This window comes from Sphingomonas caseinilytica, assembly GCF_023516455.1.
Taxonomy (GTDB): Bacteria; Pseudomonadota; Alphaproteobacteria; order Sphingomonadales; family Sphingomonadaceae; genus Sphingomicrobium; species Sphingomicrobium caseinilyticum.
On record NZ_JAMGBA010000001.1, the window covers coordinates 1,294,693 to 1,335,928 of the forward strand.

The 41,236-nt window shown below is 62.9% G+C and carries 47 protein-coding genes and 1 tRNA gene (1 of these 48 cut by a window edge); 21 read left to right on the top strand and 27 right to left on the bottom strand.

The annotated features are described in order from the left end of the window. The 3 genes from murA to LZ496_RS14050 form a co-directional block, all read right to left on the bottom strand. A protein-coding gene (gene murA, locus LZ496_RS06485; protein ID WP_249903770.1) for a UDP-N-acetylglucosamine 1-carboxyvinyltransferase crosses the window boundary here: on the bottom strand, positions 1 to 67 show its 5' end (the start). 1,217 nt of this gene lie to the left of the window's left edge; the window shows 67 of its 1,284 coding nt (coding positions 1-67); it begins with the start codon at positions 65 to 67; its stop codon lies off the left edge, out of view. A 38-nt stretch (positions 68 to 105) separates the two neighbouring features. After that, entirely contained in the window at positions 106 to 441 is a 336-nt protein-coding gene (gene clpS / locus LZ496_RS06490; protein WP_249903880.1) for an ATP-dependent Clp protease adapter ClpS, read from the bottom strand. Positions 442 to 592: 151 nt separating this feature from the next. Beyond that, positions 593 to 1,369 (bottom strand): phasin family protein, encoded by a 777-nt coding sequence (locus LZ496_RS14050; protein WP_249903771.1) that lies wholly within the window; start codon positions 1,367 to 1,369, stop codon positions 593 to 595. Positions 1,370 to 1,502: 133 nt separating this feature from the next. Between LZ496_RS14050 and gmk the strand changes: the two genes are divergently transcribed. Then, on the top strand, positions 1,503 to 2,162 hold the full coding sequence (gmk, locus tag LZ496_RS06500; protein WP_249903772.1) for a guanylate kinase: 660 nt from the start codon (positions 1,503 to 1,505) through the stop codon (positions 2,160 to 2,162). On the opposite strand, the gene LZ496_RS06505 is transcribed toward gmk, so the two are convergent. The 6 genes from LZ496_RS06505 to LZ496_RS06530 are packed head-to-tail and all read right to left on the bottom strand — an operon-like array spanning position 2,148 to position 5,884. Then, positions 2,148 to 2,843 (bottom strand): ATP12 family chaperone protein, encoded by a 696-nt coding sequence (locus tag LZ496_RS06505; protein ID WP_249903773.1) that lies wholly within the window; start codon positions 2,841 to 2,843, stop codon positions 2,148 to 2,150. The two genes, gmk and LZ496_RS06505, sit on opposite strands and share 15 nt — an antisense overlap. Further along, positions 2,840 to 3,061 (bottom strand): hypothetical protein, encoded by a 222-nt coding sequence (locus tag LZ496_RS06510; protein WP_249903774.1) that lies wholly within the window; start codon positions 3,059 to 3,061, stop codon positions 2,840 to 2,842. The genes LZ496_RS06505 and LZ496_RS06510 overlap by 4 nt, the downstream gene beginning before the upstream one ends. After that, positions 3,058 to 3,720 carry an HAD-IA family hydrolase gene (locus LZ496_RS06515; RefSeq protein ID WP_249903775.1) on the bottom strand — a complete coding sequence of 221 codons (663 nt, stop codon included), beginning with the start codon at positions 3,718 to 3,720 and terminating at the stop codon, positions 3,058 to 3,060. The genes LZ496_RS06510 and LZ496_RS06515 overlap by 4 nt, the downstream gene beginning before the upstream one ends. After that, on the bottom strand, positions 3,717 to 4,865 hold the full coding sequence (locus LZ496_RS06520; RefSeq protein WP_249903776.1) for an RluA family pseudouridine synthase: 1,149 nt from the start codon (positions 4,863 to 4,865) through the stop codon (positions 3,717 to 3,719). The genes LZ496_RS06515 and LZ496_RS06520 overlap by 4 nt, the downstream gene beginning before the upstream one ends. A 9-nt stretch (positions 4,866 to 4,874) precedes the next feature. Continuing rightward, positions 4,875 to 5,243 (bottom strand): ribose-phosphate pyrophosphokinase, encoded by a 369-nt coding sequence (locus LZ496_RS06525; RefSeq protein WP_249903777.1) that lies wholly within the window; start codon positions 5,241 to 5,243, stop codon positions 4,875 to 4,877. Then, positions 5,240 to 5,884 carry a DUF4893 domain-containing protein gene (locus tag LZ496_RS06530; RefSeq protein WP_249903778.1) on the bottom strand — a complete coding sequence of 215 codons (645 nt, stop codon included), beginning with the start codon at positions 5,882 to 5,884 and terminating at the stop codon, positions 5,240 to 5,242. Before LZ496_RS06530 ends, LZ496_RS06525 begins: the two co-directional genes overlap by 4 nt. A 147-nt stretch (positions 5,885 to 6,031) precedes the next feature. Between LZ496_RS06530 and rarD the strand changes: the two genes are divergently transcribed. From rarD to LZ496_RS14055, 3 genes are read left to right on the top strand one after another with little or no spacing between them, the layout of a single operon-like run. Further along, positions 6,032 to 6,970, top strand: a complete 939-nt coding sequence (rarD, locus tag LZ496_RS06535; protein ID WP_249903779.1) for an EamA family transporter RarD — start codon at positions 6,032 to 6,034, stop codon at positions 6,968 to 6,970. Positions 6,971 to 7,030: 60 nt separating this feature from the next. Beyond that, positions 7,031 to 7,252 (top strand): hypothetical protein, encoded by a 222-nt coding sequence (locus LZ496_RS06540; RefSeq protein ID WP_249903780.1) that lies wholly within the window; start codon positions 7,031 to 7,033, stop codon positions 7,250 to 7,252. Further along, the gene (locus tag LZ496_RS14055) at positions 7,249 to 7,845 is read left to right on the top strand and encodes a YdeI/OmpD-associated family protein (RefSeq protein ID WP_249903781.1); all 597 of its coding nucleotides are present in this window, start codon (positions 7,249 to 7,251) and stop codon (positions 7,843 to 7,845) included. Before LZ496_RS06540 ends, LZ496_RS14055 begins: the two co-directional genes overlap by 4 nt. Positions 7,846 to 7,921: 76 nt before the next feature. Here the strand turns inward: LZ496_RS14055 and LZ496_RS06550 are convergent, their stop codons facing one another. Together LZ496_RS06550 and LZ496_RS06555 are read right to left on the bottom strand one after the other, a co-directional pair. After that, positions 7,922 to 8,371: a GNAT family N-acetyltransferase gene (locus LZ496_RS06550; RefSeq protein ID WP_249903782.1), complete on the bottom strand. Its 450-nt coding sequence runs from the start codon at positions 8,369 to 8,371 to the stop codon at positions 7,922 to 7,924. After that, positions 8,355 to 10,088: a PHA/PHB synthase family protein gene (locus LZ496_RS06555; RefSeq protein ID WP_249903783.1), complete on the bottom strand. Its 1,734-nt coding sequence runs from the start codon at positions 10,086 to 10,088 to the stop codon at positions 8,355 to 8,357. Before LZ496_RS06555 ends, LZ496_RS06550 begins: the two co-directional genes overlap by 17 nt. Before the next feature lie 116 nt (positions 10,089 to 10,204). Between LZ496_RS06555 and LZ496_RS06560 the strand changes: the two genes are divergently transcribed. Continuing rightward, the gene (locus LZ496_RS06560; RefSeq protein WP_249903784.1) at positions 10,205 to 10,825 is read left to right on the top strand and encodes a trimeric intracellular cation channel family protein; all 621 of its coding nucleotides are present in this window, start codon (positions 10,205 to 10,207) and stop codon (positions 10,823 to 10,825) included. A gap of 39 nt (positions 10,826 to 10,864) precedes the next feature. Then, entirely contained in the window at positions 10,865 to 12,043 is a 1,179-nt protein-coding gene (locus LZ496_RS06565) for an LL-diaminopimelate aminotransferase (RefSeq protein ID WP_249903785.1), read from the top strand. Here the strand turns inward: LZ496_RS06565 and LZ496_RS06570 are convergent. Beyond that, positions 12,040 to 12,393: a hypothetical protein gene (locus tag LZ496_RS06570; protein ID WP_249903786.1), complete on the bottom strand. Its 354-nt coding sequence runs from the start codon at positions 12,391 to 12,393 to the stop codon at positions 12,040 to 12,042. The genes LZ496_RS06565 and LZ496_RS06570 overlap by 4 nt on opposite strands. Positions 12,394 to 12,613: 220 nt before the next feature. On the opposite strand from LZ496_RS06570, the gene LZ496_RS06575 reads away from it, so the two are divergent. From LZ496_RS06575 to LZ496_RS06610, 8 genes are all read left to right on the top strand, one after another. Then, positions 12,614 to 13,204, top strand: a complete 591-nt coding sequence (locus tag LZ496_RS06575; protein WP_249903787.1) for a L,D-transpeptidase family protein — start codon at positions 12,614 to 12,616, stop codon at positions 13,202 to 13,204. Between the two features lie 49 nt (positions 13,205 to 13,253). After that, positions 13,254 to 13,739, top strand: coding sequence for a DUF2721 domain-containing protein (locus tag LZ496_RS06580; protein ID WP_249903788.1), 486 nt, complete (start codon positions 13,254 to 13,256; stop codon positions 13,737 to 13,739). Between the two features lie 77 nt (positions 13,740 to 13,816). Further along, entirely contained in the window at positions 13,817 to 14,791 is a 975-nt protein-coding gene (glpX, locus tag LZ496_RS06585; RefSeq protein ID WP_249903789.1) for a class II fructose-bisphosphatase, read from the top strand. 39 nt (positions 14,792 to 14,830) lie between these two features. Continuing rightward, positions 14,831 to 15,316, top strand: coding sequence for a PH domain-containing protein (locus LZ496_RS06590; RefSeq protein ID WP_249903790.1), 486 nt, complete (start codon positions 14,831 to 14,833; stop codon positions 15,314 to 15,316). 9 nt (positions 15,317 to 15,325) lie between these two features. After that, positions 15,326 to 16,849 (top strand): PH domain-containing protein, encoded by a 1,524-nt coding sequence (locus tag LZ496_RS06595; protein WP_249903791.1) that lies wholly within the window; start codon positions 15,326 to 15,328, stop codon positions 16,847 to 16,849. Beyond that, complete coding sequence (gene recJ, locus LZ496_RS06600; RefSeq protein ID WP_249903792.1) at positions 16,846 to 18,597, top strand: single-stranded-DNA-specific exonuclease RecJ; 1,752 nt, start codon at positions 16,846 to 16,848, stop codon at positions 18,595 to 18,597. The genes LZ496_RS06595 and recJ overlap by 4 nt, the downstream gene beginning before the upstream one ends. Positions 18,598 to 18,641: 44 nt before the next feature. Beyond that, positions 18,642 to 18,716 (top strand) — tRNA-Glu (locus tag LZ496_RS06605). 183 nt (positions 18,717 to 18,899) lie between these two features. Further along, complete coding sequence (locus LZ496_RS06610; protein WP_249903793.1) at positions 18,900 to 19,166, top strand: hypothetical protein; 267 nt, start codon at positions 18,900 to 18,902, stop codon at positions 19,164 to 19,166. Positions 19,167 to 19,268: 102 nt separating this feature from the next. On the opposite strand, the gene LZ496_RS06615 is transcribed toward LZ496_RS06610, so the two are convergent. Further along, positions 19,269 to 20,489: an alginate export family protein gene (locus LZ496_RS06615; protein WP_249903794.1), complete on the bottom strand. Its 1,221-nt coding sequence runs from the start codon at positions 20,487 to 20,489 to the stop codon at positions 19,269 to 19,271. Then, positions 20,465 to 22,678, bottom strand: coding sequence for an adenosylcobalamin-dependent ribonucleoside-diphosphate reductase (locus LZ496_RS06620; protein WP_249903795.1), 2,214 nt, complete (start codon positions 22,676 to 22,678; stop codon positions 20,465 to 20,467). Before LZ496_RS06620 ends, LZ496_RS06615 begins: the two co-directional genes overlap by 25 nt. A gap of 186 nt (positions 22,679 to 22,864) precedes the next feature. On the opposite strand from LZ496_RS06620, the gene LZ496_RS06625 reads away from it, so the two are divergent. Further along, the gene (locus LZ496_RS06625) at positions 22,865 to 23,293 is read left to right on the top strand and encodes a pseudoazurin (protein WP_249903796.1); all 429 of its coding nucleotides are present in this window, start codon (positions 22,865 to 22,867) and stop codon (positions 23,291 to 23,293) included. A 121-nt stretch (positions 23,294 to 23,414) separates the two neighbouring features. Here the strand turns inward: LZ496_RS06625 and LZ496_RS06630 are convergent, their stop codons facing one another. The 3 genes from LZ496_RS06630 to LZ496_RS06640 form a co-directional block, all read right to left on the bottom strand. Next, positions 23,415 to 23,924, bottom strand: coding sequence for a YybH family protein (locus LZ496_RS06630; RefSeq protein WP_249903797.1), 510 nt, complete (start codon positions 23,922 to 23,924; stop codon positions 23,415 to 23,417). A 476-nt stretch (positions 23,925 to 24,400) separates the two neighbouring features. Next, the gene (gene nirK / locus LZ496_RS06635; protein ID WP_249903798.1) at positions 24,401 to 25,462 is read right to left on the bottom strand and encodes a copper-containing nitrite reductase; all 1,062 of its coding nucleotides are present in this window, start codon (positions 25,460 to 25,462) and stop codon (positions 24,401 to 24,403) included. 122 nt (positions 25,463 to 25,584) lie between these two features. After that, positions 25,585 to 26,241: a Crp/Fnr family transcriptional regulator gene (locus LZ496_RS06640; protein ID WP_249903799.1), complete on the bottom strand. Its 657-nt coding sequence runs from the start codon at positions 26,239 to 26,241 to the stop codon at positions 25,585 to 25,587. 98 nt (positions 26,242 to 26,339) lie between these two features. Here LZ496_RS06640 and LZ496_RS06645 point away from each other — a divergent pair, with 98 nt between their 5' ends. Next, positions 26,340 to 26,849, top strand: coding sequence for a hypothetical protein (locus LZ496_RS06645; RefSeq protein WP_249903800.1), 510 nt, complete (start codon positions 26,340 to 26,342; stop codon positions 26,847 to 26,849). Between the two features lie 56 nt (positions 26,850 to 26,905). On the opposite strand, the gene LZ496_RS06650 is transcribed toward LZ496_RS06645, so the two are convergent. The 3 genes from LZ496_RS06650 to LZ496_RS06660 all read right to left on the bottom strand — a co-directional run bounded on the left by LZ496_RS06650 (position 26,906) and on the right by LZ496_RS06660 (position 31,204). After that, on the bottom strand, positions 26,906 to 27,559 hold the full coding sequence (locus LZ496_RS06650) for an OmpW/AlkL family protein (protein WP_249903801.1): 654 nt from the start codon (positions 27,557 to 27,559) through the stop codon (positions 26,906 to 26,908). Between the two features lie 92 nt (positions 27,560 to 27,651). Further along, complete coding sequence (locus tag LZ496_RS06655) at positions 27,652 to 28,854, bottom strand: NnrS family protein (RefSeq protein ID WP_249903802.1); 1,203 nt, start codon at positions 28,852 to 28,854, stop codon at positions 27,652 to 27,654. A gap of 64 nt (positions 28,855 to 28,918) precedes the next feature. Further along, the gene (locus tag LZ496_RS06660) at positions 28,919 to 31,204 is read right to left on the bottom strand and encodes a nitric-oxide reductase large subunit (protein WP_249903803.1); all 2,286 of its coding nucleotides are present in this window, start codon (positions 31,202 to 31,204) and stop codon (positions 28,919 to 28,921) included. Between the two features lie 218 nt (positions 31,205 to 31,422). On the opposite strand from LZ496_RS06660, the gene LZ496_RS06665 reads away from it, so the two are divergent. Next, positions 31,423 to 31,812, top strand: coding sequence for a hypothetical protein (locus LZ496_RS06665; RefSeq protein WP_249903804.1), 390 nt, complete (start codon positions 31,423 to 31,425; stop codon positions 31,810 to 31,812). Here LZ496_RS06665 and fixJ read toward each other — a convergent pair. Together fixJ and LZ496_RS06675 are read right to left on the bottom strand one after the other, a co-directional pair. Continuing rightward, positions 31,809 to 32,438 (bottom strand): response regulator FixJ, encoded by a 630-nt coding sequence (fixJ, locus tag LZ496_RS06670; RefSeq protein ID WP_366516696.1) that lies wholly within the window; start codon positions 32,436 to 32,438, stop codon positions 31,809 to 31,811. The genes LZ496_RS06665 and fixJ overlap by 4 nt on opposite strands. Continuing rightward, positions 32,435 to 33,586: a PAS domain-containing sensor histidine kinase gene (locus LZ496_RS06675; RefSeq protein WP_249903805.1), complete on the bottom strand. Its 1,152-nt coding sequence runs from the start codon at positions 33,584 to 33,586 to the stop codon at positions 32,435 to 32,437. Before LZ496_RS06675 ends, fixJ begins: the two co-directional genes overlap by 4 nt. A 153-nt stretch (positions 33,587 to 33,739) precedes the next feature. On the opposite strand from LZ496_RS06675, the gene hemN reads away from it, so the two are divergent. Then, entirely contained in the window at positions 33,740 to 35,059 is a 1,320-nt protein-coding gene (gene hemN / locus LZ496_RS06680) for an oxygen-independent coproporphyrinogen III oxidase (RefSeq protein ID WP_249903806.1), read from the top strand. 18 nt (positions 35,060 to 35,077) lie between these two features. Then, positions 35,078 to 35,467 (top strand): SirB2 family protein, encoded by a 390-nt coding sequence (locus LZ496_RS06685; protein ID WP_249903807.1) that lies wholly within the window; start codon positions 35,078 to 35,080, stop codon positions 35,465 to 35,467. A gap of 41 nt (positions 35,468 to 35,508) precedes the next feature. On the opposite strand, the gene LZ496_RS06690 is transcribed toward LZ496_RS06685, so the two are convergent. Genes LZ496_RS06690 through LZ496_RS06710 form a run of 5 tightly spaced genes read right to left on the bottom strand, consistent with a single transcriptional unit; the run spans position 35,509 to position 39,474 of the window. After that, a complete protein-coding gene (locus LZ496_RS06690; protein WP_249903808.1) occupies positions 35,509 to 36,771 on the bottom strand; it encodes an MgtC/SapB family protein in 1,263 nt (420 codons plus the stop codon). Beyond that, the gene (fghA, locus tag LZ496_RS06695; protein ID WP_249903809.1) at positions 36,768 to 37,607 is read right to left on the bottom strand and encodes an S-formylglutathione hydrolase; all 840 of its coding nucleotides are present in this window, start codon (positions 37,605 to 37,607) and stop codon (positions 36,768 to 36,770) included. Before fghA ends, LZ496_RS06690 begins: the two co-directional genes overlap by 4 nt. A gap of 2 nt (positions 37,608 to 37,609) precedes the next feature. Then, positions 37,610 to 37,993, bottom strand: coding sequence for a VOC family protein (locus LZ496_RS06700; RefSeq protein WP_249903810.1), 384 nt, complete (start codon positions 37,991 to 37,993; stop codon positions 37,610 to 37,612). 12 nt (positions 37,994 to 38,005) lie between these two features. Beyond that, a complete protein-coding gene (locus LZ496_RS06705) occupies positions 38,006 to 38,362 on the bottom strand; it encodes a cupin domain-containing protein (protein WP_249903811.1) in 357 nt (118 codons plus the stop codon). Then, on the bottom strand, positions 38,362 to 39,474 hold the full coding sequence (locus LZ496_RS06710) for an S-(hydroxymethyl)glutathione dehydrogenase/class III alcohol dehydrogenase (RefSeq protein ID WP_249903812.1): 1,113 nt from the start codon (positions 39,472 to 39,474) through the stop codon (positions 38,362 to 38,364). The genes LZ496_RS06705 and LZ496_RS06710 overlap by 1 nt, the downstream gene beginning before the upstream one ends. Before the next feature lie 76 nt (positions 39,475 to 39,550). On the opposite strand from LZ496_RS06710, the gene LZ496_RS06715 reads away from it, so the two are divergent. Together LZ496_RS06715 and LZ496_RS06720 are read left to right on the top strand one after the other, a co-directional pair. Then, entirely contained in the window at positions 39,551 to 40,315 is a 765-nt protein-coding gene (locus LZ496_RS06715; RefSeq protein ID WP_249903813.1) for an SDR family NAD(P)-dependent oxidoreductase, read from the top strand. Then, positions 40,312 to 41,121, top strand: coding sequence for an enoyl-CoA hydratase family protein (locus LZ496_RS06720; protein ID WP_249903814.1), 810 nt, complete (start codon positions 40,312 to 40,314; stop codon positions 41,119 to 41,121). The genes LZ496_RS06715 and LZ496_RS06720 overlap by 4 nt, the downstream gene beginning before the upstream one ends. The last annotated feature ends 115 nt before the right edge of the window (positions 41,122 to 41,236 follow it).

Sequence of the window (41,236 nt, forward strand, 5' to 3'; positions counted from 1 at the left end):
TCTTTGCGCCCGAAATCGGGATCTTGCCTTCGAGGCGCTTGCCGCCGGTGATGCGAATGGAGTCCATTGCCGCGCTTTAGCGCGCCGGATGAGACTCACAAGATGTCAGGCTTTTTCCAAGGTGCACTGAAGCGGGTGCTGATTCTCCCGCGCGAAGTCGATGACCTGAGAAACTTTCGTTTCCGCGACTTCGTAGGTGAAGACCCCGCACACGGCCACGCCCTGCTGGTGGACCTGAAGCATGACGCGGGTCGCATCTTCTAAGTCCATGGTGAAATAGCGCTGCAGAACCAGGACGACGAACTCCATCGGAGTATAGTCGTCGTTCAGCATCAGCACCTTGTAGTTGCTGGGCTTCTTCGTCCGCGGACGCGTGCGCGTTACGACTCCGGTCTCGATCTCGTCGAGGCCGTCGCCTTGTCCCGGCTCGTCGCCGGCCATCAGAATCACTCGGTCAATCATGTCGGCCTAAAATATGGCATCCCCGCAACGAGCCGCAAGGCGGCAGGCTCCACATGTCCCGAAAAGAAAAGCGGCCGCCCCCGGGAGGGGACGGCCGCGAACAGGGTTGCCTCACACAAGAGGGGAGAGGTTAGGCAACCAAAGTGTTGATGCGCTCGGCATTGAGGCTGGCGCGGGTCTGGAGCGGTTCGACCGCTTCACCAGCCAGCTTCACGACGCGCTCGGTCAGCTTCGACGTCTCGGCGACCATGCGGTCGAACGAAGCGCGAGCCAGTTCCGACTGGATCTGGAAGAATTCGGCCGGCGACTTGGCTTCAGCCAGGGTCTTCACGGCGTCGGAAGCCTGCTCGATGCCTTCACGGCCCGAAGCAATGACGTCCTGGCCGAGGGCCTTGGCGCCGCCAACGGCGATGCGGCCGGCTTCGACGAACGCTTCGACATTGGCCTTGGTCAGCTCGCTCAGCTCTTCAGCGGCCTTCTGCGACTTGGCAGCGATCTGCTGCGAACGCTCACCGGCTTCGGAAACGAACTGCTGGTACTTGTCGGCGCCCGGAAGCTGGAAGCCGGCGAACAGCTGGTTGAAATCATAAGTCATGGTCTTGGTCCCTTCGATTTGCTTGACGCTGGCTGCGGCCTTCTTGGCCACGGTCGCCTTACGGGCGCGCTTGACGGTCTTCGCTGCGCGCTTGTTGACCTTCTTCACCGCTTCGACGACCGGAGCGGCCGGCTTGCGGGTGCGGCGAGCCTTCGGCTTTGCCTTGGCGACCGGCTTGGTTTCGATCACTGGGGTGTTCACAACCGCCGGGGCAGCAACTACTTCAGTTGTCTCGGCAACGGCCTTCACCGGTGCTTCGGCAGCCTTGGCAACCGCTTCGATCTTTCCCTCAACCTTGGTCTCTTCAGCCACGTCAAAAACTCCTTTGCTGCGGTGCAACATAGTGCACTGCGGTATGGGTTTCAAGCATTTTTTGTGCATTGCACAATAAAACGGATTTGCGGTGCCGCTTGACGTAGCGGCGGGTGCCAAGGCAACAGCGCACATGGCCGACCCGACCAACTCCCAGCTCCGCCGCCGCCGCGGCCTTCTGATCGTCCTGTCGTCACCTTCGGGCGCAGGAAAATCGACCATCAGCCGAATGCTGCTGGAATCCGACCCGCACATCACCCTGTCGATCAGCGCAACGACGCGGCCGATGCGGCCCGGCGAGGTCGAGGGCGTCGACTATCACTTCGTCGATGAGGCGGAGTTCCAGCGGATGGTTCGCGAAGGCGAATTCGCGGAGTGGGCGCCGGTATTCGATCACCACTATGGCTCGCCGCAAGCGCCGATCAAGGCAGCCCTCCGGGAAGGTCGCGACGTCATTTTCGACATCGACTGGCAGGGCACGCAGCAGCTGCACGCCGCCATGGGCGAGGATTTGGTTCGAGTCTTCATCCTGCCGCCTTCGATGAAGGAGCTGGATCGCCGCCTTCATGAGCGCGGTACGGATAGCGACGAAGTCATTGCCGGCCGGATGCAGCGTGCCGCGGCCGAAATCAGCCACTGGGCCGAATATGATTATGTCCTGATCAACGAGGACATGGACGAATGCTTGCGCGAGGTCCGCTCGATCCTGGATGCGGAGCGGCTGAAACGCTGGCGTCAGGCGGGGCTGGTCAGCTTCGTCCGTGACCTGGTTGCAAGCTCACCGGCGCAATAGCTCCAGAAAACGGGCTGCTGCGAGGAAGTCCCGCCGCCGCGCATCAAGCGCCGCACGAGCTTCGGCATCGTCGCCCCATTGTTCCAGCTGCCATCGGTCGTCGAGGCTGACCGCCTCCCAGACCGCTTCGGCAGGCATCATTTCCTCGTGAACAGCAAGCGCCGCAACCAGCGATCCGCCGATCGTGACCATTTGCGAGAAGCCAGCGAGGTAGAAGGCGTCGAGAGCCATCACCTCATGGGATAGCTTGCGCACCGTGTCGGCAGGCTGCTCGACATGCATAACGCCGGTGCAGATCGCGAAATCGACGTCGTAACGGCGTCGAGCCCATTCGAGTAGTACATCCCACGACTCTTGCTGCCATTGCACCAGCGCGTCCGGTCCCTCCGCGCGGTAACATGTGAGGTCGCCTTCGCCGTAGCGCGCGATTCCCGAGGCAAATTGCTCCTTGTCCGGCGCAATACGATCTATCGCCGCATTGGCGAGACCGGTGAGCGGCATTTTCCGCGGATCGATTTTGTCGCCGACGCCGTTCCATTCCTCCGCAACGGCTTGCGCCAGTTGCTCAGTTGGCAAGATCAAATCCACCTTTGCGGGGGTCTTTACCCGCCGGCCGTCGAGCGCGATCGCGAAGCCACCATCGATCGCGATTGCTTCCGCCAATTCCCAGAAGCGCTTCACTGGTCAAGCCGCTCCCAACCGCGCTTCAGGATTCGAGGGGCGACCAGCGCGTCAACGACGCCGATGATCGCGAGGATTCCGCCGAGGAGCGGCCATCCGCCAAGGCGAACAAGGTCGGAGAAGGCGATGGCGAGGCCCAGCAGGAAGGTCGCAACTCCGACGAGCCGGATCGCCGCGAATATCTGAAAGCGTTTCCTCCAGAGTTCCTCGTCTCTCATGACTTTTTTCCGATCCAATCATTGGCCAGCGCGATCACTTGGCTCGGCTCCATTGCGACAGTGTGAGCACCATATGCCGTCAATTCTTCGACCTCGTGATAGCCCCACCCTGCGCCGATCGCGCCGGCGCCGGCACTCCTGGCGCATCCCATGTCCCAGCCGGTATCGCCGACGAAGATGGTCTGGCCGGGCTCCGCCCCTGCCTCTGCCATGGCCGCCAGCGCCATGCCGGGATGCGGCTTGGATGGATTTCGGTCGGCCGTCTGCAAGGTTACGAATCTGTCGCCAAGTCCATGAGCTTCAAGGCAAAATTTAAGACCGCGATCGCTTTTGCCGGTCGCCACGCCGAGCAGCCAGCCGTCCGACTCCAGCTGGTTGAGCAGCTCGATGATGCCGTCGAACAATGGTTCGTCGACCTGCCCAGCGCCGCGCATCGCGAAGAAGGCTTCCTTGTAGGATTGGGTGAGCGCGGCATGATCGCCGTCCGGCGCGAGGCGCTCCATCGATTCCATCAGGCTGAGCCCAATGACTTTCCGGGTGACCTCGATCGGCGGGCAAATAATGCCGTGCGCGTCGAATGCCTGTTCGAGCGCCGCGCGGATGGTCGCGCCGCTATCGACCAGGGTCCCGTCGCAATCGAAAATCGCGAGCTTGTTCATTTGCGCCGGGTTGGCCGCTTTGCTGGCTTTCCGCCGCCATCGCCGCCACGAGCGCGGCGTTCGCCCTTGCGGGCCTTGCGCACGGACTTCGCATGAGCCGCCGCGCGCTTGGCCTTTGTCACGGGCGACTTGGCAGGATCAGGATTGTCGAGCGGCATCATCTCGCCCGCCATGATGTCGAACCCCAGCATCCCCAGGCTCTCGGCGAAATGCTCCGGCAATTCCGCCGTCTGGTCGATGGCCTTGCCGTCCAGTCCTTCGACCTTCAGCCGCCGGGCGTGAAGGTGGAGCTTGCGACTGACCCCGCCAGTCAGGAAGGCAGCCGCCCCGCCATATTTGGCGTCGCCGACGATCGGATGGCCGATCGCCGCCATATGGGCGCGAAGCTGATGGGTGCGGCCGGTCAGTGGTTGAAGCTCGACCCATGCCGCACGGTTCCCGGCCCGATCGATAAGGCGGTAGCGGGTCCTCGCGGGAAGGCCGCTTTCATGGTCGACATGCATTTTCTCGCCGCCGGTGCCGGGCTGCTTGGCGAGCGGGGCGTCGATCACGCCTTCGTCGGCGGAAGGAACGCCGGTGATGATCGCCCAATAGACCTTGCGTGCCGTGCGGCCCGCGAAAGCCTTGGCGAAGTGACCGGCTGCCCGAGCCGACCGAGCCACAAGCAATACGCCGCTGGTATCCTTGTCGAGCCGGTGGACCAGCTTCGGACGTTGCCCGCCTTCGTCGGCGAGGCCGTCGAGCAGCCGATCCAGATGCTGGACGGTCTTGGTCCCGCCCTGCGTCGCGAGGCCCGGCGGCTTGTTGAGCATGAACCAGTCACGTCCCTTGGCCAGCACCATCTCCTGTACGAAGGCGGCTTCGTCGTCGCTCAAAGGCTCGACAATGCGTTTCGGGCGGGCGCCCGGTCCTTCGGCAGGTGCTGCTTCCGCCGGCGGAACGCGAAGGACCTGCCCGGTTTCCAGTCGATCGCCCGGTGTGGCGCGCTTGCCGTCGACCCTTAGCTGACCGGTCCGCGCCCAACGCGAGACGAGATTGAAGCTGATGTCGGGAAGGTGCCGCTTGAACCAGCGATCGAGGCGAATTCCGTCATCATCCTCGCCGACGGTAAACGTCCGCGCATTGTCGCTAGGTGCCTGGGCCATGGCGGCCCCTTAGCCGCGCTCGGACCAATAGTCGAACGTGCGCTGCTGCAGCTTCTTGATGAACCGGTTCGCCCTCGGTCCTTCCCACGGGCCGGCATAGCCATGTTGCCGGGCACCTTCGATCCACCAGCCCTGGCCCGGGAGGCCGTCCGACTGGCGAACGACGAGCACGGCGAGTTCCGGCTCGCCCCGCGCCTCGGCATCCCGGTCGACGACGCCCAGCGTCTTGCACAAGGCGCGCATCTTGGGCCGCGAAAAGCCGTAACCGAGATGCTCGAGCAATTCCGAATAGCTGAGCGCATGTCCCGCAGCAGCTGCGGCAACCAGATGTGCCCTGATTTCCTGCCAATCGCCGAGCGCGGCGGCGCTTTCCGTCATTCCTTCGGCTGTTCGGCGACCGGCGTCAGCTCGAACACGTCGAGACGGGCGCCCGACTGGGTGAAGGGAATCACCAGCCGCCATTCGAACGGTGCGATCCGCTGGAAAACGCCAGCCATGTCACGCTTTGGATCCTCTCCATAAGCGCGAGCCTCCTCCTCATTGCCCAGCGCCAACGTGCCGAGGAAGATCAGGCGGCTCTCATTATCATCCTCCCACAAGCGGCCCGCGGGCCGCTGGCTGCCGGTTTGCTTGACGATCGTGAACAGGTCACCCTCGACGTCGACGTAACAGAAGAAGGGCTTGAACTTCTGAAAGGCAGGCCCCCGAGCTCGTTCACGGCCAAGCCGGATCATCCGGCAACTATAGCTTCCGGGTGTGGGCGCGGGCTTTGGAAGTGCGGCATCAGGGTCAAGCAACCGGCCCTCTGCCCGTATGTCATTGCCGAAGCCGCCGCTCCTGGCTTCCGCCAGGCCGTTCGACCAAGCCGTATCAAGGCGCTGAATCCGGTTGGCATCTTCAGAATTCGCGACACCAAGCCAAACGTCGGTTTTGGTCTGCGGAGGGGCCGTGATCACCGGGCGCGGCTTTTCTTCCTTCTCGACGGTGCAGCCCCCTGCCCCGATCGCAAGCAAAAGCATGGCGGACCGAAAAGCCCTCAAATGCGCGACTCCTGAATGCCTAAGCCCCGGCACCCGCAAGGTGACAAAGGCGAGCAACGCTTGCAACTAAGCAAATGTTCAGCATGTCGATTGACTGGGGCGTTACAGCCGTTAGGCGCACGCCAAGTGAACGTTCCCACGCCCCAGCAGCCAGCCGATAGCCGCGTCCGCGCCGGCCTTCTCTATGGCCTCGCCGCCTACGGTCTTTGGGGCATCCTTCCCATCTATTTCAAATGGCTGAAGGCGGTCCCGTCGATCGACATCGTCGCCCACCGGATCGTCTGGTCGCTGATCGTCCTGATCATCCTGGTCAGCCTTGCCCGCGCATGGGACCAGATCCGAAGCGCGGTCCGGAGCCGCAAGGCGATGGCGATGCTGTTCCTGACGGCCCTTCTGATCGGCACCAACTGGCTGCTGTATGTCTATGCGATCAACAGCGGGCATATCTTGGCCGGAAGCCTGGGCTACTATCTAAACCCGCTGGCCAACATCCTGCTTGGCCGGTTCATCCTGAAAGAGCGGCTGACCAGGCTACAATGGACCGCGGTGGCGATCGCCGCCGGAGGGATCGCGGTGCTGGCCATGGGCGCTCTAGGTACCCTGTGGATCAGCCTGACGCTCTGCTTCAGCTTCGCCACCTATGGCCTCTTGCGGAAGATCATCCACGTCGAATCGCTTGCAGGACTGACCATCGAGACTGCGCTGCTCTTCCCGCTGGCGCTTGGCTGGCTGCTCGTCGGCGGCTCCGAGGGCCGGCCGATGTTCGGCACCAACGAGCAGGAAACCATGCTCCTGATGGCGGCCGGAATCGTCTCGACCGTTCCGCTGCTTTGCTTCACCGCCGCGGCCCGGCGGCTGGCCTATTCGACGGTCGGAATGTTGCAGTTCATTGCCCCGACCTCGCAGTTCCTGCTTGCGGTGGCGGTCTATGACGAGCCGTTCACGACATCGCATGCGATCGCCTTCGGCTGCATCTGGACCGCCCTGGTGCTCTATGTGTCGTCGATGATCCGCGACCGCCGGTTGCAGGCGCAGCAGGAATGCTCCGAACTCGCGGAATCCTGAGCCCGTTTTTAAAGCAGGCAGGAAATGCTAAGTCCCGGGCCCAACTTTAGGGGGCCTGACATGCTGAACCTGGTTTCGTTGATTATTGGCGCCGTTGCCCTGGTTTGCGTGGCGGTCGCTTTCATTCCGCTTCTAGGGATTCTTAACTGGTTTATTGTCCCGCTGGCGGTGATCGGAGCCGGCCTTGGCGCCATGTCCAGCAGCACGTCGGGACGAAACCTCAACCTGGTCGTCATCCTGATCGGTGTCGTCCGGCTGATGCTTGGCGGCGGAATCCTGTGACAACCGACCCGCGCATCGACGCCTATATCGCCAAGTCCGCGCCTTTTGCCCGGCCGATCCTCGAGAAGGTTCGCGAGCGGGTCCATGTGGCGGCCCCCGAAGCCGAGGAGACGATGAAGTGGAGTGCGCCGGGCTTCACCGTCGATGGCAAGATCCTGCTGATGATGGCCGCCTTCAAGGCGCACGCCGCACTCAATTTCTGGCGCGGCCAGGAAATCGGCGATGGCAATCCGAAAGCCGGCGCAATGGGACAGTTTGGGAAGCTGACGTCGGAAGCGGACCTGCCGAGCGATTCAGAGCTGGATGCGCTAATCCAGGAGGCGGCATCGCTGGCGAGGACCGCCCCGGCTCCGCGCAAGGTCAAGCATGAGCCCAAGCCGCCAGCAACGATGCACCCCGAATTTGCCGCCGCGCTCAAGGGCAATGCCAAAGCGCAGGAAGTGCTCGACGGCTTCCCCCCATCTGCCCAGCGCGAATATCTGGATTGGGTCGCCGAAGCGAAGCAGGACGCCACGCGTGCCAAGCGCATTGCCGATGCGGTCCAATGGCTGAGCGAGGGGAAACGGCGGCATTGGAAATATGAGAATTGCTAAACGTCATTGCGAGGAGCCGTTGGCGACGCGGCAATCCATCTTCTGGATTGCTTCGCTTCGCTCGCAATGACGGAGGCTACCGCGACATCCTAAGCGCCGGACCGAAGCGGGTCTGCGCTTCCCCTTCGACCGTGAACCCGCACTTCTCGTAAAATTCTTGCGCCGATGGGTTGGCGATGACGGTCATCGAGAGGCCCTGCCGGCGCGCTTCGTGAACGGCGACGTCGATCAAGGCTGCACCAACCCCGCGCCGCCACAGGTCCGGCTCGACGAACAGCCCATCGAGCTCGGCTTCAAAGTCGTCGATGATCACCGCGGCGAAACCGGCAATGCAGTCGCCAAGTTCGGCGACGATCACTTCGCCGCGTTCGATCTGCTCCATCGGTAGCTGGATGGCATCAGGCTCGGCCTCAAGCTGCTCATTATATTCGCCGAGCGCCAGCGATGCACGGCGCTGAAGCGCTTCCAGCGCCTCCCGCTCCTCCGGCAGTGCGAGGCGGATACTGAGCTCAGCGTGTCCGGACATAGCGGCCGGGAGCATCCTCGATCGGCTTTAGCTTGCCTTCGCCCGGAACCCTCGCGCCTTCGGCCTTCACCTTCTTTCCGTTCAGGCCCTTCACCCATTCTATCCAGTCGGGCCACCAGCTGCCTTTATGCTCGGTCGAATAGGCGATGAATTCCTGGAGCGTCGAAGCGGGCTCGTCGCTCGTCCAATATTGATATTTCTCCGCGGCCGGCGGGTTCACGACCCCGGCGATATGCCCGGAACCGGCAAGGACGAAGCGATTGGGGCCCTTCAGGATCCGGGTCAGTTTCCAAACACTCGGAGCTGGCGCGATATGGTCTTCGCGGCCCGCCTGGATATAGGCCGGCGTCTCGATCTTGCCGAGATCGATCGGGACCCCAAGCACGCTCATCGCGCCGGGCTGGATCATCAGGTTCTGCCGGTAGAGGCGGTCGAGATAGTCGCGGTGCCATTCACCCGGAAGGTTGGTGACGTCCCCGTTCCAGTGGAGCAGGTCGAACGGCGCCGGTTCCTTCCCCAGCAGGTAATTGTTGACGACATAATTCCAGATGAGGTCGCGCCCGCGCAGCAGGTTGAAGGTCGCGGCCATTACACGACCATCGAGCACCCCTGTTTCCGCCGTCAGCTGCTGTAGTGTCGTCAGGGTCTCGTCGCCGACGAACAGCTTGAGGTCGCCGGGATCTTCAAAATCAACCTGCGCGGTCAGGAAGGTGACGCTGGCGACCTTGTCGGCCTTCTTCTCGGCGGCGAGATAGGCGAGGGTCGCGGCCAGGGTCGTCCCGGCAACGCAATAGCCGATGGTGTGGACCGACTTCACGCCGAGCAGGTCGCGAACGACGTCGACCGCCTGTTCCTGCGCGGCGACATAATCGTCCATCATGATGTCGCGAATGCTCTCATCAGCGGATTTCCAGCTGACCATGAACAGGGTGACGCCCTGCTCCACGCACCAGCGGACAAAGCTTTTCTTCGGCGTCAGATCGAGGATGTAGAAGCGATTGATCCAGGGTGGAAAGATGACCAGAGGCGTTTCCAGGACCTGGTCCGTGGTCGGGCTGTACTGGATCAGCTGGAACAGCGTGGTTTCGTAGATCACCTTGCCGGGCGTCGTCGCCAGGTCGCGGCCAAGTTCGAACGCGCCTTCGGGACTCTGCGTCACCTGGCCCTTCGAAATGTCGTCGAGCATGTTCTTGAGGCCGGCGAGAAGGTTTTCGCCCTTGGTATCAATTGTGCGCTTCATCACCTCAGGATTGGTGGCGACGAAATTGGCCGGACTCATCGCGTCCACGAAGCCCTGCGTCGCGAAGCGCAGCCGGTTCCGGGCCGGATCGTCCAGGCCGTCAATCTCCTCGACGGTGCCGATCAACTTGTCGCTGATCGCCAGATAGCTTTGCCGGACCGTGTCGAAGATCGGGTCGTCTCGCCACTCGGGCGAGGCAAAGCGGCGGTCCTTGGACTCGCCGGCCGCCGAATAATGGCCGAGCACCTTGCTCCATGCGTCCAGCCCCTTCGACCAGGCTTCGGCGCCAGCGGTCATCCAGGCCATGGGGTCGTTGGTGGCATGCGGGACAGGAAGGCCGAAGCCCGGCATTTCCTTGCCCTTGGCGAGATTGTCGGCCCAAGCCTCCATGATCATCTGGTTGGCTCTTGCCATGACCAGCGCCCAATGCTGCCAATCCTCGAGGCTTGGAACGGTCGTGGTGGTTTCGTCGGTCATCTGGATCCCTTACCCGTCATTGCGAGCAGAGCGAAGCAATCCAGTAACCTGTTTCGTGACCGGGCGCGATTCATGGATTGCTTCGTCACTTTGTTCCTCGCAATGACGAGCACCATATGAACTCGCCGCCTCTCCTCCCCGACGCGCTCGTCATGCTCGACTATTTCGGCATCGGCGTGTTCGCCGTGTCGGGGGCGCTGGCCGCCGCCGAGCGCAAGCTCGACTTCGTCACCTTCATCTTCTTCGCGGTAGTAACGGGCGTCGGGGGCGGTACAATTCGCGACCTGCTGATCGGGGCGCCGGTGTTCTGGGTAAATACCAACGCAACGCTGCTGATCTGCATCGGCGCAGCGCTTGGCGTCTGGTTCCTCTCCTATCGAGCGATCGTCGAGCGCGCGGTCTTGTGGTTCGACGCGGTCGGAATGGCTGCATATGCGATCTATGGAGCGTCAAAGGCGCTTACCTATGGCGTGTCGCCGATTCCGGCATTTGTCATGGGCGTCCTTACCGCCTGCGCCGGGGGCATCATCCGCGACATATTAGCGAACGAGCCCACCATCCTCCTCCGTCGCGAGCTTTATATTACGCCTGCCGCTTTGGCGGCCGGCCTGTTCGTGGCCCTTTTTGTTGCCGGAGTGCCGGAACGGGCCGCGGCCGCGATTGCCGCGATTGCGGGTTTCGTGTTGCGCGCGCTGGCAATTACCCGAAAGCTGACACTGCCGCTCTACAGTCGATAGCGGCTTGCCGCACTGCAGCATCGTCGCCATGCTGGGTGCATGACCGACGATTTCTACCGCATCCGCCGCCTGCCGCCCTACGTCTTCGCCGAAGTGAATGCGATGAAGGCAGCGGCACGGGCACGCGGCGAGGACATCGTCGACCTCGGCATGGGCAATCCCGACAGCGCGCCGCCGAAGCATGTTATCGACAAGCTGGCCGAAGTGGCGGCCAAGCCGACCGCCCACCGCTATTCAGCGTCGAAGGGTATCCCCGGCCTCCGCAAGGCCCAGGCCGCCTATTACCAGCGCCGGTTCGGAGTCGAACTGGACCCGGACCGTGAGGTGATCGTCACGCTTGGCAGCAAGGAAGGCCTGGCAAACCTCGCCCAGGCGATCACGGCGCCCGGCGACGTGGTGCTGACCCCCAACCCAAGCTACCCGATCCACCACTTCGGCTTCATCATCGCCGGCGCATCGATCCGGTCGATCCCGGCCGTGCCCGGCCCGGACTTCTTCGAGCGGCTGGAGCGGGCGATGCGCTATACGGTGCCGCGTCCCAAGGTGCTGGTGATCGGCTATCCGTCGAACCCGACGGCGCAGGTCGTGGATCTCGATTTCTACAAGCAACTGGTCGAGTTCGCGAAAGCCGAAGGGCTGTGGGTCATCTCCGACCTCGCCTATGCCGAAATCTATTTCGGCGACACGCCGACGCCGTCGATCCTGCAGGTGCCCGGCGCCAAGGATGTCGCCGTCGAGTTTACCTCGATGTCGAAGACCTATTCGATGGCCGGTTGGCGGATGGGATTTGCTGTTGGCAACGAGCAACTGATCGGCGCGCTGACCCGGGTCAAGAGCTACCTCGACTATGGCGCCTTCACGCCGATCCAGGCGGCGGCGGTTGCGGCGCTCAACGGGCCGCAGGACTGCGTCGAAGCCAATCGCCAGCTCTACAAGAAGCGCCGCGACGTGCTGGTCGAATGTTTCGGCCGTGCGGGTTGGGACATCCCTGTGCCGATGGCGAGCATGTTCGCCTGGGCGCCGATCCCGGAAGCCTTCCGCCATCTGGGATCGATGGAGTTTTCAAAGAAGCTGCTGACTGAGGCGCATGTCGCGGTCGCGCCGGGCGTGGGCTTCGGCGAAGAGGGCGAAGGGTTCGTCCGGATCGCTCTGGTCGAAAATGAGCAGCGCCTTCGCCAGGCGGCGCGCGGGATCAAGAAACTGCTTGCCGGAGGCTAGTCGGATTCGAGGTCGACGACCTGCGCGAACAATAGCCACAGCGACCCGACAATGACCGGGGTGAGCAGCCATACCGGCACGTCGGATTTGAAGACGATGTCCAGCAAGCCGTAGATGGCCGTGAACGGGACGATGACCAGCCCGGTTTGCCATAGCGCCGCCCGGGCGATGCTGCCTTCGCGAGTCATGGAAATGGCGCCGCGGAAACCGATCAAGAGCAATGGGGCGAGTATCCAGGCCGGCCAATCGGGGCTCATGAAGTCCTGAAGGAAGCCGTAGAGCGCGACAATTACCAGCGCCACGACCACTAACTGGCCCAGGCCGACCAGCGGCACTCCCGTTCTGTCCATCATATGACTCCCCAAGGGCATGCACGCTAGCCGCCATTCCCAACGCGTCAAGCTGGCCGAGGTTCGGAGAAAATTTCCCTTAACGGGAGATTCCTGCGGTTATCGGCAAATCGAGCCGATGGAACGTTCGGCGGTGGTTGTCGGTTAACCGCGCCAGCTTGTGCTTGCGCCTCGGCTCATGCACTTGATCGGCAAGGCTTTTTAGGCGGGGTCACAAGTAATGATGAAGCTTCGTACGCTGGTTGCTGTGAGCGGCCTTGCCGTTGTGGCCGGCTGTTCCACCGTTCCGCCGCCTCCGCCGCCACCCCCGCGGATCGTTCAGCCCGTGTCGGTCGCGCCGCCGACCAACTATCGCTGGACCAACGGATTCTCGGAAAAAGGCTATCAGGCCATGTACGCCACCTTCGGCAAAGTGCATCTGAAGGCGGGCGAGCATCACTGGCTTCCAGCGGCTGCCATTCCGGCCGAGGGCGACATCAACATCACGCTCGATATCGCCAACCAGGTCGGCTTCATCTTCAAGGGCGACTCCCTCATCGGGGTGACCAACATCTCGACCGGCAAGAAGGGCCACCCGACGCCGCTCGGCTTCTGGACGATCAATTGGAAGCGGCCGATGTACCGGTCGAAGAAATATGACAATGCGCCGATGCCCTTCATGCAGAATATCGACGACAAGGGTATTGCGATCCACGGCGGAGTGACCCCCGGCTACCCCGCCAGTCACGGGTGCATCCGCCTGCCGATGGCCTTCGCCAAGCAGCTCTATGGCCTGACCAAGCCGGGCAACAAGGTCGTCATCGAGGGCTAGCGGCAACGCAATCTCGCCATCCGCCGCGCGCTGATGCATATCGGCGCGCATGGATGCCAGCTCGCTCCTCCCGCACACGCCTGACCTGAGGTATCTGGCCCAGGTCATCCAACTGGCCGTCGCCCCGGTGTTCCTGCTCGCCGGCCTCGGCGCCTTCCTCAACGTCTGCGCCGGAAGGCTGGCCCGAATCATCGACCGTGCGCGTCAGCTCGAACCGAAGGTGTTGGCGAGCCGGGGCGAAGAACATGATCGGCTGGTAAAGGAAGTCCGCGTGCTCGACCGTCGGATCGGCGTCGTGAACACCGCCATCTTCACCTCGGTCCTTGCCGCGGTCCTGATCTCGATCGTCGTCATCCTGCTGTTCGTCGCCTTCCTCACCGGGTACAAAGTCGGCACGGCCATCGCGTTGCTATTCATTGCTGCGATGATCGCGACCGGAACCGGCTTTGCCATCTTCCTCCATGAAACCCGGCTTGGGACGAAGACCATCCGCGTCCGGGCTCATATCCTCGAACATGAGGCTGACGAGGACTGAATGCTCGCCGGTTGCGCGCATCGCCCCCAACTCCTATCGGCACGCCAACGATTCTTCTCCAGAAAGCCAATCCCGTCATGGTTAGCGCCAGCCACGTTCTAGATCGCGTCCTCGTCCTTGAAATGGTGCGCGTCACCGAGGCTGCCGCCATCGCCGCTTCCAGCTGGATCGGGCGCGGCGACAATGACGCGGCCGATGCGGCAGCAGTCGAGGCAATGCGCGCCGCGCTCAACGAGCTGCCGATGGCCGGAACGGTCGTCATTGGCGAGGGCGAACGCGACGAGGCGCCGATGCTCTACATCGGCGAGAAGGTCGGCTGCTCGAACGGCGACGGGCCTGCGATCGACATTGCGCTCGATCCGCTGGAAGGAACCACGATCACCGCCAATGCCGGGCCCAATGCGCTGGCGGTTCTGGCGATCGCCGAGAAGGGCTGCCTCCTCAATGCCCCCGACGTCTACATGGAGAAGATCGCGATCGGGCCGGGCTATCCGGAAGGAACGGTCAGCCTCGACAAGTCGGTAGCGGACAATGTCCGTTCGCTGGCCGCTGCCAAGAATGTGAAGCCGCATGAGATCATCGCTTGCGTGCTGGACCGTCCGCGTCACGACCCGATCGTTGCCGAACTTCGTGCGCTCGGCTGCGGCATCAAGCTGATCCCGGATGGCGACGTCGCTGGCGTCATCGCAACCACCGACCAGGACACCGGCGTCGACATCTACCTCGGCACCGGCGGTGCGCCCGAGGGCGTGCTCGCAGCCGCTGCGCTGCGTTGTGTCGGTGGCCAGATGCAGGGCCGGCTCGTGTTCCGGAATGACGACGAGCGGGCCCGAGCCGAGCGCTGGGGCATAGAGGATCTCGATCGCATCTATTCGATGGAAGATATGGCCAAGGGCGACTGCATCTTCGCGGCCACCGGCGTTACCGACGGCTCGCTGTTGAAAGGCGTCAAGCGCCAGCGCGGCGGGACGACAACGACGGAAAGCATCGTGATGCGCGCCAGCTCCGGCACTGTCCGCCGCGTTTCCACGGCCTATCACAAGCCCGTCTAATTCCCTTGTGAGCGGTCGCGTGCCCTGTATCATCGGCGCATGACAGCATTTGCCATTCCGGCCGACATCCAGCCGGTCGAACCCGGTTATCGAAACGCGCTTAGGGCGCGGGCGGCAGTCTTCTGGGTGCCCGTTTTCATTGCCTCTTTGATACTGGACCGCGTCCTGCTGGCTGAGACCCTCTTCTCGGGGCTGGTCCCAACGCTGATTGGCGCGATTGCGCTAAGCGGTATCATCATTGCACCCGAACGCATCTATCGCAGGCTTGGCTATGCACTCGACGATCGCTTGCTCCGGACGGTTCGGGGATGGCTGTTCCACACCGATACGATCGTTCCGTTCGTGCGCGTCCAGCACATCGATGTGACGCGCGGACCGTTCGACAAGATGTTCGGGACGGCGACTCTCGTCGTCCACACCGCGGGCACCCATAACAGCGTCGTCACCTTGCCGGGCCTTTCGCCGGAACGCGCCGCCGAGATCCGTGAAGCGATCCGCCACGAGATCCGCGCGGATGCCGAATAAGCCCGATAGATGAGCCAGACCGCCGCTATGACTGCCCCCGCGGAGCAGCTCGGTCCGCCCGAGCGGCTGCACCCGCTTTACCTGCTGACCGGTCTTGGTCAGTCGGTCAGGGGCGCATGGGGCATGCTTGCAGGCGGCGCCATCCTTGCGGCGCAAGGCCGCTGGTGGATCGCGGTGCTCCTCGTGGTCGGTTCGGCCGTCTTTTCGACCGTGGCCCTGTTCGTTCGGTGGCTGAAGCTGGAGTATCGCGTCGGGCCGCATGAAATCCGGATCGACAGCGGTTTCCTGAACCGCACCAGCCGGGCAATCCCCTTCGACCGGGTGACGGACGTCGACCTGGAGCAGGGGCCGATCCATCGGCTATTCGGCCTTGCCCGGGTGAAGCTGGAAACCGGCGGTTCGGCTGGAGGCAAGGAGGAAGAAGGTGTCCTCCATACCATTTCGCTCGAAAGGGCGGAGGCATTGCGGGAGCATATTCGCGCCCGGAAGGGATTGGCGCCAATCGCCGCTGCTGCCGAGAGCGAGTCAGAGGCGCCCCCGCTGTTCGAAATGGACAGCAAGCGCGTTCTTACCGCCGGTCTTTTCAATTTCTCGCTGGCGGTGCTGGCAGGCCTGTTCGGCGTCACCCAGACATTGGGCGACGCCATGGGCTTCGACCCGTTCAAACAATCGTTCTGGATCGACCTGTTCGCGCGTTCCGGGCCCTTGCGCGATCTGGTCATCGCCCATCAGATCGGGGCCATCATCGCGGGATCGATCCTGCTGGTTTTGATCGGCGTCGGCACGGGAATGGTTCGCACCGTGTTGCGGGAGCATGGCTTCCGGCTGGACCGGACCGAAACCGGCTTTCGCCGGCGACGCGGCCTACTTACCCTGACCGACGTCTCCATCCCGGCGAAACGCGTCCAGGCAGCCATCCTCGCCAGCGGCCCGATGCGCCGCGCCTTCGGCTGGTGGGAACTCAAGCTGCAAAGCCTGTCGCAAGACGGCGGCAAGGGCGATCATGTCGTGGCCCCACTCGCCGACGAGCTCGAGGCCGAGGAAGTCCTGCGATCACTGCAATGGCCGATCGGACCGGGGTCAGACCCATGGCGACCGATCTCGCGCGCTCATGTCACCAGCTACGCCGCGCTGGTCGGCCCGCCTGCCCTCCTTCCGATCGCGATTCCGTTCATGGGAGCAGCGGGTCTTACGGTGCTGGCCTACGCGCCTTTTCTCGGCCTGGTCGCCGTTGCGTGGCTGGCAGGCGCACCGATCCTGATCGGCACACGCTGGCTCAGTTGGCGCAGGACGCGCTATGCCGTCAGTCCTGGGACCTTGTTCGTCGAGACGGGCTGGTGGCGCCATCGCCGTTCCATCGTCCCAGCGCGGAAGATTCAGAGCATCGACATTGCCGAGAGTTGGTGGACGCGTCTCTTCGGAATTTGCACCCTGCGGCTAGGAGTCGCAGGCGGCAGCGGTTTTTCCGACCATCATGTTCCGGCGCTTTCCCGCCCTGAGGCCGAGGCGCTGCGCGCGGAGTTGCTGGCATGAGTATCTACGCTTGCGATGTCGAGCGGAGCCTGCTGGGACAGCCTTGGCGCTGGCGGCGGAGCGGCGGCGACGATCTTGGCCGCGACCTTGTCGACCAATTGTTGCTGGCGCGCGGGGTCGAGGAACCGGGCCTTGCCCGGCACCGTGCGCCGACCATCCGCGACTTCCTGCCCGACCCTTCCAGCTTCCAGGATATGGACAAGGCTGCAGCGCGGATCGCCGATGCGATCGAGGCCGGCGAGACGATCGCCATTTTCGGCGACTATGACGTCGATGGTGCGACCTCCGCGGCATTGCTGACGATCCTGCTGCGCCGCCTTGGCGTCGACCCGATGATCTACATCCCCGATCGCCTGATGGAGGGCTATGGCCCCTCGGGCGCGGCGCTGGTCGAACTGAAGCGGCGCGGCGCATCGCTGGCCGTCACCGTCGATTGTGGTGCGCAAGCCTTCGAAGCGCTCCAGGAGGCCGCCGACGCGGGTCTCGACGTCATCGTCTGCGACCACCATCAATGCGCAACCAGCCTTCCTGTCGCCCATGCCATCATCAATCCGAACAGGCTGGACGAGGGCGAAATCGGGTCGGCGCACGGCCATGTGGCAGCGGTCGGGATGGCCTTCTTGCTTGGCGCAGCCCTCCTGCGCGAGCTGCGTAATCGAGGACGCTTCGCAAGCGAAGCTGAGCCGAAACTGATCGACCTGTTGGATATCGTGGCCTTGGGGACAGTGGCCGACGTCGCACGCCTCAAGACGTTGAATCGGGCGTTCGTCACCCAAGGCCTGAAGGTCATGGCGGAGCGGCGCAACATTGGCCTGGTGGCGCTTGCCGAGGCTGCACGCCTGGTCAAATCGCCCACCAGCCGCGACCTCGGCTTTGCATTGGGGCCACGCATCAATGCCGGGGGGCGGGTCGGCAAGTCAGACCTTGGGGTCAGGTTGCTGACCAGCACCAACCCCGAAGAGGCGCGGGCCATCGCAGCCGAGCTCGACCGATTGAACGAGGAGCGGCGCGCGATCGAAATGCTGGTGACTGAGCAGGCGATCGAGCAGGCGGAAGCGCAACGTGGCAATTCACTGGTGCTGGTATCGGGGCGCGGCTGGCATCCCGGCGTGATCGGAATCGTCGCCAGCCGCATCAAGGAGCGCTTCCATCGGCCCGCCATCGTGATCGCCGAGGATGAGGACGGGACCGGCAAGGGCTCGGGCCGATCGATCAGCGGCGTCGACATGGGTGCGGCGGTGCTTGCGGCCAAGGACAGCGGATTCCTTATCGCCGGCGGTGGCCATGCGATGGCGGCGGGCCTGACTGTGGCGCCGGGCGGGATCGAGCCGCTGCGCGAATATCTGAGCGAACGGATGGCAGCTGATGTCGAGGCCGCGCTGGGAGGACGATCGCTGCTGCTCGACGCGTTGCTTGCCCCCGGCGGTGTCAGCGGCGGCTTGTGCGATGCGCTGGAGGCCGCCGGTCCATATGGCGCCGGATGGCCTGCCCCTCGGGTCGCGGCTGGTCCTGCGCGACTGATGAGGCCGGGAATCGTCGGCAATGGCCATGTTCGGGCCATTGCGGTCGGCGATGACGGCAAGTCCTTCAAGCTGATTGCCTTCCGCGCGGCCGACACCGAACTGGGCCAGGCACTGCTGTCATCTCCCGCCGACCAGCGCTGGTGGCTGGCGGGAACGATCAAGCGGGACGAGTGGAACGGGGGCAATGCGGCGGAAATGCACTTGGAAGACGCCGCGCCCGCTTGACCGAATCTCAACCATCCCCTAGGCGCCACCCGCACCACAGATGTGGCCCCTTCGTCTAGCGGTTAGGACGCGGCCCTTTCACGGCTGAAACACGGGTTCGATTCCCGTAGGGGTCACCATTAGCATAATGACCCATGCCTCGTTGCTGCGGTGAGGCCCCCTTGCCCCTTTCCTGATCACGCCAGCCCGCCGATGCTGCTTTCGCGCCAGTTCGCCAGGCGAGAATTGATGTCGGTCATTTTCTCCAGGGCGAAGCTGAAGCTCAATGTGATTCTTGAAGCTCAGACCTTGGGGGTTTTGACATGATCACGATATTTGGCGCGATTGCCCTTTCCCTGGCCGTTCCGGCGCCTGCTCAGTCCGCACCATTAGCAGGCCAGCCTGCCAACCACTCGCATTGCCAGGCCGCGCAAGGCCAGCAGGCCCACAAGAACGGCATGGCGGAGATGCACAAGGGCTGCCCAGACATGATGAAACATCATGCAAAGATGGGGCGCAGGGCGAAGACCGAAGCCGAACGGTTGGACGCTGAAGTCAACGGCAACGGCCATCAAGGCCATAACCACTGATCTCGAGCGGATACTAAATGCGGGGGCGTTGCGGGAAGGCAGCGCCCCCTCGTCCGTCACTAGCCCAGACAGCCTCCTCCCGCGCGAATTGCCGCGGGGCTCTCAGTAGCTCCATTCCAGCTGCAGCCAGAACTTGCGGGTGTCGGTGGCGAATTCGTCGGCATCATAGGCGGCAATCTTGGCACTCGCCGTCCAGCGGCCCTTCTTGGCCGACAACAAAGCGTCCCATTCATTGCCGTAATGCAGGTCAAGCCGATCGCTTCCGAAGCGGTGATAAACGACCGATGCGCTAATCGCGTCGAGGCCGGCCGCCTTCTTCCAGCCATAGCCCGCGCTGCCATACCAGTCGCGAATGCCATTGGGCGGCGTGGTAAGGAACTTGTCGGCCCAACCCTGGAACTTGTGCAATGTTGCCAGCGGAGTCTGAAAGCTGGTGAAGGGCAATCCTTCATCAGCGCCAAGCCTCTCGTGACCGATGCCAAGACGGGCCGACTTCAGATCCAGCCCGACGTCGGCCAGCCAATAATCGGCCTGATAGTCGTTCGGATTGCGGTGATGGTCCGATTGATGGGCGTAGCTCAGTGCGTAGTTGAGCTTCGCCGTCGGCGAGAGATTATGGCTTGCCGCAAGGCGGAGGCCATAGGTTTGGCTGGAAAGCCGGAAGCCCTGGACCGCAGCTTCGTCCTGATCGACGACAAAGGCGAAGCCCGATAGCGCGCCAACAGGCGTTGGATGGCTGACCGTCGCGAAGACATTGTTTCCCCTTATTGCTTGCTGCCGGGCATCCCGCCCGTCGATCCCCCAGATCGTGCGCACCGACCAGCTATAGGTCAGATCGGCCCTCAACCCTTTCGGGTCGCCATATTCGAACCGGACGGCGTCGAACGTCTGCTCATTCTGGCGCCATGCGACGGAGCCGACAAAGCGCTGATCCTCAATGTTGATGCGCTGCCGCCCGGCCGTGACGAGGCCCTTCTTGAGGCCGTGATACTGAAGCTGGAAACGGTTGAGCTCGATGTTCTCCGGGTCCGCGATGATCGGGTGGTCGGTCTTGCCGTTGACGCCGCTGTCGTAATTCTCGGCCAGCGCGGCGGTGCCTTCGCCTTCGAGCAAGAATGCCCAATCGCCGGACAAGATCTCGGCGCCCGCACGGGCGCGAAGGGTCAGCGCATTGGCGTCCTTCGAGAAGCCGTCCTGATCGACATTTTCCCAGCGCAGCCGGAGGTCGGCCAATGGCTTTACTTCCTGCGCGTGGGCGACGGCTGGCAAACAGGCGATCGAGGTCAGTGCAAGGGCGATCAGCCGCATTTCGAATATCCACATGACAGACAATTGTTGCAGCCCTCGACCTTGACGAGCGAGGCCGAGCCGCACTGGGGGCATTGCGGCAGGACTGACGTGCCGGCGGCCACAGGCTCGAAAGCGGACGCCTCAACCGGTGTGTCGCCAAGTCCCGAAAGATGCCGCTCGACGACATTGCCGATCGCTGCGAGAAGAGAGGGGACATATTTGCCCTGCATCCAGGCACCGCCACGCGGATCGAAGACCGCCTTCAGTTCTTCGGCAACGAAGTCGACGTCGCTGGTCCGCCGAAACACCGCCGAGATCATCCGGGTCAGCCCGACCGTCCAGGCATAATGCTCCATGTTCTTGGAGTTGATGAATATCTCGAACGGGCGCCGCCGGCCGTCCTGCTCGACATCGTTGATGGTGAGATAGACGGCGTGCGCGCTTTCCGGCCACTTCAGCTTGTAGGTCGTGCCATGGAGCGCCTCGGCGCGCGGCTGCAAAAGGGGTTCGGGCGGCATCTCGATCGCCGAAGTTCCCGTGCTGAGGATCGATCCCGTGACGGCATTCGGCCGATAGGTGGTGAGCCCCTTGCAGCCGAGGTGATAGCCCTCGACGTAAATGTCGGCGAAGGCTTCGAAGCTGATATCTTCCGGGCAGTTGACGGTTTTGGATATCGAGCTGTCGACCAAGGCCTGCGCCGCGGCCTGCATGGTGAGATGATCGGGCGGAGTCAGGGTTTGCGCACTGACGAAGAGGTCGCCGGGCGGTTCGGCTTCGCCCCGAACTTCACGCCAGATGCGCATGGCATAGTCTTCGACCTGCTCTTGGCGGATCGTGCCGTCGGCGTTCCGGATCTTGCGCGTGTAGGAATAGGCGAACACCGGTTCGATGCCGGACGAGACATTGCCGGCGAGCAGCGATGTCGTTCCGGTCGGCGCGATCGAGGTAAGGCAGCCGTTCCTAAGGCCATGCTCCGCGATAAGCTCGCGCGTTTCCTCATCCAGGTCGGTCAGGTTTGGGCGTTCGAGGATCCATGCGTCATAGGCTGGAAAGACGCCTTTCTCTGCCGCGATCTCGGCCGAGGCCCGATAGGCTTCGCGCTTGATGATTTCGAGCCATCGGCGGGTCAACGCGACTGCCGGACCGCTCCCATAGGCCGTGCCGCAGAACAGCAGCGCATCGGCAAGCCCAGTGACGCCCAGGCCGATCCGCCGCTTGGTCTTCGCCTCCGTTTCCTGTTCCGCCAGCGGGTAGCGCGAAATATCGATGACATTGTCCAGCATTCTGACGGCAGTGCGGGTCAGTTGGCCGAGCTCTTTCTCGTCGATCGCCGCGGCCAGTTCGAACGGTTGCTGGACCAATGCGGCCAGGTTGATCGAGCCGAGCAAACAGGCGCCATAGGGCGGCAGCATCTGCTCCCCGCATGGGTTGGACGCGCGGATGTTCTCGCAATGGGCAAGGTTGTTCTGTTCGTTTACGCGGTCGATGAAGATCACGCCCGGCTCGGCGGTCTCATAGGTCGCGCGCATCAGGCGATCCCAAAGATCCCTCGCGCTGACGGTCCGAACAACCTCGCCGCTGAACATCAGCGGCCATTCGGCGTCCGCGGCGAGCGCTTTCATGAAGGCATCGCTGACCAGCACCGAGATGTTGAAATTCCGTAGCCGCTTTGGATCGCGCTTTGCGTCGATGAACGCTTCGATGTCGGGATGGTCGATCGAAAGGCAGCCCATCATGGCGCCTCGCCGCTGGCCGGCGGATTCGACGGTGCGGCACATGGCGTCCCAGCAATCCATGAAGCTGAGCGGACCGGAGGCTTCAGCGCCGACACCGGCGACCCGCGCACCGGATGGGCGGATGGTCGAAAAATCCATGCCGACCCCGCCGCCCTGCTGCATCGTTACCGCGGCCTCCTTGAGGTGCGCGAAGATGCCGTCGAGGCTGTCGGGAATGGTCCCCATGACGAAACAGTTGAACAGGGTCACGGATCGCCCCGTGCCGGCGCCGGCAAGGATCCGTCCGGCGGGGATGAACTTGAAACCATCCAATGCTTCGGCGAACCGTTCGCGCCAGTAACCGCGAACGTCAGGAGCTTCGGCTTCGGCTATGGCATCGGCGACACGGGCAATCGTCGCCTGATAGTTTTGGTCGCCTCCATCCGGGGTCCGAAAACGATATTTCGCGGTCCAGATTTCTTCCGCAAGGACATTCGCAAAAACCATCGCCGCTCCCCATCCATATGTTTGGAACAGGGCTATCGCAGGCCGGCGACCGGCCGATTTGATCTGCCTCAAATAGCGAGGACCATTGCCGAATTTGATCCAGCGCAACGTGTCTTCGAGCGAGTAGGTCTAACCCAGTCTCAGCCCGGTTGCCGTTGCGGCCCGGAAAAGAAAATGGAGATTGAAATGCGTATCGTTCCAATCATCGCCGGCGCGGTTTTGGCGATGGCGTTGGCAAGCCCTGCGGCAGCCAAGGACGTGCAGGTCAAGATGCTCAACAATGGCGCGCGCGGCGCAATGGTTTTCGAACCTGCGCTGGTCAAGGTCGCACCGGGCGACACGGTCACCTTCGTTGCAACCGACAAGGGACATAATGCCGAAATCATCTCGGGCATGATCCCTGCAGGAGCTGCTCCGTTCAAAGGCAAGATGAACCAGAACCTGACCGTCAAATTCACCAAGACTGGCGTGTACGGCTACAAATGCATGCCGCACTACGGGATGGGAATGGTCGGGGCAGTGATCGTCGGCGATCCGGCGGCCAATGCCGCCCAGGCGAAGGCAGCGAGCCATCCCGGAAAGGCCAAGCAGGTCTTCGCCAGCATCCTCAAATAATCGCAGAAGCAATAGTTGCCCCTGCAACTGCGATTGAAGCGTCGGCTCCCCAACGCCGGCGCTTCTTTTCGTGCATGGCAGGGCATCGGCCCCCAAGCTATTCAGTGAGCGTTACGCGGGGTCAGTCTCCCGCGGCCGGCAGGTCACTGTTGAAGATATCGGCAACCGCTTTCCATTCGCCGTCGACCTTGCGCCAGACCACAACATATTTGCCTGTGTCGCTCTGAACCTTACCCGATGGCGCAATCGTCAGTCGGTAGGTTCCACGATCCAGCGCCATGTCGGAAGAACCAGACAAGACAATCTGCTCCGGAGCGAACGTTAGTTCGAAGCCGGGCGTGTTCATCATCGACGCCCAGGTCTGCTGAATGGCTGCCCGTCCTTTGCCGATGGTGGCATTAGGCGGCATCACGGCGCCGTCTTCGGTATAGATTTGGGCAATTGCGGCCGAGTCTTTCGATTTAATCAACTCGAGCCATCGAGCGACCTGGCGGCGAATGGCTTCCTCGTCGGCAGTGCTGGTAGCGCTTGCAACGGCGTCGGACGACGCGCCGTTCGCATTCTCTTTTCCGGTGTCACATGATGAAATCAGCAGCGCGGTCGCAGTAAGCAGCATCAGGCGGATTGTCATGGCATCCCTCCCAAAGGGCTTGGTGACCCTGAATTAGCATGGATTCTTCAGTGACGGCAGACGTCAGACGGCAGACGGCGAGGCGCCGCCTTGCCTTTAGCGTCGCGATTGTCAGCGCTGCCAGCGCTCGACAAAATTTCTTGTCGCTTGCCCCAGGACCCACGCGATCGCGAAGCTTGCAATCATGCCAACGCCGAACAGCAATTGGCCGATGGTTTCGCAATCCTGTCCCCGTGGGCAGAACTCTATCACCAGGTCCGCTGCATATATTGCGAAAAGAACCGTCAGGACTCCGGTCACAACAACACCGGTGACCGCTCCGACGCCTCTGCTTGGTCCTTGAGTCATATTGCCTACATATTGAGTTTGCGGCGACCGTAAAAGCGGCAACTCGCGAGGCGCCCCACCAGCCTGATTGCAGCAGCAAAAACGGCGGCGGATTGCTCCGCCGCCGCCAAGCTACCGTCTCGGAAGGGCTAGTGTCCCGAGGCGGCAACTTTCGCGGGATCCTCCACTTGGTGAGGCTTGAAGATTTCCGCCTGCTGTTCTCCCGACACCTGGAGAATGCCCTTCAAGCCCTTCTCCAGCCGCGACAGTGCGTGATCGACCAGGATGTACTTGCCCGGCACCTGGACAGTGAAGTCGGTCACTGCCGCGCCCCCCGGGGGGACGGTGACGGTCTGGACATCGGTCATCGGCGCGGAAGTCACCGAGGCCAGCGGATAGGCCTTGTCGAATATCTCGCCGATCACGTGGAAGCTCGAGGTCTTGTTCGGGCCGCCGACGCCGAAATAGACGCGGACCGTCTCGCCGGTCTTGGCGGTCAGCGGCTTCCTCGACAGGCCGTCCGCCGCGCCGTTGAAGACCATATACTCGGGCGTTTCGGCCAGCAGCTTGTCGATGCTCTCGGTGAGTTCTCCTTTCTCGCCGTGCGCCTGCTCCGTGTAGATTTCGCCCTGCATCACATAATATTCGTGATCGACCTTGCTCAGCCCTCCTTCCGGCTCGACCAGGATCAGGCCGTACATGCCGTTGGCGATGTGCTGGGCAACCGTCGGGGTCGCACAGTGATAGACGTAAAGGCCCGGGTTCAGCGCCTTGAAGGTGAAGCCCTTGGTTTCACCGGGAGCCGCCATGGTGGCGGCCGCGCCGCCGCCGGGACCGGTCACGGCGTGGAAGTCGATGTTGTGCATCATCACGCTGTCGTCAGCGTTCTTCAGCGTCACTTCGACCGTGTCGCCGACCCGAACGCGAACGAACGGTCCAGGAACCTGATTGTTGAAGGTCCAGTAACGGTAGGTGGTACCGTCATCCAGCTGGCCGGTAACCTCGGTCGTATCGAAGTGAATCTTGACGGTTTGCGGGCCGCGAGGACCAATCGGTCCCGGCAGATCGGCGGGATTGCGAACGATATCGACGATCTTCGCAGCCGCAGCAGCATCCGCCGCCTGGTGAGCCTCGTGGCCCTGAGCCAAGGCAGGCGCGGCCGGCAAAAGGGCTGCTGCTGCGCAGGTCGCGATCAAAAGATGCCGTTTCATTTCACTCACTTTCCGTTGTGTTTTGAGCCTGATCCTGAATAGGCCGGGAGGCGGCTCCGACATTTGCGCCGCATCAATTCGGCGGCGTTCCGGCCTTAATTGATCTGGGTCATCGCGCCGGCTCAGCCCTCTGCCATTTGCTTGAGGCGGCTGCGATCGACGATGCGGAACGACTGACGGCCCGTCAGCTGGATCACGCGATGGGCCTTCAGCCTGCTGATTTCACGGCTGACGGTTTCGATCCTGAGGCCCAGATAGTCGGCAACATCCGCGCGCGACATCGGGACCGCGATTTCCTGGTTCGCGCAAACCGAGTGGCAATGCCCTTCAAGCATCAGCAGGAAGGAGGCGATACGCTCGGTCGCGGTCTTGCGGCCGAGCAGGACCAGCTGCTGCCGCGCCGCGGCCAGCTCATGCGCGGCAAATGCGTGGAGCCGCCGCTCCAATGCCGGATGCCGCTCGATGAATTCATCGAACTGGCGGCGCTGGAACTTGCACAATTCCGAAGGAGCCACCGCTTCCGCGGTAAAGGCATGTTCCTCTTCCATTGTGATGCCGAGGAAGTCGCCGGGAAACAGGAAGCCGGCGATCTGGCGCCGCCCATCCGGCAGCAGTTTCGAAAGCCTCAGCAATCCCGAGGTCAGGCTGTACACATTGGTTGCCTGGTCGGACTCGAACACGACCGTGTCGCCCGCATTGTAATGGACGGTCGGCCCGCTTTCCTTGAACTGTCGCAAGGCGTCGGCGTCGAGCACGCCGCACACGGCCAGTTCACGCACGGCGCACCCAAGGCAAGGGTGGTCGTTCCCCAAATCGGCGAGATTTTCCAGCCTGGTTGCCATGTCCATTTCAGGCGCCTCGATCAAATCTTCAGGACATGAGGCAGATCAAAGACATTCCCCTGGTCCCTTGGGAAAAGGGATACATGGCAACCGAAGCGTCACATAAGCCGCAATACTACGTAGTTGGGCTCGGCATCGACGAGGCGGATTCAGCCTATCCGCTCATCCGCTCAATCGCTCCGGAAATCACTGCCCATGAATGGCGACGCTATGTGCGGCGCCGTTGCCACGACGGCGGGTTCAAAGGGTTGTACGACTGCAATGAACTGCTGATCGGCCTGTTCAGCTACCGGTTCGGCGAGCGTCTGCGTCAAGGCCGCGTTCTGGCGATCGACGATTTCGTGACATTCGAATTGAGCAATGCCGCACCTGGCCGGAAATTGCTGATGGCGACCGCCGAGCGATACGCCCGCAACCGGGGTTGCACCGGCATGGAAGTTCGCGTTGGAGCACGGGGCATTGGCGATGCCGGGTCTGCCAAGGCGAGCGGCTGGCTTGGGCTCGGCATGGATCTCGAATCCGTCGTCTTCGTCAAAGCATTTTGAGCACCGGACTCCGGCAAACAGGCTCCGGGTCGAGAGACCGGGAGCCTGTCATACCCTTAGAATCTCATACCGAGGCCAACACCGACGACCACTGGATCGATGCTGACATTAACCCGGTTGATGAGATTGCCGGTGGTCAGCTTCGCCTCCGTGTCGATGTCGATATATTTGACGTCGACGTTTAAGAACAGGTTCTTGGCGATATGGACGTCGACGCCGGCCTGAAGGGAGTAGCCGAAGCTGTCGTCGAGCTTGACATTGGTCTTGCCGATTGCGGTTTCGAGCGCGTCGCTCGCATCTTCATTGTAGAAGTGGGTGTAATTAAGTCCCAAGCCCACATATGGCCGGACCTGGGCCTTCGGCGCAAAATGATACTGCAGGGTCAATGTCGGCGGAAGCACCCAGGTGTCGACCAACTCCCCAACCGGTTCGAGCCCGCCTTTGCCTTTGACATCATGCTTGGTCGTTGCAGCAATTAGCTCAAGGCCGAAATGATCGGTCACGAAATATGTGAAGTCTACTTCTGGAGCAAAGCTGTTCGTGACGGAAACTTCGTCATTGGGAAAGGCGGGTTTGATCCCGCTGGAATCCTCCGTGGGAGCTACCAGGATTGCGCGCGTACGGACAAGGAAATCGCCCTGCTCGGCTTGTGCGGGTGCCGCGACGGCAAGTGCGGCAGTTGCCAGTGTAACGAAGAGTTGAATTTTCATTTTAGGCTAGCCCTTCTTTGGAGGAAGCTTGCCCTTGGCCGAGCCGATGCCGTCGTTCTTTGATTTGGCTCAATTCCGCAGAAGCACGGCGATCAGGGTCTGCCGTCCGGTCGTGGGCCGAGCAGCTTGGGTCCAAAGAGCACCAGGAAGAGCAGGAATGCACCGCCCCAGAGCGCTCCGGCCAGCTTGATCGCCAGCAGATAGTCCATCGGCAGCCAGGGAGCGGCGACGCGCAGCATCGCGCCCGCCGTGACCAGAACATAAATGATCACCGTGCCCTTGCCGGCATGCAGCTCCCGGCCGGTGTGGCCAAGCGTTGCACGGGTCATGACTGCCAGGACCATCGAAGCCATTGCCCCCGCACCAAGCGCGTGGAGCCCGGCAGTACCCGATACATCCATGTCGACAATGCTGAGGCCGAGCAGGAGCAGGCCTATCGGGAGCCAGGCGTAGGAAACATGCAGGATGAGAACCAGTGGCTCGCTCGCGGTTCGCCAGCCTCCCCAGCGGGCAAGCCTTATCGCCTGAAGCACAGCGGCGGCGAACAGCAATGCGGCCGTCAAGCTCGGCTCTGCCTGGAACGCCCAGCATCCCAACCCAAGCGCTGTCGTCCCGATTGCGAAATGGTCAAAGGTCGAAGCTTGGCCTGGAAGACTTCCCTGCCCCTGCTTGATCAGCCAGTTGGCCGTGAATGAAGGAATGATCCGGCCCCCGATCAGCGTGATCAGTATAAGGATGAGCGCAAAGCCGCTCCGCCAGCCGATCTGGTCGGTGCCGACGAAACCCAGGCCTTCGAGATGATCGACGACCGCCGCAATCGCGAGCAGCAGCGTTACGCCAACGACGGGCAGGTTGCGGTTCCTGGCAATGAGCACCTCACGCGCGCAAGCCCCGGCCAGGGTGAACAGGAAGGCCGCTTCGGCCAGCATTGCCGTGACGCCGCCAATCGACCCCGAAAACAGGATGGCGGCGCGCGCCGCGATCCACATCAGTGTCAGGGCTGCAAGCCTGCGGCCGGCGATTGGCAATCGCCCGGTCCAGTTGGGTATCGCCGTCATGAGGAAGCCGGCAATCACCGCCCCCAGAAAGCCGAACAGCATCTCGTGCCGATGCCAGGCCAACGGGTCGAGTGCGGTCGGCAGCGTAATATTGCCCGACAGCGCTTCGATCCAAAGGCAGACGACGACGATCGCCCAAAGTGGGCCGAGAAAGAAGAAGGGCCGGAAACCCGCCCTTAGAACCGGCGGGAGTTCCAGCAGCTTTGCCCGGCGGTCGACGTTTGCGTTTGCGTTCATTTCGTCCTCAAAGTGGCGGCCGGCCCCGGAAAATGCGCTAACCGGGACCGACCGCCAATCCGGCTTACTCCGCCGGAACCATCGCGGGCTCGGGTTCGACCTGCCCAATGGCCTGCTTGACGCGCGGCCCGATCAACAGCTTGGCCATGAACAGTGCCAGGATGATTGCCCCGACGCTGAACACCGTGTCGCCGGGCACCCGCATCCACACCAGGGTCTCCATGACCGGGCTGTGGATGACTTCCGGCGAACGGGCATACCAGAAGCCGGTCGTGACACTGTGGTAGGCCTGGTAGATGCCCTGCGGCACGAGGCTCAGGAACACCATTGCACCAAGGCCGATGTTCAGCGCCCAGAAGGCAGGCTTCAGCATCGCGTCCGACCAGGCGGTGGTCCGGTACGAGGTGCGCAGGCAGAACAGCATCAGGCCGATGCCGAGCAATCCATACACTCCGAACAGCGCCGCATGACCATGGCTTGGGGTCAGATTGAGACCCTGCACATAGTAGAGCGAGATCGGCGGGTTGATCGCGAAGCCGAGCACGCCCGCGCCGACCAGGTTCCAGAACGACACTCCGACGAAGAACAGGATCGGCCACTTGTAGGTCTGGACCCACGGCGCCGCCTTGGTGGCGCGGTAGTTGTGGAGAGCCTCGACGCCCAGCAACGCCAGCGGAACCACCTCAAGCGCCGAGAACATGGCGCCCCAGGCGATGACCGGAGTGGTCGTCCCCGAGAAGTAGAGGTGGTGCAGGGTGCCGAGGATCCCGCCGGTCAGGAACACCGCGGTCGAGAAGACGACCGCCGTATTCGCTGCCCGGGCCCTGACCAGCCCAAGGCCGGCGAAGATCAGCGCGATGATCGCTGTCGCGAAGACTTCGAAGAAGCCTTCGACCCACAGGTGGACCACCCACCAGCGGAAATATTCGATCATCGACAGCGGGCTGTGGCGGCCCCAGGTCAACGCTGCTCCATAGAACAGGCCGATCGAGATGGTCGAAACGAACACCATCCCGATGAGGCCCCGGGTTTCGCCCGGCTTCTTGAGCGCAGGCCATAGCGCCCGCCCGACGAGCGTCAGCCAGATCATCAGGCCGGCGAACAGCAGGATCGCCCAGAAGCGGCCAAGGTCGACATATTCATAACCCATATGGCCGAACCAGAAGTTCTGGAGATGCCCCAGCTTCTGCTGGACAGCGAACCATTCGCCCGCGAACGATCCGATGACGACGACCAGCAGGGCACCCCACAGGATATTGACGCCGAGCTTCTGATACTTGGGCTCATGACCGCTCAGCATGGGTGCGAAGTAAAGGCCGGTCGCAAGCCATGCCGTGGCAATCCAGAAGATCCCAAGCTGGGTGTGCCAGGTGCGGGTCAGCGCATAAGGAATGATTTCCGAGATATTGTAGCCGTAGAACTGCTGACCCTCGACCGCATAGTGGGCGGTGACCGCGCCAAGCACGATCTGCGCCAGGAACAGGCCGACGACGGTGATGAAATATTTGGTCGTCGCCTTCATCGAAGGGGTGGGGTTCACGCGCAGGAACGGATCGCTTGCCGGTACGACGGCATGCTCGTCCTCGCCCTTTCTCGCCTGGTACCAGGTCAGCCAGCCGACGCCGATGATCAGGAACAGGACACTGGCGATCGACCAGATGCCAAGCGATGCGGCCGGCTGGTTGCCGACCAGCGGATCATGCGGCCAATTGTTGGTGTAGCTGATGGCCTGGCCCGGGCGCTGCGTGACGCTTGTCCAACTGGTCCAGAAGAAGAATGCGCCAAGCTGCTCGCGCTGCTTGGGATCGCTCAAGGTCTTTTCCGGAATGGCATATTGTTCGCGAAGACCCGAAAGCTTAGGGTCGCTGCTGAACAGCTGGGCATAATGATCGCCGACGATGTCGATGGCCGCAGCACGATCCGGGCTGACGGTGATCGCTCCGGTCTTCGCATCATATTTGTTGGTACGAAGCTCTGACTGGAGGCGGGCCTTCAGCGCCGCCTGCCTCTCCAGGGACAAGGCAGCGAAGTTCTTCGCGCCGTCGCGCTTGGCCCAGATATCGAGAAGCGTGGTGGATTCACGATGCAACCAGTCAGCACCCCAGTCGGGGGCGACATAGCCGCCATGGCCCCAGACCGAACCCAGCTGCATTCCGCCGAGAGTCTGCCAAACCTCGCGGCCGGTCTGGATGTCGGCCTTGGTGAAAAGTTCCTGGCCGCTGGTCGTGACGACTCGCTCCGGCACTGGCGGTGCCTGGACGTAAATCTCTCGGCCGAGCAGCCCAAGGATCCCGAAGGAAACGAGGAAGATCCCCGCTAGCCAGGACCAAAGCTTCTTGTTGTTAGCCATCTCAAATGTCCCCCCGGCCCAATGCCGGTCATGATGCGAGAGGTAGCGAGGCGGCGACCTTCTGGATGTACGTGATTTCCGAAGTCGCTGGGTCGCGCCTCGCTGCCGCCGGTTTCGGCGCGGCCCGGCGCCAAGGCATTGATCCAGCTCAATTGAGTGCGGGACTTCCGTACATGTGCGTATTCCGAATTCGCCTCGTCCCTACCAATTTGGGGCCCATGAATTGGAAGGTGATCCGACTAGAGCTTGCGTCCAGCTGGGAGTTTCCCAGGGGATCGGCGGGGCGCAGCTATTTGATTCGGCTGCCGCTTTCCGATGACGGCGCAATCGATGCCCCGGCGCTTGAATCGGAACCGGCGCGGGCAACGGTCCGCCGCCATTGGCCGAACGAGGCCGATATGCTGGGCTATCTTGTGCGAACGCCGATGGGATTTGCGATCCGCTACGAATTGAACGGGGCGGAATCCAGAGGGCGAACCGCGGGCCATGGCTTGGAAAGTCAGCAACTGCTGCAATTCGGAGCCGATGCCATCAAGGTCGGCGAACAGATTTTCCTGACGGAGCCCGACGGCAGCCGGCTCCGCTTCCGAATTGCAAATTTACACTAGGATCCGTCGGCCTGGTTTTCATCGAGACCCGCGGCAAAGGCAATCCGCAACGCTTCGGAAAGGCTGGCAACGCCAAGCTTGCTCATCAGGTTGGCGCGGTGGATTTCGACCGTGCGCGGGCTGATGTCCAGGTCATAGGCGATGGTCTTGTTGGGGTGGCCCCGCACCAGACCTTCCAAAACGTCCCGCTCTCTTGGAGTCAGCGCCTGAAGCCTGGTCCGGGCTTCTTCCGCCCGGGCTCGGCTGCGCCCAGCCTGGTCAATCCGCGCAAATCCCTCTTCGATCGCACTGATCAGGACGGCCTTTTCGAAGGGCTTCTCGATGAAATCCACCGCACCCGCCTTCATCGCCTGTACCGCCACGGTGACGTCGCCATGGCCGGTCATGACGATCACCGGAAGCCCGACTCCACGTTCCTTCAATGCCTCCTGGACCTGCAGCCCATCCATTTCGGGCATGCGGACATCGAGCAGGATGCAGCCGGGCATCAGTTCCCTGGCGCCCTTCAATAGCTCCACACCTGAAGAATAGGCCATGACCTGATAGCCGGACGTCCTGAGCATGAAGCCCGCCGACCGGCGAACGGCCTCATCGTCGTCGACCAGATGAACGATCTTCTCGCTCACGCCTTTGCCTCCTCGCTGTCCGCGTCAATGATCGTGAAATGGAAAGCCGTTCCGCCGATCTTGGATTGGTCGGCCCAGATGCGCCCACCATGGGCCGCGATGATCGCTGCCGAGATCGACAGGCCAAGGCCCATTCCGCTCTGCTTTGTGGTCTGGAAGGGTTCGAATAGCCGCTCCGCGACCTCCGGTGAAAGTCCGGGCCCACTGTCCGCGACGGTGATCCGGATCAGGCCGCCGGCCTCCTTTTCCGAATGGATGAGGAGCCGCCGGTCCTCGACCTCCTCCATGGCCTCGATCGCGTTGCGGATGAGGTTGAGCAGGACCTGCTGGATCTGGATCCGATCCACCAATATCCGGTCCGCTTGCGGATCGAGCCGAACGTCGACCTCCAGCTCCTGCTCGCCGGCGCCGACCAGGGCCAGTGCGTTGGCCTCCGTGACAAGGCGGTGGAGGCTTTCGATCCGCCGCTCCGTTTCGCCCTTGGAAATGAAGTCGCGCAGGCGCCGGACGATCTGACCGGCGCGGACCGATTGAGCAGCACTCTCGTCGAGGGCCTCCCGAAGTACGGCCAGCGTTTCCTCGTCCGGCACCTGCTGAAGCAAGTCCCGCGCCGTCTCGACATAATTGGCGATCGCGGTGAGCGGCTGGTTCAGTTCATGGGCAAGGCTGGTCGCCAGCGTCCCCATCTCCGAAACCCGCTGAACATGCGCCAGGACGGACTGAAGGTCGTGGACTCGAAGCTCGGCCTGTTGCCGTTCCGTCAGGTCCCGGATGAAGCCGGTGAACACCCGCTCTTTTCCGATCCGTGCCTCGCCGACCGAAAGCTCGATCGGGAAAGCCGCCCCATCCCGATGGCGCGCCGTCAGCACTCGGCCGATGCCGATGATCCGCCGCTCGCCGGTGCGCATGTATCGCTTCAGATACCCGTCATGACGTTCGCGATCGGGGGAGGGCATGAGGATGCTGACATTTTCGCCCAGCACCTCCTCTTCCTTATATCCGAACATCCGCTCGGCCGATGCGCTGAACGACAGCATCGTTCCTTTTTCGTCGATGACGACGATCGCGTCCGGGGCGGTCTCCAGGATCGACCGCAGGTGCGCTTCCTGCGCGAAAATGCTCTCGGTCCGGGCAAGCTCCTTGGCCATGGCGTCCATTTAACCGGGAAAGCCCAGATTCAAAGGGCAAACGGCGCGCCTAGGTAGCATTGCGTAGGGCGTTTCGGACCCCGGCGAGCCTATGCATCGGCTTCAGAAGGCAGCTGGCAAGCGTCGCGAAATTGGCGCGGTCGAGGATTGGAAATGACGGGCTGGACTTACTTCCCCGAACTGCTGGCGACGCCGGTCCCGCGCTATACGAGCTATCCGACCGCGGCCGAATTCGGCGATGCGGTCGGTGCACGCCAATTGGACGCGGAGCTGGCCGTCATCGACCCCGACCGGCCGGTCTCGCTCTACGTCCACATCCCTTATTGCCACGAGATTTGCTGGTACTGCGGCTGCAACACCGGCGCCGCCAACAAGACCCAGCGCCTCACCGGCTATCTCGACACGCTTCATCAAGAAATTGAACTGGTCGCCGGGAAACTGGGCGGAAGAGGCAACGTCCGCCGGATCGCTTTGGGCGGCGGCAGCCCAAATGCAATTTCGCCCAATCAGTTCGCAGCGTTGCTTGCAACGCTGAGGGCGGCATTTTCCGCGGAGGATGCGCAACTTTCGATCGAGCTTGATCCCCGTTCGCTCGATGCGTCCTGGTACCAGGCAATTGCCGATGCCGGTGTCACTCGCGCCAGCCTTGGTGTCCAGACACTGGACCCCAAGGTTCAGCGCTCGATCGGCCGCTTGCAGCCGGAGGAGTTGATCCGAACCGCCGTCAAGGAATTGCGCAGTGCGGGAATCCGCTCGCTCAACTTCGACCTGATGTACGGCCTGCCGTATCAGGGACTTGCGGAACTGAACGCGACGCTGGCGGCGACCATCGACATGCGGCCCGAGCGTATTGCCTTGTTCGGCTATGCCCATGTTCCCCACCTGATCGCGCGGCAGCGCCGGATCGACGGAAAAGCCTTGCCGGACGCCGAATTGAGGTTCCGGCAGGCCGAATTTGGCCACAAGGTGCTGACCCACGCCGGTTACGACCCCATCGGCTTCGATCATTATGCCCGGCCCGACGACCTGCTGTCGGCGGCGGCGCGGCAGGGACAGCTACGGCGCAATTTCCAGGGCTTTACGGAAGATGGCGCCGATATTCTGATCGGCCTCGGCGCCAGCGCGATCAGCCAGTTCCCAGGCCTCATCGTTCAGAATGAGAAGAACGCCGGCCGCTACAAGATCCGGGTCTCATCCGGATTGCTCCCCGCTACGCACGGCATCGTGCGAACCGCCGAAGACGAGCGCCGCCGCCGCATCATCGAGCAGATCCTTTGCGACGGCGAAGGCGATTTCCTGTTCGAACAGCAATTGCTCGATAAACTCCAACCTTTCCTGGAGAGGGGCCTGGTCACGCTCGAGTGCGGACGTCTGCGGCTACCGGACTACGCGCGCCCTTATGCCCGTGTGATCGCCGCATTGTTCGATCAGTATCGGCAACCTTCGGCGACGCGGTTCAGCAACGCCATTTGAGGCCGCCGGAATAGCATCATGGAAGCATTCTATCTCGAGATCAGGGCGGTCCACATTGGCGCCGTCGTTATCAGCGGCGTTCTGATGCTGCTGCGCGGCCTCGCCCGAAACGCTTTCAATGCTTCCTGGGTGACGAGCTGGCCGGTGAAGTCCTTGTCTTACACGATCGACACGGTGCTTCTGACCGCGGCCCTCATGCTGACGACGATCATCCAGCAATTTCCGTTCGTAGACGGCTGGCTGACAATGAAGGTGCTGCTGCTCGTCCTGTACATCGTGCTCGGCTACTCCGCCCTTCGCGGCAAAACCTTGAAGATGAGGTGGTCAAGCCTTGCGGGTGCCGCACTGATCTATGGCTTCATCGCCACCATCGCCCGCGCCCATAGCCCGTTGGGTCTCTTCGCCTGACGATAATGGCGGGGGGCGATTGATCGCGACTCCCCCTCCGTTCAAAGCCTCAGCCATCCGATGATGAGGCTTGCCGCCAGCGCGGCCATGCTGGCCCCGAGCGCCAAGGCCGCACTTAGTCCCTTGCCCCTGGCATAGGCGATCGTCACGCCCAGCTTCACGAACATGTTGGCAAGGATCGTTCCACATAAAGCGAGCGCAGCCAGATCGGCGCCGATCGCGCCTGGCGGGAGGCCGCCGGCGGTGACGATCGCCGCGTCGACGTCCATCGAGCCCATCACCAGCAGGAGGACTGCGATCCCTTCCTGCCCGAACCGGCCTTCCGCCCACCGCGCGACCACAGCGGCGACGGCAATGAACAGCAGGAAACCAAGGGCCGGCACCAAGGCGATCGGGTTGCCCGGCGGCGACGGTCCTTCGCAGCGGGATGCCTTGCGATACAACCACCAGCCGGCGAGCCACGCGACCAGCAAGGCCGGCGCAAGGACGAAGACGAACGACCACAGGATCCGCGGCGCAAGGATCGCCACTAGGACGATCACGCGAAGATACATGACCGCGCTGGCCAGCGCGATTCCGGCGGCTTCCGAACCACCCGCTTCCTTTGAGCCGAGCCGCTGGGCGAGCGATTGGGTGACCGCGGTCGAACTATAGGCGCCACCGATCAGGGCGGTGGCGATGGTACCACGCCGCGCGCCGAAAATGCGGTTGGCGACATAGGCCATGAAGGAGAAGCCGGTGACCAGCACCACCACCCACCACAGCTTCGCCGGGTTCCACGCGCCATAGGGCCCCATCGGATGGTCGGGCAGGAATGGTAGCACGCCGAGCGCGATGACGGCGAAGCGGGCCAGCGCCTTCACGTCCGCCTCGTCGAGCCGGCTGACGAATCCGTGGATTTCCTCCCGCATTGCCAGCACCAGTACGGTTGCGGCAGCGCAGGCGATCGCCAGCCCCGCCGAGCCAGCGCCGGCGACGCAGGCGATGCCAAGGGTCACCAGGCCGGCGACCTCGGTGGTCGCGTCGCGGCTTTCCTGGACACTTTTCCAATAGCCGATGACCAGGATTGCGGCCGCTGCGAGAACGATGGCCGCCGCAGCCCAAGGCTGCCCCTTCGAACCCAGCAGACCGGCAAGTCCGCCGCCGAGGCCGATGAGGGTGAAGGTCCTCACCCCTGCGACGCGGGTCCCGCGCTCGCTCCGTCGCTGGGTCCAGCCGCGCTCGATCCCGATCAAAAGGCCGGCGGCGATCGCTGTGCCGATGCGGATGGCCTCATCGGCCCAGGCGTCGGCGCCACCGATCAACGGTTCAGCCGCTCCGCATGCCAGCGCACATGGTCGGCCATGAAGGATGAGATGAAATAATAGCTATGGTCGTAACCCGCCTGACGCCGCAGGGTCAGCGGGATGCCCGCATCGGCGCAGGCTTGCTCCAGCAGTTCCGGCTTCAGCTCGCGCTCGAAGAAGGGATCGGCGTCGCCGATGTCGACCAGCAGTTCGGGAAGGCGAGCGCCATCCTCGATCAGCGCGACCGAGTCATGGGCGCGCCATGCGGATCGGTCGGCGCCGAGATAGTTGGACAAGGCCTTGTCGCCCCACGGCACCTGGCTCGGCGCGACGATCGGCGCGAAGGCCGAGGTCGAGCGGAAGCGTCCCGGATGGCGTAGCGCGACGGTCAGTGCGCCGTGACCGCCCATCGAATGGCCGGTGATCCCCTGCCGATCCATGTCGACCGGGAATTGATCGGCGACCAGCGCGGGCAATTCGGCCGTGACATAACTCCACATGCGATAATTGGCCGACCATGGTGTAGTGGTCGCATCGACGTAGAAGCCGGCGCCAAGGCCAAAGTCCCAGGCCCCTTCGCTATCGTCGGGGACGCCTTCGCCGCGTGGGGATGTGTCCGGCGCGACGAGAATGATGCCGGCTTCGGCGCAGGCCGCGCGAAACTCGCCCTTCTCGGTGACATTGGCGTGAGTGCAGGTGAGGCCGGAGAGGTACCAGAGCACCGGCAGCTTCGCGCCCGGCGCATGGGCGGGCACGAAGACGCTGAACACCATGTCTGTGCCGGTCTCGGCGGAGGCATGGCGATAGACGCCCTGCACCCCGCCGTGGCTTTTGACCTCGCTGACCGTTTCCACGCCTATTCCTTCGGCATGCGGTAGAAGCCGCACAGCTTGTTGCCGTCAGGATCGCGCAGATAAGCGAGGTACATTTTGCCAAAACCGCCATCGCGAATGCCGGGCGGATCCTCACAGGATGTGCCGCCGTTGGCGACACCAGCCGCGTGCCAGGCGTCGACCTGATCGGGGCTGCCGGCCTTGAACCCGATGGTCGAGCCATTGCCGTGGGTGCAGCACTCGCCGTCAAGCGGCGGGCCAATGCCAAGCGATCCTTCGCGCGTCATCCACCAGTCGGACTTGCCGAAGTCCTGGCCCGGCGCAATGCCCAGCGCGCCCAAGGTCGCATTGTAGAATTGGCGCGACCGTTCGCGGTCGCTGCACCCCAGCATTACATGGCTGAACATCATTCTCTCCCTCTAAATTTCGACCGCGACGGTCGCTGTCGCGGGATCGCCCGTGTTCGGCATGTCCTTCGGGTCGATCAAAAGCAGCTTTACCTCGCCCTTGCGCGCACAGGGTCGATGCTCGGTTCCCTTCGGCACGACGATGAGGTCGCCGGCATTCAGCGTCACCGTGCGGTCGCGGAATTCCATGTCGAGCTCGCCGTCCAGGATCAGGAACAGCTCGTCGGTGTCGTCGTGGCTGTGCCAGATGAACTCGCCCTCGACCTTCACCAGCCGGACTTCGTGATCGTTGTACCGGGCGACGATCCGCGGCGCCCAATGGTCGGAGAAGCTCTCCAGCTTCTCGGGAATGTTGACCTTGTCGGCCATCAGTAGACCACGACGCTGCGGATGCTTTCACCCGCATGCATCAGGTCGAAGCCCTTGTTGATCTCTTCCAAGGTCAGGACATGGGTGATCATCGGGTCGATGGCGATCTTCCCGTCCATGTACATGTCGACGATCTTGGGCACGTCGGTGCGGCCCTTGGCCCCGCCGAATGCCGTCCCGCGCCAGTTACGGCCGGTGACGAGCTGGAATGGCCGGGTGGCGATCTCCTTCCCCGCCTCGGCAACGCCGATGATGATGCTGGTGCCCCAGCCGCGATGGCAGCATTCCAGCGCCGTCCGCATCACCTCGGTATTGCCGGTCGCGTCGAACGAAAAGTCCGCGCCGCCGTCGGTGATCTCGACGATCTTGGCGACGGTTTCCTCGCGGCTCATGCCCTTGGTATTGAGGAAATCGGTCATTCCGAACTGGCGGCCCCATTCCTCGCGATCCGGGTTGATGTCGATGCCGACGATCCGGTTGGCGCCGGCCAGCTTCGCGCCCTGGATGACGTTGAGTCCAATGCCGCCGAGACCGAACACCACGACATTGTCGCCTGGCTGGACGTTGGCGGTCTTGGTCACCGCACCGACGCCGGTAGTGACCCCGCAGCCGATGTAGCAGCTGGTCTTGAACGGCGCGTCCTCGCGGATCTTCGCGACGGCGATTTCGGGGAGGACGGTGAAGTTGGAGAAGGTCGAGCAGCCCATATAATGATAGATGGTCTGGCCCTTGTAGCTGAAGCGGCTGGTGCCGTCGGGCATCAAACCCTTGCCCTGGGTGGCGCGGATGGCCGTGCACAGGTTCGACTTGCCGCTGAGGCAGGTTTTGCACTTGCCGCACTCGGGTGTGTAGAGCGGAATGACATGGTCGCCGGGCTTCACGCTGGTGACCCCGGCGCCGACCTCGCGAACGATACCGGCGCCCTCATGCCCTAGCACCGACGGGAAGATGCCCTCGCTGTCGAACCCGTCGAGCGTATAAGCATCGGTGTGGCAAATGCCGGTCGCCATGATCTCGACCAGCACCTCGCCGGCCTTGGGGCCTTCGAGGTCGAGCTCGACGATCTCCAGTGGCTTCTTGGCTTCGAAGGCGACGGCGGCGCGGGTCTTCATGTCTTCTGCTCCCTTGTTCGCGCACGCCTTGCCACCTCTCATCGCTTGGGCCAAGCAGGGAAAAAGGATGGATGCCATGGGCTGGGCAAATGGACGTCATGCGCTGGTTACCGGGGGAGGAACCGGAATCGGCGCCGCAACCGCACGAATGCTGGCGGCGGAAGGTGCGAAAGTTACTCTGCTTGGCCGTCGGAGGGAGCCGCTGGAGGCGGTCGCGGCGGAGTTCGGCGGGACAGTCGTCACCTGCGACATCACCGACCGTGACGCGCTCGCAAAGGCGATCGATGACGCTCGCGCCGCCAACGGTCCGCTGGATTATGTCGTCCTGAATGCGGGCATTGCCGACAGCGCCCCGTTCGGCCGGACGAGCCGCGAAAGCTACAACCGGATCATCGCCACCAACCTGACGGCGGTCTTTGACGGCGCCCAGCTTGCGCTTCCAGATCTCTTGCAGGGCGAAGACAAAAGATTGGTTGTCGTCGCCTCGGTCGCGGGCCTCGGCGGTATCGCGCTGGCCGCGCCCTATGCCGCGTCCAAGCATGGCGCGGTCGGCTTGGTCAGGAGTCTGGCACTGGAGTTCGCCAAGACCAACCTCACCGTTAACGCGGTCTGCCCGGCATTTGTCGACACGCCGATGACCGACGCGTCGGCCGACCGGATCAGCGAGCGGACCGGGCGAACCGAGGCAGAGGCGCGCGACGCGCTGGCCAACCTCAACCCAAATGGCCGGCTGGTTGCGCCCGAGGAAGTCGCGGCGTCGATCCTCCACCTCTGCCACCCGTCCAGCCGGTCGATAACCGGTTCCTGCCTGACCATCGACGGCGGAGTGACGGCGGCATGACCTTCTGTCCCGACGATCTTCAGCCCAAGCATTTCCTGTGGGACTTCGCCGACGGCGTCGCGACGATCACATTGAACCGGCCGGAGCGGAAGAATCCGCTGACCTTCGAGTCCTATGACGAGCTTCGAGCGACCTTCTGGAACCTCGACAATTGTCGGCAGGTCAAGGCGATCGTGATCACCGGAGCGGGCGGCAATTTCTGCTCGGGCGGCGACGTCCACGAAATCATCGGTCCGCTGACCAAGATGGACGAGGCCGGCCTGCTCCGTTTCACGCGAATGACTGGCGACCTGGTTCGCGCGATGCGGGCATGTCCGCAGCCGATCATCGCGGCGGTCGAAGGCGTTTGCGCGGGCGCTGGAGCGATCATCGCCATGTCCAGCGACCTCCGCCTTGCCTCCCCCGAGGCCAAGGCCGCCTTCCTCTTCACGCGTGTCGGCCTTTCAGGCGCGGACATGGGCGCCTGCGCGATACTGCCGCGGCTGATCGGCCATGGCCGCGCGGCGGAGCTGCTCTTCACCGGGCGCAGCATGACCGCCGACGAAGGCTTTGCCTGGGGCTTCTGGAACCGACTCACGCCCAATGTCCTTGCCGATGCACAGGCGCTCGCCCGCGACCTCGCCAAGGGTCCGAACATCGCTCACGCCGTGACCAAGAAGCAGCTCGACGCCGAATGGCATGTCTCGATAGAAACGGCGATCGAGATGGAGGCGCGGGCGCAGGCGCACTGCATGCAGACCAAGGACTTCAAGCGCGCCTACGAAGCCTTCGCGGCCAAGCAGAAGCCGGAGTTCAAGGGTGACTAGCCTCCCCTCCCTTTCAAGGGAGGGGCCGGGGGTGGGTGAGCCCCGAGGCAGCTCGATGCTGCCCAAGGGCTTGCCTAAAGCTGCCGTGGGGGCCCCCCCCCCCCCCCCCCCCCCC

Bases quoted from the DNA above. Each gene is read 5' to 3' on its own strand.
- hemN (WP_249903806.1), top strand. From the start codon at position 33,740: ATGACGGGCTGGACTTACTTCCCCGAACTGCTGGCGACGCCGGTCCCG.
- LZ496_RS06540 (WP_249903780.1), top strand. From the start codon at position 7,031: ATGCTGAACCTGGTTTCGTTGATTATTGGCGCCGTTGCCCTGGTTTGC.
- LZ496_RS06570 (WP_249903786.1), bottom strand. From the start codon at position 12,393: ATGGACAGAACGGGAGTGCCGCTGGTCGGCCTGGGCCAGTTAGTGGTC.
- LZ496_RS06715 (WP_249903813.1), top strand. From the start codon at position 39,551: ATGGGCTGGGCAAATGGACGTCATGCGCTGGTTACCGGGGGAGGAACC.
- LZ496_RS06630 (WP_249903797.1), bottom strand. From the start codon at position 23,924: ATGACAATCCGCCTGATGCTGCTTACTGCGACCGCGCTGCTGATTTCA.
- LZ496_RS06720 (WP_249903814.1), top strand. From the start codon at position 40,312: ATGACCTTCTGTCCCGACGATCTTCAGCCCAAGCATTTCCTGTGGGAC.
- LZ496_RS06575 (WP_249903787.1), top strand. From the start codon at position 12,614: ATGATGAAGCTTCGTACGCTGGTTGCTGTGAGCGGCCTTGCCGTTGTG.
- LZ496_RS06560 (WP_249903784.1), top strand. From the start codon at position 10,205: ATGAACTCGCCGCCTCTCCTCCCCGACGCGCTCGTCATGCTCGACTAT.
- gmk (WP_249903772.1), top strand. From the start codon at position 1,503: ATGGCCGACCCGACCAACTCCCAGCTCCGCCGCCGCCGCGGCCTTCTG.
- LZ496_RS06710 (WP_249903812.1), bottom strand. From the start codon at position 39,474: ATGAAGACCCGCGCCGCCGTCGCCTTCGAAGCCAAGAAGCCACTGGAG.
- LZ496_RS06655 (WP_249903802.1), bottom strand. From the start codon at position 28,854: ATGAACGCAAACGCAAACGTCGACCGCCGGGCAAAGCTGCTGGAACTC.
- LZ496_RS06555 (WP_249903783.1), bottom strand. From the start codon at position 10,088: ATGACCGACGAAACCACCACGACCGTTCCAAGCCTCGAGGATTGGCAG.
- LZ496_RS06595 (WP_249903791.1), top strand. From the start codon at position 15,326: ATGAGCCAGACCGCCGCTATGACTGCCCCCGCGGAGCAGCTCGGTCCG.
- LZ496_RS06650 (WP_249903801.1), bottom strand. From the start codon at position 27,559: ATGAAAATTCAACTCTTCGTTACACTGGCAACTGCCGCACTTGCCGTC.
- LZ496_RS06700 (WP_249903810.1), bottom strand. From the start codon at position 37,993: ATGTTCAGCCATGTAATGCTGGGGTGCAGCGACCGCGAACGGTCGCGC.
- LZ496_RS06580 (WP_249903788.1), top strand. From the start codon at position 13,254: ATGGATGCCAGCTCGCTCCTCCCGCACACGCCTGACCTGAGGTATCTG.
- LZ496_RS06515 (WP_249903775.1), bottom strand. From the start codon at position 3,720: ATGAACAAGCTCGCGATTTTCGATTGCGACGGGACCCTGGTCGATAGC.
- LZ496_RS06685 (WP_249903807.1), top strand. From the start codon at position 35,078: ATGGAAGCATTCTATCTCGAGATCAGGGCGGTCCACATTGGCGCCGTC.
- recJ (WP_249903792.1), top strand. From the start codon at position 16,846: ATGAGTATCTACGCTTGCGATGTCGAGCGGAGCCTGCTGGGACAGCCT.
- clpS (WP_249903880.1), bottom strand. From the start codon at position 441: ATGGCCGGCGACGAGCCGGGACAAGGCGACGGCCTCGACGAGATCGAG.
- LZ496_RS06615 (WP_249903794.1), bottom strand. From the start codon at position 20,489: ATGTGGATATTCGAAATGCGGCTGATCGCCCTTGCACTGACCTCGATC.
- LZ496_RS06530 (WP_249903778.1), bottom strand. From the start codon at position 5,884: ATGCTTTTGCTTGCGATCGGGGCAGGGGGCTGCACCGTCGAGAAGGAA.
- LZ496_RS06610 (WP_249903793.1), top strand. From the start codon at position 18,900: ATGATCACGATATTTGGCGCGATTGCCCTTTCCCTGGCCGTTCCGGCG.
- LZ496_RS06660 (WP_249903803.1), bottom strand. From the start codon at position 31,204: ATGGCTAACAACAAGAAGCTTTGGTCCTGGCTAGCGGGGATCTTCCTC.
- LZ496_RS06510 (WP_249903774.1), bottom strand. From the start codon at position 3,061: ATGAGAGACGAGGAACTCTGGAGGAAACGCTTTCAGATATTCGCGGCG.
- LZ496_RS06705 (WP_249903811.1), bottom strand. From the start codon at position 38,362: ATGGCCGACAAGGTCAACATTCCCGAGAAGCTGGAGAGCTTCTCCGAC.
- LZ496_RS06645 (WP_249903800.1), top strand. From the start codon at position 26,340: ATGAGGCAGATCAAAGACATTCCCCTGGTCCCTTGGGAAAAGGGATAC.
- LZ496_RS06525 (WP_249903777.1), bottom strand. From the start codon at position 5,243: ATGACGGAAAGCGCCGCCGCGCTCGGCGATTGGCAGGAAATCAGGGCA.
- glpX (WP_249903789.1), top strand. From the start codon at position 13,817: ATGGTTAGCGCCAGCCACGTTCTAGATCGCGTCCTCGTCCTTGAAATG.
- LZ496_RS06565 (WP_249903785.1), top strand. From the start codon at position 10,865: ATGACCGACGATTTCTACCGCATCCGCCGCCTGCCGCCCTACGTCTTC.
- LZ496_RS06520 (WP_249903776.1), bottom strand. From the start codon at position 4,865: ATGGCCCAGGCACCTAGCGACAATGCGCGGACGTTTACCGTCGGCGAG.
- nirK (WP_249903798.1), bottom strand. From the start codon at position 25,462: ATGAAACGGCATCTTTTGATCGCGACCTGCGCAGCAGCAGCCCTTTTG.
- LZ496_RS06550 (WP_249903782.1), bottom strand. From the start codon at position 8,371: ATGTCCGGACACGCTGAGCTCAGTATCCGCCTCGCACTGCCGGAGGAG.
- LZ496_RS06625 (WP_249903796.1), top strand. From the start codon at position 22,865: ATGCGTATCGTTCCAATCATCGCCGGCGCGGTTTTGGCGATGGCGTTG.
- LZ496_RS06675 (WP_249903805.1), bottom strand. From the start codon at position 33,586: ATGGCCAAGGAGCTTGCCCGGACCGAGAGCATTTTCGCGCAGGAAGCG.
- LZ496_RS06590 (WP_249903790.1), top strand. From the start codon at position 14,831: ATGACAGCATTTGCCATTCCGGCCGACATCCAGCCGGTCGAACCCGGT.
- LZ496_RS06620 (WP_249903795.1), bottom strand. From the start codon at position 22,678: ATGGTTTTTGCGAATGTCCTTGCGGAAGAAATCTGGACCGCGAAATAT.
- LZ496_RS06665 (WP_249903804.1), top strand. From the start codon at position 31,423: ATGAATTGGAAGGTGATCCGACTAGAGCTTGCGTCCAGCTGGGAGTTT.